Below are 46287 nucleotides of genomic sequence, written 5' to 3' on the forward strand. Positions count from 1 at the left end.
CCGGTAACCTTGACTGGATCAGCACCACTGCCTGGCTTGTGCAAAATGCTCTGTTCTCCACTTGCAATTGCTCGCTCAACACGTGCTTCCATCGAAGGTCCTGATGCCAATGCTTCCAGACAGCCGGTATTGCCGCAACTACACTGGGGTCCATGCAAATCAATGGTTGTATGTCCGATCTCTCCAGCAGTAAATGATGCTCCCTGATACAACCGTCCGTCGAGTATGATTCCTGCTCCAATCCCTGTTCCTACGTTAACGCAGACAAAGTGGCTCAAACCCTGCCCTTGACCGAACCAGCTCTCACCCAGCGCCAAGGCCCTCACGTCATTATCTACTTCTACTGGAAGAGAAAACTTCGTCTCCAACACTTCTTTTATTTTCACATTTCGCAATGGGATATTCGGAGCAAAAATCGAGATACCCTGGATCGGATCGACAAGTCCATGCATGCCTACGCCGATTCCCAAAAAGGAAGATTGCTCTGCTTTTGAATCCTGCATGACTTGCCGAATCAATTCTTTGAGCATGCGCAGATATTCGGCTTCTGTGGGTCCCTTTCCGACAAGCACTTCTTGCTCTGCCATGATACTGCCATCTACAGTCGCCGCTACAGCTCGTATCTTTTTCGCACCAGCATACACTCCTACTACATGGAATGCTTCAGCATTCAGCCGCAGCAGGATGGGCTTCCTTCCGCCAGAAGATTCGCCCCGCTCGCTTTCCAAAATCCAGTTTTCCTCCAACAGTTCATTCGCGATGTTGGTTACCGTTGGTGGGGTGAGTTCAGTCAGCTTGGCAATTTCTGCTCGTGAAATCGGTCCGTGTAGCCGTATGATATTGAGGATGATCGACTTGTTCAGCGATTTCATCCACTGAAAACTTCCCGTCTGCATTGATTTAGACATTGGTCTCTTCCTTTTTCACGTACTATGAAAACAGGGGCAAGTTCCTCCCCAACTTAGGAGAGTACCAGCACATCTGGTCGTTTATATGTTACCCCATCTCGTTCCACAAGCAAATACCCCCATTCACCTGTGTACGTAAGGAATTCATTAGCCTGCTCGCCTACCAGGATCGTATCTTCTGACTTGATTCCACGAATCGCCGGATTCCAGGCAAATGCCTGATGTAGCTGAACAACACCAGGAGACTCGGAAGTAGCAAGGAATTCACGAGAAGCGTAGCCGGTTGGCCCTCCCTGATGCAAATAGCGCCAGTCATCCGGGAACCCCATTTGTCGGTAGCTTTCAATCCCTGTGTTGAACACCTCACAGATCGCCTTGCCTGGTCTGGTTGCTGCGTTCATACTCACGTCTATCTGTGCCAGTTTTGCTTTATTTACCCGAATTTCCTCAGGGAGTGGTCCGAAGTGAACAAATCGGGTCACATTGGCGACCAACCCGAATTTCTCCCCGCAAAGAACCAGCATGGCGTATTTGTCCAGTTTCTTGGCTGTTGGAATCGGGTGGCGGTAGTTTAGAATTCTGTCATCCGTAGCAACCAACAAAACCTGCGGGTTGATTCCGTGTGCCATCACTTTGGATGCAAGCAGCGCCTGAATTTGAAATTCAGTCATACCCGGCTGGATTTCACGGCAAGTAGCTTCAATCGCTCTGGCAGACGCTTGACACAACCAGCGATATTTATTCTGCTCATCTTCATTCAGTACATAAGAGAGTTTAGCAATTTCGGTCCCTAGTACCAAAACATCCGGGAGAAAAGAAGAAGCTTGAACGGTATCTGTTCCCATTCTTTTATTCTGGCAGCGAGCAACAATCGCCGGTTCCACACTCTCATGCCACTCCGTAGTTAGCCACTCCACATCCAACCCGTTCATTTCTTCTTCCTTGATGCGGGCGGACTCCATTTGATTGGTGATGCAAATAACCCGGTCCGAAAAAATGAGGAAATCCGAAACTCCTTGCTCTGTCGTTTGAACGATATAATTGGATTGTCCGCTTGTCAACCAGGAGAAGCTTCTGCGCTTACGCAACAAAAGGCCATCGAGTTGCTTTTTGTCCATCAATTCTCGCAGCTTTCTAATCCGTTCATCAAAAACAGCTTGCTTCGTCATATTTACACCCCCGTCCGCTAGATTTGCCTAACTGTCGTACCCGTTGGGATGGGTGCGATGCCAGTCCCATGCACTCTGAATGATGGTGTTGAGATCCGATTGAGCTGGAATCCAGCCTAATTCAGCCTTTGCCTTCTCAGGGGAGGCAATCAGAACAGCCGGGTCGCCTGCGCGTCTTGTTTCCATTCGAACAGGAATCGGATGCTTAGTAATTCGTCGAACCTCTTCTATGACCTCATTCACAGAAAACCCTGTCCCGTTCCCCAAATTGTAGATCCCGCTCTCTTCTTTTTCACGCAGGCGCTTCAAGGCGAGGTAGTGGGCATTAGCCAAATCCATGACATGGACATAATCTCGAATACAAGTACCATCCTTTGTTGGATAATCATCACCAAAGACAGAAATATACTCACGTTGCCCGAGTGCGACTTGCAAAATAATCGGGATCAGGTGACTCTCGGGACGGTGATCCTCTCCGATTTGCCCATTCGGATGAGCACCTGCTGCATTAAAGTAACGAAGGGAGACAGACTTGATGCCATACGCTTGGTCGCACCAATTCAGCATGTGTTCAATTGCCAGCTTGGTTTCCCCATACGGGCTGGTCGGCTCGGTCGGGTCTGACTCTTTGATCGGAATGTGTTTCGGCTCCCCGTAAGTCGCTGCCGTTGAAGAGAAGACGATTTTTTTTACACCATAACGGTTCATTGTCTCCAGAAGGTTGATTGCTGCTCCTACATTGTTGCGATAATATTTCAATGGTTCAGTCACACTTTCACCAACGAGCGAACTTGCTGCGAAGTGAATGACTGCTTCAATGGTATGAGAAGTGAAGATCTGGTCAAGCAGTGCCGTATCGTGGATATTTCCCTGATAAAAGTGATTCCCCAATGATGCCAGCTTGTGCCCGGTTGCGAGATTGTCCAATACGATTACTTCTTCACCGTGCGAAAGAAATTCAGCAACCGTATGACTGCCAATAAACCCAGCTCCACCTGTAACTAAAATGGCCATGTTTTATCCTCCCCCACTGCAATCTCTCTTGCACCTTCCCCAAGGTTGCATACATAGAAATCGGCTGTAAAGCCAGTTTTTTGTGTGTATTGTTGTGCTACGCTGTTTCCAAATTCAGCCAATCGCTCCTTGTGCACGACGTTAACCGTACATCCACCAAATCCTGCACCTGTCATTCTGGCACCGATGCAGCCTTCCATTTGAAGCGCTTCTTCCACCAACGTATCAAGCTCAAAGCAGGAGACTTCATAAAAGTGACGTAACGAATGGTGGGATGCAACCATATACTGTCCGAATCTGATCAAATCACCTTGTTTTAGCGCCTCGGTTGATTGTTTAACCCGATCGTTTTCATAGACGACGTGCTCCAGGCGGTTGCTGATCGTTGGAATTTTAATGAGCTCACGAACCTTTTCCCATTCATCGACCGACACACTACCCAAGTCTTTCGCTTCTGCCAGCTTGCTTTGAATGATGGTAAATCCATCTTCACATTCCTGTCTTCGCTCATTGTATTTGGAATCTGCCAGTTCTCGTCGCTTGTTGCTATTGATGACAACGAGTCGATAGTCTCCGAGAGTAAGTGGCACATAGCGATACTCCAATGTATTGCAACGTAAAAACATGGCGTGATCTTGTTTCCCCATTCCTACTGCGAACTGATCCATAATACCGCAGTTGACTCCCATGTACTGATTCTCTGCTTGTTGTGTCAACTTCACCAAATCAATGATAGAAAGCTCTGCATTTGCAAGCGCACACACCCCGATTGCAGTGACCATCTCGATGGAAGCAGAGGATGAGAGACCTGCACCATTCGGAATATTGCCGTGAAAGAGGATATCAAATCCACCAAAATCTACTCCACGCTGCTTTAACAAGGACAAAACACCCTTCGGATAGTTCCCCCACCCGTCTTCTGCACGAAACTCGAGATGATTTGTATCGCAGGTAACGACGTGTGCAAATGAGGTTGAAGCCATTCGAAGACAATCGTCCTGGCGTTTGCGGATCGCCATCCATGTACCGAAATCCAATGCAGCAGGTAATACATATCCGCCGCTGTAATCGGTATGATCCCCAATCAGGTTTACTCGGCCCGGTGCAAAAAACAGTCGAATCGATTCCGATGAACCACCAAAACGTTCGAGAAATTGTTTCATCGCAGAGACCTTCCTTCTTTTTGCAAATAGCGCTGATACGCTTCACGCAGTTTCTCAGATGTTTCCTCGACCGCATGCGGGTTGCAAGCTGCCCATGCCCCCATTTCGGAGGAAGCGTAGTATTTGATTTTACTCGCTTCACGAAGAGGTGTATAAAACTCAATGTGGAAGTGATAGTAGTTATCTACATTCTCATCGTTTACGGGCCGTTGGTGGATTACCATCATATACGGGAACAGCTTGTCAAATAGACAGTCCATGGCTCCAGTCATGTCTTTGAGCATTTCCGCCAAACTGCGTCTCTCTTTTTCCGTGAAGTCGGACAACGCTGTTTTATGACTTTTACTTACGATAAACAGGCCGTACGGATAATCTGTAAAGAATGGGATGTACGCAATGAAGTCGTCGTTTTCATGAATTACTCGCTCTTGGAAAGCCTTCTCTTCCCGGTTCATGTCACAGATTAAACACGTTCCGTGCACTGCATGGTGCCTCTTGCAATTTTCCAACTCGGTTCTGATCTTCAACGGCATTTGTGAGTAGGCGTAGATTTGTCCATGTGGGTGAGGCATTGTCACACCGCATTCTTCTCCACGGTTTTCGAAAATGAGAATATATTTGTGTTTTGGTTCCTTGCTCAGCTCGACAAAACGGTCCGTCCAAAGAGCGACCAGCTTCTCAATATGCTGGGCAGGAAGCTCTGGCAGTGTGACAGTATGTTCAGGAGAATAGAGGATGACTTCGCATTTTCCATACGCTTTTTCCGTACGGTAAAGAGATGAGCCAACAGGATCTGGCTCGGGCGGAGACGGCATCAAAGCAGGAAAGTCATTGTTGTAGCAGAGAACGTCGTATTCGTCCGGCACTTTCCCTGAGCCTGGGCAAAACGGACAATAATCTTTTGGCATGGTCGGGCGATGTGCTCGATGGGAAGCAACCATCGTCCAGTCGCCAAGAAGAGGGTTATAACGCAATTCGGCCAATTGTATCTCCTCCATCTATTGTGTATAATAAAACTCGTTATCCATAACTTAATTAAATTAATTAATTAACTTCTTATTATCTTAGTATGTATGTGTTTCATTTGCAATTCTTTTATGGTTAATTTCAGTTTCATCTATATACTTTGAACTTTTGTCAGGAGGCTAAACCCATGTCAGATTACACGGTACCCTATGAACGTTGGAAAAATCATCGAGGACTCCCCTCGTACCTTGCCAACGATCTGTCATCCATTTCCAGTGAAAAGGAAATCGAGGATCGCTTTTACCGCTATCTTCAATTTGGCACAGCAGGACTACGTGGGATCATCGGTGCCGGAACGAATCGAATCAATACCTATATCATTCGTCGTGCAACACATGGATTTGCTCAATTCCTCCTGCGTCAGGGAGACTCTTCTGCACAAAAAAGTGTAGTGATTGCCTATGACTCCCGCCATTTCTCCGAAGACTTCGCCAGGGAAGCGGCAGGAAGTCTCGCCTATCATGGCATCATGGTGTATCTCTTTGAGGAACTTCGCCCTACACCTATGCTCTCTTTTGCTGTACGTCATCTTGGTGCATCTGGCGGAATCGTGATTACAGCAAGCCACAATCCTCCTGAATACAACGGATACAAGGTATATAACCCACAAGGCGGACAAATTTCGACGAAAATTGCCCAGGAAATTTCTCAGTATATCAACTCACTCGAAGACGAGCTCACCTTGCCAGCAATTACTGCTGAAGAAGCCATCCAAAAAGGATTTCTCGAAATGATTGGCACTGACATTGATGAAGCGTATCAAGCCAAGCTTCGTACGCTTTTGTCTACGAATGCTTCTGTCTTGCATGCTGCCAAGGATATAAACATTACCTTTACTCCTTTACACGGAACTGGAAACCGTCCATTAATGAACGCCCTTCAAAATGCAGGCTTTGTGCAAGCACAGCTTGTTGCAGCGCAAGCCAGTCCCGACCCGAACTTCTCTACGGTCTCTTCCCCCAATCCGGAGGAGCCTATTGCCTTTCAACTTGCTATCCATCACGCCAAAGACAATGCATCTGAACTGATTCTGGCAACGGACCCCGATGCAGACCGTCTCGGTTTGGCCGTTCGAACCATAAATGGAGAATATGGGATTATCTCCGGCAACCAGATTGGTGCTTTGTTGCTTCATTATGTTTTGGATCAAAAGAAAGCCACTGGTTCATTGCCAGGCAATGCAGTTGTAGTAAAAACCATCGTCACTTCTGAATTGGGACGCGCCATTGCCGACTCATTTGGTGTAACCATGCAGGAGACACTTACTGGATTCAAATATATTGCCGAGAAAATAGAAGACTTTCAACAAACCGGCTCTCACACATTTCTGTTTGGATACGAAGAGAGCAATGGCTATTTAATCGGTGACTTTGTCCGTGATAAAGATGCCATCCAGGCAGGACTCCTTCTCTCGGAAATGGCTGCTTTTTATAAAGAAAAGGAAAAATCTCTGCTTGATGTACTGAATGATCTGTACAAGGAACACGGATATTTCACAGATGATCTGTTGTCCTTTACATTAAAAGGACGAGAAGGCGCTGAGAAAATATCAAAAATGATGAATGCTGTCCGAACAACAACTCCTTCGCAGATTGCCGGAATTGCTGTAATAGAATCCAAAGATTATCTCCCCGGAATTGAAGGGCTCCCCTCTTCTGATGTCGTGAAATTATTGTTGGAGGATGGAAGCTGGCTTGCGTTCCGCCCTTCTGGTACGGAACCAAAAATGAAGGTGTATTTCGGAGTTGTTGATACATCCCGTGAGGCTTCTGTTCAAAAGGTGAGTAAATTGAAGGAAGCTGTATTGGAGTTGTTGGGGAATTAACAATCACCAGTCAGGCAGGACCGCATAGAAAAAGGCTGACGAGGTTTTGTTCGTCAGCCTTTTGTCGTCTCCAATCATATCATTTCATAAAAAACTAATCGACTTTTCTCATGATATAAAAGACGTACCCGTAGTGTTTTCCGTATTTTTGATACATAGTGACTTCGTATTGTTGTTCGTCCAGACTGTTCAGGACATCCGCCTGATCTCGATACGTTTCTCTCAGGTCGCTGATCCGCTGTTCAATCGGTTGATAATACCCCCACCAACCTGCTTCCTCTAGCACAAAGGAATCTACCAATTCATAACCCGCATTTTGGATTATCTCCAGATTTTCACGAATCGTTTTCATCGCAGGATAGTTCATAGACCAGAACGCCTCGATCTCTTCCGGCCTCCCAACATCATCAGTAAGCCATGTCAGTTCCGAAGCAATCAGGAACCCATTGGACTTCAAGAGAGGTCGCCACTCGATCAGTCCTTTTTCAAACCCGATAATGTAAATCGCACCTTCCGACCAGATCAAATCAAACTCATTGGCTTCGAAAGGCAGTGTGAACATTGAAGCATTCATTGGTTTAACCCGCTCTGCCACACCAGCCTCATCTGCTCTCTTGCTTACCTCGTTCAAAAATGGCTCATGCTGATCAACGGCAGTTATCGATCCTTTTGTCAAACGAGTTAGTTCAATCGTCTGCATTCCTGGGCCGCATCCTACATCGAGTATCGCAGGTTTTGCTGGCAACTGATCCTGAACTCTCTCAAATGCTTTGCGTGTTGCTTCATTCGTACCTGGACCCTCTCGTGGCAGATTGGAGTGAATTTCCCAAAATATATGTTTGCTCATTGTCGTATCCCCTTATCCCATTCATTTTCTTTGGATAGTAGGAGAACAACTTAGTTAACCTTATTGTTTTCCCCTACCCGCTTGCATGCTGAGGTGATTTGCTTCCATTCTTACCGACATCCCAACCACTCCTTTGCTAAAACAAAACTTTACAACAATGTTACTATATAGGTAAATAATTCCTTAATCAAGAACATTGTGTTACGATAACTATCATTGCCTCTATTCATTTCAGACCTGAGACCGAGAAACAACCCTTCTATAGCCAGATACACATTTTTTGGAAATCGTTTAAGCTTATAAGAAGTACAAGACGTAAAGGAGAGTCAGCATGGACAAATTGATATTCTTTTTTGAGCACTTATTTATTTTAATGGAAAAAGTTTATGTAAAAATGGAGCCGTATTGGGTAGAACTTACACTTGTATTGCTCTTTTTCATCGTCGCTTACATAACTGATCGAAATGCAGATAATAAGACTGCCTGATAAGGCAGTCTTCACTTTTTCTCTACAATTGAAACTTTCTAACCTCATCATTCAAGCCTTGTGCCATTTTACTGAGTGATTCTGCAACCCCACTAATTTCTTCCATGGAAGCAAGCTGCTCCTCTGTTGAAGCGGCAATTGACTGTGAAATCTCTGAAGCGTGTTTGGCAGTTTCTGCAACATCTTCCACAGATGCGGTAACCTCCTGAACACTTGCAGACAATTCTTCGGAGGCAGCCGAAATTTCCTGAATTTGAGATGTCACATGTTGAATGGACGACAGAATTCTGCCGAAGGACACTCCTGCATCCTCAATCAGTGAAACCCCTGTGTTCACTTCTTCTGTCCCTCTTTCCATTGATTCAATAACCTGACCTGTTCCTGTTTGAATTTGTTGAATCAGATTGGTGATTTGAATCGCTGATTCTTTGGATTGCTCCGCCAATTTCCTTACTTCATCAGCAACTACGGCAAATCCTCTTCCATGCTCGCCTGCTCTTGCCGCTTCGATAGCTGCGTTCAATGCAAGCAAATTCGTCTGTGATGTGATATCCGTTATTACTTTGGTGATATTGCCAATTTCTTCTGACTGTTTCCCCAGGTCTTTTACTAAATTGGCTGCAATTCCCACTGTTTCACTGATTTTATTCATTTGTGCAACCACACTGTGAATGGCCCGATTACCTGAATCAGCTTCTTTGGTCGTCTCAATCGCTGCTTCCGATACGGACGAGGTGGATTCAGCAATACGCTGAATTCCAAGAGCGGCTTCCTCCATGCCCCGTGAAGTATCGTTGCTTGTTTGTGCTGCTGCTGTGGAGCCGCTTGCTAATTCCTGAATATGTTGGGCTACTTCTGATGCTCCGCTAGTTACTTCTTCGGTGCTTGCCAACAATTCTTCTGACGAAGCTGCTACTTGTTCCGCTCCTTCACTTACTTGTCTGATCAGTTGGCGAAGGTTCGTTTTCATTTGATTAAAAGAAGCAGCTAACGCCCCAATCTCATCACGATTCTTTACGTGCAGATCATCCAGGGCAAGGTTGCCAGAAGATAACTGCTCCAGTGAATGCGACACTTTTTGGACAGGGAGAGAAATCATTCGTGTAATTACCACTGCCAATACAATAGATAGGATCAATGAAACTCCAAAAATAATCATAGTCACTAGCTGTCCGCTTGAATAGATTTCTTTTGATTCTTCTCCAGCTTTGACAGCACCATCATGATTCAGCTTTACAAGAAAATTAAGCGGCTGCTGCATTTTTTGAAACAGGCGCTCTGATTCTTTTAACAGAGTAGCAAGTTTTTCTGTATTTGCTCCTGCTCCTTTGATGATATCCACTTCACTTGATATATCAATGAATCCACGATTGGTTTTTTTGTATTCATTCCAATAATTCTTCAGCTCATCGAAATTTCGTCTATCTTCTTCCAAATAGATTGTTTTCTCATATTTAGCAAATTCGTTATCGATAATTTCCAGTGTTTTTTCGTTTTGTTGTTGGTAGGCTTGCAGATTGGCCTCGTTCGGATCAACGATCATCTTAACATTGGTAACCAACACATGCTCTGTTAAGTAATTGATGTTATTGATACTTTCAACCCCCGGCATCCAACTGGTTACAATTTCAGTTGTTTTCTCGTTGATTGTGCTCATTTTACTTATGCCGTTCCAACCTACGATTCCCATAAATAGCATGACAATAAAAAAACTAATTGCTAGCTTTTTTCCGATGGATAGCTTCATTTTTTTGCCCCCTCAATTGCTATGTATAATTTTTAATAAGTTTGTATGCTATTTTCTTTCCCACTATTGCATTATGATTAAACTCCCAGCCCTTACATTTTAACAATTTCTTAATATTCTTTATGAAGCAACAAAAAAACTCCTACCTTGATTTCTCAAGACAAGAGTTAATTACGATTATTGGTTGTTAAATTAGTCTAAGATTATTTTTTCGCAAGGTATTTACGGATATCGAATGCAACCGCTGCAACAATGATCAAACCTTTAATAATCAACTGCCAGTAAGGATTGACCCCGATAAACGTCAGACCGTAGTTGATAACCCCAAAGATCAGTACCCCGGCCATAACCCCAGGAACGGTGCCGATACCACCTGCTGTGGATACCCCACCTACTACGCAGGCAGCAATGGCGTCCAACTCGTACATATTTCCGTAGTTATTGGTTGCTCCGCCTGTTCTCGCTGCTTCCAGAACTCCCGCCAGGCCGTAAAGTGCGCCTGCAATCGCATAAATATACACAATGTTGCGACCGACATTAATACCAGATACCGTCGCTGCCTGGATGTTTCCACCAATGGCGTACATGTTTTTGCCGAGTGTAGTTTTGTTGAAGATGACCCAGACGAGGGCTGCTACAGCGATGGCGATGACGACGATATACGGTACCGAATAGGGACCACTCGGCCCAAAGAATCCTGTCCCCAGATGGCCGAAATCTTCACGGAGCCCACCGATTGGTTGGGATTCATTCGGCTTCATGTCAAAGTAGATCGAGTTCACACCATACACGATAACCATCGTACCTAATGTTGCAATAAAAGGAGGAACGCTCAGTTTGGCAACAATCAGACCGTTGATCAAACCGACAATGACACCTGCAAGAATCGCAAGCAAAATAGGAACGATAATTGGTAAATCAGGGAGATCCGGAAAAAATCGTCTTGGATAATCCTGCATTTGCAGCATAGATGCAGACAAAACGGCTGTGAGACCGACAACACGGCCTGTAGAAAGGTCTACACCCCCCGTAATCAGGACAAAGGCTGCGCCCAGTGCGATAATGGCACGGGTAGATGATTGAAGCAGGATGTCACGGAGCGAGGTAATCGACAGAAATGTGTTATCATACAAGGCAATCCCTGCAATCAATACGATCAGTACAATATAAATAGCATTCTGTGATACAAAATTTCCTATGCTTCTTGAGTTATTCACGTTCGAAACCTCCTTCATTACGCCAAGTACTTGGTAGCCAGGCGCATGATCTCTTCCTCTGTTGCATTTTTTCCGTCTACTTCACCTGCGAGACGGCCTTCGGACATCACCATAATTCGATCTGACATCCCCAGAAGCTCTGGCATTTCAGATGAAATCATGATGATGCTTTTCCCCTGCTTTGCGAGGTCTGCAATAATCGAGTAGATTTCATACTTGGCACCTACATCTATTCCACGAGTTGGCTCATCCAGTAGTAAAATATCCGGCTCGGTTAACAGCCATCTGGCAAGCAAAACCTTTTGCTGGTTACCACCAGAGAGATTCTTGATTGCTGTCGCTGCCGAAGGAGTTTTGACTCGTAACATTTCAATACTCTTTTCTGTCTCTTCCCGTCTTCGTTTTTCATTGAGCAGACGGATTGCATTCAAATATCGATTTTGATTAGCGATAACTGTATTCTCCAGAATCGAAAGCACGGGGAAAATACCTGTCACACGACGTTCTTCTGTCAGAAGAGCGATTTTGTGTTTCTTGGCATCAATCGGTGATTTGATTTTCACCTGCTTGCCATTGATCGAAATCGTACCTTCTTTGATCGATCTGAGACCAAACAACGCTTCGATCAGCTCTGTGCGCTGTGATCCCACCAGTCCGCCTACACCAAGGATTTCACCTTTCCGCAATTCAAAGGACACTTCCTTGAAGGAGCGATTGGGAGATGTCAGATTCTCAACCTTGAGAATGACATCACTTGGTACATTGCTTCTTTCAGGGAAACGCTGGGTCAGGTCACGTCCTACCATGCGGGAAATGATCAGGTCAGTGGTCAACTCGGATGAGCCCCAAGTCCCGATCTTCTTTCCGTCACGCATGATCGTAACATCATCAGAGATACGAAGGATTTCTTCCATCTTGTGAGATATATAAATAATGGCTACACCGCGGCTCTTCAATTCATTGATGATTGTAAACAGTTGTTCAACTTCATTGCCGGTCAAAGATGACGTCGGCTCGTCCATGACGATTACTTTGGAGTGATAGGAAACGGCTTTCGCAATTTCAATCGATTGAATTTTCGATACGGATAAACTTCCTACAATTTGTTTCGGGTGAAGATCCATGTTTAGATCCTGGAAAAGCTGTTTGGTATCGGCAAACATTTTTTTCTCGTCAACCAATTTAATAATTCCAAAATTCTTCTGGGGAAAACGACCCAGCCAAATGTTTTCCATTACATTACGGTGTGGTACGGGATGAAGCTCCTGGTGGATCATCGAGACGCCATTTGCCAGTGCGTCACTGGAATTGTTGATATCGACCTTTTTTCCGTTCAAAATAATTTCGCCAGCATCCTGTTTGTAAATTCCGAACAGGCATTTCATCAGCGTAGATTTACCTGCACCATTTTCACCCATTAGTGCATGAACCGTACCTGGGCGCACTTTCAACGTAACGTCATCCAGTGCTTTTACGCCGGGAAACTCTTTGGAGATATTGTTCATTTCAAGTAAAAAAACAGTATCTGTCATTTCAAAACGCCTCCTGCACTTCGACTCGGGCGTTAGCCTAGCCTTAAGGATCATTGAAAAAATAGAAAAGCAAGGGAGCAACGTAACAGCCAAATTGCTTGCTCCCTTGCCTTTACTTTGCTATACCAGTCTACGAAAACATTCTGTCAATGAACAAATTACTTGGCGTCAGCAATGTTGTCTTTTGTAATTTTTTTGTACGCTACCCAAACATATTTACCATCGACGATATCGAAACCAGTTGTCTCTTTGCTTGGTGCTTTACCTGCAGCGAGCGCAGCAGCGATTTCAAGCGTTGCTTTCCCTTGGTTGTTCGCATCGTTCAATACGGTTCCAAGGAGTGTGCCGTTTTCCAATTCTTTCAATGCTGGTGCTGTCGCATCTACACCGACAACAGGCATGTATTTGTTGTCTTTGAAGTATCCAGCCGCTTTCAACGCTTCGATTGCACCGAGTGCCATGTCATCGTTGTTAGCAAGAACCGCTTCAATTTTATCTCCGCCAGATGCGAGGAATGCAGCCATTTTCTCCTGGCCTTTTACGCGATCCCACATCGCTGTATCTTCAGCCACTTTTTCTACCTTGATGCCAGCATCTTCAATTGCTTTGATCGAGAACTTGGTGCGAAGCTCAGCATCCTGGTGACCTGGTTCACCTTTCAGCATGACGTATTGGAGAACACCGTCTTTGTTTTTGTCAGCTTCTGGATGTGCTTTCCAGTAGTCTACGAGCAGTTGTCCGGAGATCGTTCCGGATTCTTCAGCTTTTGCCCCTACGTAGTAGACTTTATCCCATTTCGCCATATCTTCTGGCATTGGTTCACGGTTAAAGAATACAACCGGAATGTTCGCCGCTTTTGCTTTGTCAATGATCACGCCTGCAGCCGTACGGTCAACCGGGTTGATTGCGAGAGCGCTTACTTTTTTCGTGATGAAGAGGTCAACTTTATCGTTTTGAGTTGGTTGTGCATTTTGGCTGTCAACGATGTCCACTTCTGCTTTGCCTTCAGCCGCAGCAGAGATGGCGTTACGAACACCCGTCATGAACGTGTCGTCAAATTTGTAGATGGCTACACCGATTTTTGGTGCCGCAGCAGGAGCTGGAGCAGCCGTGCCGCCGCCTTCAGCAGGTTTCGCTGGAGCAGCATTGTTGGAACAACCTACGAGAGAAGCCAACACAGCAAATGCAACAGAAGCAGTAACTAATTTTTTCACGAAATGAACCCCCCTACAGATTCTTGTTAATTTGTGAAACCTTCTATAACCAAAAGTAAGCGATTTCAAAATAAAAACAAATGCAGAATTCTATGAATTTATATAAAAATTCTCATGAAAAGCGAAAAATGTTGTCCCCTATCCCCTCTCATCGGGGGACTGAAACGCAGGTCTCCCTGACAGTTTGCAGAGTAGAATAACTGTCCGACTTTTTTCATCGTTAGGAAGTGGTCAAACACGCTGCTGCCTCTTTCGCAACGCTGGTTGCCCACTTTTTTCCCTAACGATTTCCAAAAGTCTAGGCTGCACTGTCAAAGTCGCTTTGTAGAGGACAACATTTTTCTGGTAGGCTTACGCAAATGGAAAACTTTAACCACTTTAATGCCTTAAAGTAGTTAAACTTGCCGATAAAATAAAAATACCACCGTATATAAACACGATGGCACTGACATGTTACTTCGCCAACGGGAACAATAATTGCTGGTTTTCTGGCGAGAACATATTCTCTTGTGTAATCACTTGCGTATGCGTATCGATCCGGTTAGGTACCGTTTCCCCATGCATCGCTTCTACCGCATACTTGACTCCCAAATATCCCATGTTGTAAGGGTTTTGCACGATCGTCGCCTGTACGCCGCCCTCTTGCACATGCTCCATCACTTCTGGTGTATTGTCAAAAGCCACGATCTTTACCTTGCCGTTCAAGCCCAATTCCTCAATGGTGTTGGCCACTCCATTCGAAGCCAGCCCGGTCAGAGCAAAGATTCCATCAAGCTGTTCATTGTTTGCTACAATCTTTTTGGTCAGGTCACTTGCCAGATTTTGATTGGAGAAGCAATATTCCTTGGCAACCAGGATGACGCCGGGATGTTTGGCTACTTCATCGAGAAAGCCCTTTTCTCGCTGCTCCAGGTTTCTTGCTCCGATCATCGTGCCCATCAAGGCAATTTTGCTTTGCTCCCCTGTCAATTGAATCAACTGCTGTGCAGCCTGTTTGCCTGCTTCATAATTATCCGTACCAATAAAGCTTTTCACTCCAGAAGACATGACTTCCGAGTCGATCGTAATCACAGGGATGTTCAGACTAGCCGCTTTATCTGTGATACCGGAAAGCGCTTTGTAGTCACTAGCTGACAGTACCAATGCGTCGGTTTCCTCACGCAGAGACTGGCTGACGAAGTTGATTTGGGCGAGTACGTCTTCTTCGTAGTCAGCCGCATAAAATTTCAAATTGACGTCAAATTCCTTTGCCGCTGCTTCTGCTCCCATCTTCACAGTTCTCCAGTAATCGCCGTGTTTCATTTTCACAATCAGGGCGACATTCTGTTTCTTCGTACGATCGCTGACGTCGATCTCTTCGGAACAGGAAGGCAAAAGGGTGATGCTAATGACCAACAGGAAGAGGGAGAGCAGTATCAAGGTTTTTTTACTCATCTGTTGCTTCATTCCTCTTCCTCCTTGATGAACGGCACCCATATTTTCACAGTAGTACCCACTTCCAATTGACTCTTAATATGGACACCGTATTCTTCTCCGTAGTAGAGCCTGATTCTCTCATGGACATTCTTCACGCCAACCCCGGAGCCTTTGTCGCTTTTTACCTGACCAGAAAGAATGGCAGCTATGCGATCCTGACTCATGCCCAGACCATTATCGCTCACTTGAAACAGGATTTTCCCGTCTACGACTGAGGCAGAAATCGTAATCAGCCCTTCGTCTGCCATCATCTCGATCCCGTGATAAATTGAATTCTCAACAATGGGTTGAAGAATCAGTTTGAGCGTTTTACAGGTGAGAACCTCATCGCTAGCCTCAATTTCATACTCGAACTTGTTTTTGTACCGCATTTTTTGGATGATCAGGTAGTGTCTGATGTGTTCCAGCTCTTCCTGAACAGTGATAACCGCCTTGCCCCTGCTCAAACTGATTCGGAACAGTTTGGACAGCGAAGAAATCGTCGTGATGACATCTTCATTTTTGCCTATCCCCACCATGCGGATGACGGAATTGAGCGTGTTGTAGAGAAAGTGCGGATTGATTTGTGCTTGCAACACTTCCAGTTCGCCTTTTCGCTTCGCTTCCTGCTCTCGAATAATTTGATCCATCAACTGTCTTACCTTGACAACCATCACGTTAAATCGTCTGGAAAGCTGCTCTACTTCCTGACTTCCTTTGATATCGAGGTTAATGGAGAAATCTCCTTGCTCCACACGCTCCATCGATTTTTCGAGGATTTTAATTGGTCGTGATATTTTCGCAGAAATATAAGCCAGAATGAACAAAACCACCAAAATAACGAAGATGAGCAGCCAAAAAATAAAGCGGATGATTTCTTTTTTGGTTGTGACGATCTCGTCCATGTAGGAGACACCGACAATTTTCCAGCCGATTTTTTCCACCGTTTTAATCGTGATCAGCCGTTTCTCGCCTTTGACATAATCCACATAGCTTCCATAGGCGTAGCGCCCGGTCTGCTCCAAATTTTCTTCTTTTAACCCGGCAGATAGCAGTTGCTGCTGTGGATGGTAAACGAAGTGGCCCTCCCGATCCAGAATGTACACGTAGCCCTTTTTCCCCAAGCTCACACGCTGGACCAAGTCCTCGATTGTCTTGAAATTCGCATCTACCAAAAGGACACTCGTCATTTTTTCGTTGTTGCTGCGCACCGTGATCCCTTTGCTCATTGATACAACCCACTTGTACTGCCCTTTAAACAGGTTCTGTGTGTGCGGCGAGGAGAAAAAAAGCAGATCAGGCGTAGCGAGAGCCGTTCTGAACCAGCTTTGCTCCGTCAAACGGGTATTTTTGCGCATGGTGTATTTCGGTATGCTTGTCACCAGCTCCCCATTGCCCGTAAATACGGCCATTGACACGATGTCCTGTCTCGCCTGAAAGATCGTTCCAAGCTGCTCAATGAGATTGGCATCGGTCATTTCATTGCTCTTTCTGATTTTTTCATCTACCAGATCAAAGATTTGGGTCATCCCGTTCAGGTAATAATCCAGATTGTAATTGACCTGCTCGATGATTTGCTGATTGTTCAGTGCCGCATTTTGCTCTGCCGTATCAGCAAACTTGTTGTACAAAAGGAAACTGATAAAAAACATGGCTAGTACTGTTACAAGTGCAAAAGAAACCGTAATAATAAACTGTAAGCTCTTTACACGAAACATGTCGATTAAAACGCTGCCCAGCTTCGTACAAAAATTGATCAATCGCTTTTTCACGTTTAGCCCTCTCTAGCACTGCTTCTGAATTCTTTTGGTGAAACTCCTACATGCTTGCGAAAACAAAAGCTGAAGTAATTGGCATCCGTAAATCCAACTTTTTCGGCAATTTCAAATGCTTTGAAATCGGTGGTCAAAAGGTATTCCTTTGCGGCATCCATTCGGATCTGCATCAAATAATTCACAAAGGTTGTTTTGGTCTCTTTTTTGAAAATACTGCTGAAATAGCCTGAACTGATGTGCAACAGATTACAAACTTTATTAATCGAAATATCACTTTCATGAAAATGCTGTTTGGTATAGTCGATTGCCTGGTTCACCAGCTTCTGATAGGCGTTTTGCCGACCCGCAACGATACTGTTCATAATTCTGGTGCAGATCATGACAATCCACACTTTGACTTCTGCCAAATTGTTAAATCGCTGAATCTGGTCAAACAGCATGAAATTCTTGCCAAATACCTGGTCAATATCGAGATGCAGGCTTTTGGCAGCTTTTAAAATCGTCGTCACCATCTCTAGCACGTAGATTTGATAATCCTTGATGGATACATTGGAATCGGCAAATCCCTTGAACAGATCCTCGATCAAATCATTCAGTTCGGCAATCGTGCCTACCTTGATGCATCGGATCAACGCATGCTCTTTTAGCTCGTCAAATCGAACCTTTTCACCGCATCGCTCCTCCACATCATCAATGCAAATGACTCGATTGTTTCCGAGAATCCAACGGTAATCCAGAGCCAGAATAGCATCTTCATAGGAATAGATGATATTGGTCACTTGTGTACGATGAGTCCCTACGCCGATCGTTATCGTATGTTTGAAATACTTTTCAGCAGCATGACGGATTTCTTCAAGGATCGGCAGTGTGCTGTTCATTACGGATTGGCGATCACTTGCCTCACTTACGGTTAGCAAAACGATATGGTCATTATGAATAAACGTAATGCCATGATCATGCTTTGTAAAAAACTCATCCGCGATATTTTTGACAGCAAAAAGGTCGATTTCTTTCTGATCCGGTTCATACTCCGTAAGAATCGCTTGTGAATCTCCTGAGCTCTCTTCGTCACTTTCCGAGGCTGGATAATCAATGCTGATCACGGCAACGGCATACCCTTTGCCAACAACACGAAGTCCGTAGTTTCTCGACTTCTCGATAATTTCTTCTCTTGTCAGCTTCCGGGAAATCAACGATGTGAGGAAAACCTCTCGCAACACAGGCAAACTCTTGCGGTAGTGGTCTCTCAGTAATTCGATATTTTCTTTTTCGGCAACCTCGGCGTCAATTTGTGCCTTTACTTTCATCAGCGAGTCGATTAGTTCCTGGGAAGAAAACGGTTTCAAAACATATTCGTTTATATTTAGTTTGACGGCCTTCTGCGCATATTCGAATTCGTCAAAGCCTGTGAGAATGATAATTTTGATCGTGGAAAATTGAGCGCGAATGGCCTCCGATAGCTGCAGTCCATCCATAAACGGCATTTTGATATCGGTTACGACCACATCGGGAACCAGCTTTTCGACAAGCTCCAAGGCTTCCTTGCCGTTTTCGGCTTTGCCTACAACCTCATAGCCGATCTTCTCCCAATCAATCTCCTGAATGACCCCTTCTCTCACATCTTCTTCGTCATCCACCAAAAGCAATCTGTACATGGCCTGCCCCCTGTAATCTATCTACCGGACTATTATTCTCCAAGTATACTTGATTTTTACGAGAGTTGGGATTTTAATAGCTTGCTCGTGCGCTCCATGGCGGAAGGATTGAATAATTTAATTAAGCGATTTACTGTTTAGTTAAAAAAGGAAACTCCCTTCATAGAATAGAGGGAGTTCCTTGGTTTGATTTATAGAAAATGATGTGAGGGGACTGGATATGAAACTGGATACCCAAACCAAACAAAATCTGCTCGCCTGCACCAGTTTTGGACTTAGCGCATTATTTCTCTGCCTCTGGCTTCTGCCTTGGCCAGGTTGGAAAGAATTGATTTTTGCCGCAGGGATCGGTGCCTTCCTGTCAACATCCCTGCTCTGGAAAAAAATGATCCTTCGCCACCCCAATCCATCCCCATGGCGTGGAGCTGGCGTCGGTGTGTGCATCACCCTTATCTCCTATCCTATCGCATGGTATCTGGTGCTGCTATATGCTTTCTTCACAGGAGCAACCGATTCGCTTGGGGGGCAAGCAGCAAACCCGCTGGAAAGTATTGTCGGAACGCTTATCATGTCATTTGCCAGTTTGGTTTTCTTCGGATGGCCGACATTGCTGGTAGGTGCGATCGTGGGTTGCATTGTAACAATCCACTCCCGAGCCCGTCAATGATTTGACACTTGACTTCAAGGACTTCTTCGGTCATGATTATACCCATAGGGGTATTATTCGACCCCGTTAGCTAGTCTATTACCTTGTAAGTACAGGAGGAAGTATATATGAGCAGAAAAATTCTTATTGTCGGTGGAGTGGCCGGAGGAGCAAGTGCAGCAGCTCGTCTCCGCAGGTTAAATGAACAAGACGAAATCATCATGTTTGAGCGTGGCGAATATATTTCTTTTGCTAACTGTGGACTTCCCTACTACATTGGGGAGGTCATTACGGATCGTAAAAAACTGCTGGTGCAAACCGTGGAAGGGATGTCTTCCCGCTTCCAAATGGACATCCGCAACAAAAGTGAAGTAACAAAAATCAATCGCGATTCCAAAACGGTTGAAGTAGCCGATTTGCGAACAGGACGCACCTATGAGGAATCTTATGACATTCTCATCCTGTCTCCAGGTGCGTCCCCGATCCGACCAGCCATTCCGGGTATAGAAGAAGCCAACGCTCTCTTTACCCTCCGCAACATTCCGGATACAGATGCAATCAAAGGATTTATCGATGAACAAAAACCGAATCGTGCTGTAGTTATTGGCGGAGGTTTCATCGGTGTGGAAATGGCTGAAAATCTGGTTGAGCGTGGGGTACAGGTTTCAGTTGTAGAAATGGCTAACCAAATCATGCCTCCACTTGATTACGAGATGGCAGCCATCGTTTTGGAACATATGCGCTCCAAAGGAATTGATCTGATTTTGGAAGATGGCGTGCAGTCATTCTCTGACAAGGGGACCCGTATTCAGCTAACCAGTGGGCGTGAGATTCAGACGGATATGATCATCCTCGCCATCGGTGTTCAGCCAGAAAACAAACTGGCAAAAGAAGCAGGTCTTGCGCTAGGCATTCGTGGAGCGATCAAGGTTTCCCCTACGCTGCAGACGAGTGATCCGTCGATCTACGCAGTGGGTGATGCCATTGAGGTGCATGATCTGGTAAACGGGCAACCCGCGATGGTTCCTCTTGCCTGGGGAGCCAATCGCCAAGGCAGAATCGTTGCTGATCATATCAATGGACGGGAGGTCTCCTACCAGGGGGCACTCGGAACCGCAATTGCCAAAGTGTTTGATCTGACGGCGGCCGTGACTGGAAATAATGAAAAAACCTTGAAGCGAGCAGGCATTCCTTATCAAGTTGTGCACATTCATCCCAACTCACATGCCGGATATTATCCAGGAGCAGCACTGCTTTCGATCAAGTTGATCTTTGATCCAGACACAGGAAAAATTCTTGGAGCACAGGCAGTCGGTGCAGATGGTGCTGACAAACGGATTGATGTGCTCGCAACGGCAATCAAGGGCGGTTTAACCGTATTCGATTTGCCGGATCTGGAGCTTGCTTACGCCCCACCGTATTCTTCTGCCAAAGATCCTGTCAACATGGCTGGTTATGTTGCAAGCAACTTGCTGGAAGGTCTGGTAGAAAACGTCCAATGGCATGAAATTGATGAGCTGGTTAGCCAGGGAGCTTTGTTAATCGATGTACGAGAGCCTATTGAACGTGAGATGGGCTATATCCCCGGCTCATTCAATATTTCGCTGAACGATCTCAGAAATCGATTCGATGAATTGCCGAAGGACCAAACGATCTATGTTTCCTGCCAGGTTGGATTGCGTGGTTATCTGGCAGCAAGGATTTTAATGCAAGCAGGATTCCGGGTGAAGAATCTCGATGGTGGCTACAAAACGTACTCACAAGTCTTTCGCACTCGTGAAAAAAAGTCCCAACCCCATTCTGAACCAGGAGCGGTGAACTTGAATCAATCAGACGTTGTAGCCACGTCAGAACAAGCTGCAGCATCAGACGTTCAAACAGCTCACTTGACCCTTGATACGTGCGGACTTCAGTGCCCGGGACCGATCATGCAGGTATATAAGGCGATTGGGTCGATGCAGGAAGGGCAATTGCTTGAGATTAAATCGACGGACCCCGGTTTCGCTCACGACATCGCCGCATGGTGTGACAAGACCGGAAACACATTGATTGAAAGCAAGATGGAGGGCAATGCATCTACCTCTCTCATCCGAAAAGGAACCGTTTTGCCTGTCTCCAAGCAACTGACAACCACCAAGGAACGGGCGACTCTGGTTGTATTCAGTGGCGATCTTGATAAAGCAATTGCCTCCTTCATCATCGCCTCGGGCGCAGCAGCCATGGGCAAACAAGTAACGATGTTCTTTACTTTCTGGGGACTCACCGTATTGCGAAAGCCCGATGCCCCTAAAGTTGAAAAGCAGCCTTTGGAAAGAATGCTTAGTGCCATGATGCCGAGCGGCCCGCAGCAGCTTCCTTTATCCAAGATGAACATGGGCGGATTGGGCTCCAAAATGATTCAGCATGTCATGAACGAAAAGAATGTAGACTCACTGGAAACACTGATGAAAAATGCCCTGGACGCTGGAGTAAAGCTGGTCGCTTGCACCATGAGCATGGACATTATGGGATTCAAAAAAGAAGAATTACTCGACGGAATTGATTATGCAGGCGTGGCAAGTTATTTAGGTGATGCTGAAGATTCGAACCTGAATCTGTTTATCTAAAGGCTATAGTGTACACAGCTTTTGTTTTCAAGAAGATAAATTATTATTGGTTTATTTAAACCATAGAGGATGCGATTTTCTAGGAGGACATATTGAACCTGGTGAAACTCCAGATGAGTGTTTTAAACGGGAAGTACTGAAAGAAGGTTATGTTGAAGGAGAATGTAAGTTATTAGGACACATAATCGTTGACCATAGCGAAAATCCATTATGGACAGAAAGTAGTCCATATCCTAAAATTGTTTTTCAAGTATTGCCTATCTAAAAGAGAAGAGGGTGCACCTCAAGTAGTTTTTTCTACTTTGGGTACACCCTCTTTTACAAAGATCAAACCTTATCGATTTCAATGAAAACGATTGTTTTATTTGGCTCAGGAAAAATGGTAATTTTGGACATAGAAGCAGATGGTATCTCTCGAATCAGGTTGATCATGTCGATCTCATTGCGGTAGCATAACCACCAATCCATGAACACTTCCATATAACCTCGCGAAGTGAAGTCAGGCAAGAAGTTGGCAATAATGAGTTTTCCACCTGGTTTTACCTGGTTAAACAAATTACGAGTCAACCGTTCTGCCATTCTTCCCTCCAGGTAATCATAGAGACCCGCACTGTAAATCAGATCATAGGTTGGAAGTTTACACTTCCCCTTCACTATCTCCAAGATTGACATCGGAATCGTATCAATTCCATATTTTCTATATTCACTTTCAATGACAGCTAATGATTCATGATCCTGATCAAGTGCATGGAAATGCCCTATCTTCCCGGATTGAACAGCATGAGAAATACCCGCTTCACGCAAGTGCCCACTAGCTACTGCTAGGACGGAAGGCAGGCTCTTCACGTTGGCTAGTTCATCAATTTTTCGAGCAATCACTTCTTTACGCTCACGAACCGCCTTGCTTGCATCCCATTCAACCAGCTCTTGCAGTATGGATAACCCAAGAGAAGTTTCCTCTCCAGTTACAGGTGTGGGTACCGATTGATTTCCTGAATATATGAAGTCCATCATTACTGCGTCACCAGCATAACCTCTTGGCTTATCGTATGCCCGTTTGGTAAATGGATCTTGGTAGACGAACTCAGCAATTGCCTCGGAGCGCAATTGTTTACACGTCTCTTTCCATTGATCGGGTGACATCGATTTTCGCAATTCAGATAATCCATGGTACAGCCTGTTTGAAGCATTCGTTACCGAACCATTACGATATCCCTCTATACAGCTTGCAATTACGTTTTCATCTGTTATCGTCATGTTTTTCATTGCTAAATCCCTCTCCACTTGTCCTTTAGTTTTTGATTTCTCTTTTTTTCGCACCAGATTTACCTATTTTTTTCAAGCTGATGCAATTGCCGTTAGTTGGATCTTCCAGACCTTCTCGTCTCTGGTAGTAAAATGGTACCTGACGTTATATCGCTCGAAGTACATCCAGGAAGAGCCTTGTTTAATCGGCTCACCGATTATTTCGAGAACTTCAGAAATGTGGCTTTCCAACTGATTCCCTGTAAAGGCAGTCTATTTTTGTCAGAAATGGCCCGTAAGTGTATCCATTCAACTACTCTATCTTTATTGCAGTTAATCCATCCCTTCAACAAACCTTCTTTACGGTAAAGTCTGTCAATTTCATAACGAATTTCTTCTCCCCAGTTCAATAGCCGAGTCGTGAACTAACTTAGTTAGGCCAGAAATTGTGTGGAGGCGCCAGGTGGGTTGTCAGGATTGCTGCTATAAGCCCTCCATGTAACCATTCGATTCATTTGCATCTACTCCAAGGATATGTCATGAGCAAGGAATAATCTGTAATCAGCACTACAAAATCGGTGGCACAAATGCCTAAGTCATAACGATTATAAAAACACGATAGCTTTGATGTGTTAGTGATGATTGAGGTAGTGGGAGAAGGCAGGATTGCAACAGCACCTTATCAAGCAATTATTACGCTCAGGGTTATAACGGAGGGGCAAAATCTGGAGGCAGTCCAAAAAGAAAACAACGAAAAGACAGCCAGTATTATACGATCGCTTCTGGCATTGGGTATCCCTAAAGAAAAGATCAAAACAGCCGAATACAGAATTGAGACCCAATATGATTATGTGGAGGGCAGACAAATTTTTCGTGGATACAGGGTTCAGGAATTGACACAAGGCTCAGCATGCATAAGAAAAACCACCCGATACAAGCTATCGCTGGCGGTCGACTAAACGCAACATCCGTGTTGCATCGTCGACACTCGCACATCCTGAGCTTCACCGGGCGGGGCCCCAAACTTAGGGTGTGCCTCACGTAGTTTTCCCTACATGAGATACCCCCTTATTTACTAATTCATTTGCTTCGCTTTGCATCTTTACATAGTTCTCCAGCAAGGTATCAAAGGGAACCGGCTTGCCAAACAGGTAGCCCTGAATCTGGTAACAGTCATTTTGGCGGAGAAACTCCATCTGGCTCTTCTCTTCTACTCCTTCTGCAATAACTTCAATTAGTAGATGTCGTGCCATCGAAATAATCATTGAGACAATGGCGGCATTATTTTGGTCAAAGATTACATTTCTGACGAATGACTGGTCAATCTTAAGCCGATCAATGGGCAACTGGTTGAGATAATTCAGAGATGAGTACCCTGTACCAAAGTCGTCAATGCTAATCTTCACGCCAAGTTTTTTCAGAGACGCAAGCCTCTCAAGGGCATGATTGATATTCATGGCCATACTTTCTGTTATTTCCAGCTCCAATTTGCTGGCAGAAATACCCGTTTCAGCGATAACTTCCTCTACCATCTCCACCAAATCCTGATGGTAGAACTGGCGAGTAGATAAATTCACTGCCAGGCTGATCTGTGGATTCCCTAGATCCTGCAACTGTCGTAAATGTCGGCAGGCGGTGCGCAGTACCCACTCACCTATCGGGATAATCAGTCCAGTCTCTTCGGCAATAGGTATAAATTGAGCGGGTGAAATTAACCCTCTTGTCGGATGTTTCCATCGAAGCAATGCTTCAATGGCGATAATTTCACCCGATCTCGTATCCACTTGCGGCTGATAGACCAAAAACAATTCGTTATACTCCAGTGCTTTATGCAGATCATTTTCCAGAACCAGTCTGTCCATCGATTGTTCATTCATCGAAGGATGATAGAATTGGTAGCTCTGAATCTTTTTGTGTGCTTCCATCATAGCAATGTTTGCGTGTTTTAACAGCGTTCCTTCGTCCTGTCCGTCCTGCGGATATACGGCTATCCCTATGTTTACCATTACATTAAAGGAAAGATGCTGGACGGTCATTGGCTCCTGAAATAATTTCGTAATTCGGCTGCACACCGCTTCCATTTCGCTCCCATTGTCAATAGAAGGTATAAAGACGACAAACTCATCTCCCCTTACTCTGCTTAACAGCCGTTCCGGTTGAACAATTTGTCCCAATCTTTCAGAAACGGCAATTAACAGCAAATCTCCGAAATTATGTCCCAGTGACTCATTGATCTGTTTAAATCTTTCAATATCAATTAACAGCACTGCCGCTTTTTTATTTGGTTGCTGGGAAATCACTTCTCTGATTTTTTCGTTGAGACAGCGCAAGTTTGGCAGCCCCGTCAAGTTATCATGATAGGCCAAATAGGAAATGAGCTCCTGCGCCTTTTTTTGTTGTGTGATATCTCGAAAAACTGTGATGATTCCTTTTGCTTTCCCATCTTCAATCAATGGTGTAGCTACATAAGAGACGGGCAAAAGCGTATTATCCTTGCAACAAAACTCATCGCTAGGAACCCAGATTTTCTCGTGCGTCACGCCGACATTCAGGATCGGACACTCTCCTGGTAGATAAATAGATTCCCCGGAAGGCCTTCGGTGAATGATCGTATGACATCGTTTTCCTTCCAGCTCTTTCTGCGTCCATTGCAGAAGCTTCTCCGCCTCAGGATTCATGTATATCAAACGACTGTCCGCATCCATGACGAACACGCCTTCCCCCATATTAGAGGTAATCGAGTGTAGAAATTTCTCTGTTTCTTTCTGCTTTCGGAAAGGGATTTCTACAGAAGTTTGATAGATCGCTCGCAGTAAAAAAACAAACCCGATAAGCTGGAACAAATGGCCCATAAAAATCGTAATATCATAAACGTTCTTGTAGGTAATAAACAAGATGTCTCCTATCATGAGGTAAACAGACATGATCAAGAGAGATGAGTAAAAAATAGAATGAATCTCTCGCTTTGCTCCGATATAGATGACAAACAGAAATTGCAGTGTCAGTGCAAAAAGCTGCAAACCATTTTTGAGTGCCGTTGTTCCTACACCATCAATGACCAGTTCCGGCAACAGCGAGTTTGGAGCAAAAAGGATTGCGATCCAGAGAAACGAATAACAAAGCGAAAATGCATACGCTAACCACCTGATTTGTCTCTGAATCTTCTTTTCCGCCAGCATGACGATGGCAACAATCAATGAGGCTTGTGTCAATCGTGCCGCCATGTAAAACCAGGTCGCTCGAAAGGCTGAACTTTCTTCTAGAAAAAAGGGCATGCCCTTATAAGTCACTGTATGACAAAGCTCCAGAATGCCAATGGAAAAAAACATAGCTCCCAACCACAAACGATGGCTCGACAACGTATGCGGAAAGATCATCCACGCCTGCAGAGCAATCGCAAAGGACACCGTGATAATTAAAATTTCTATTATTAAATGGACGGATATATAGTTATGCTCTTCAAAAATTCCATATAATGCATCCCGAAAGATAAAAGCACCAAGTAAAAGAATTATGGAAAACAGAATTACCAGACCATTTTGTCTCCAAAATTCCCTTTTGCTATCTCTTCTGTTTATCATGCTTTGAATCCCTTCTCGAATGTTGTATGTATGAGGACTATATAATTAGTGCACAGAGGACTTTATACCTATCTTGAATGAACAAGCTTATTTAATCAAGATCACTCGGATATAGTTCATAATCTTCTCAAAAAGTGTGGGATGACTAAAAAAAGACTTTTCCAATGCTGGTTCATCTAAAAACCAGCGATTGAAAAAGTCTTGTAGTATTGTTCATGTATTTTCCTGAGTGAAGGCAGAAACCTCATTGCGCCCTCTGGTTCACTGATCTGCTCGATGTTAAACCGGTGAATCCGCAACCATTCCAGGGCAATATCTCCCAGGTCATAATCCTCAGCCAGCCGATAGATGGCTTCCTCCAGGTTCATTCCCAGCCAACTGTACTGCCCTTCGCTATCTAGTATAGCGACGGGTGGATTGTCACGATTGCTGCTAGCCAAGTCAATAGCGAGGTATTCTTGATTGTCAGTGATCGCAAAAAAACCCAACCGTTCAAATAACTGATGGTGCGCTTTGATATTACACGCGATATCTTTTGATTCTTTCATAAATTGTTCGCCGTAATCCTCCATTAACAAATCCAGGGAGGTGATGAGTTGTCTGATTCTGCAGCAGCCAACCAAAAAATCCTGTTCATCCTCCCATACATCCCAGAGTTTCACCAAGCTCTTGGGGACTGGATTTCCATGAAAACACTTCATCATCAACTCTGTCTGATCAACTAGCCTCATTTCAGCCCTCCATGTAACAATTCTTTTCAACTGTTTTCGTCATGTTAGTAAGAAATCAGCTTCGTCTCAAAGTACATCTCGTTGGAGTCAATCTTGTAGACTTTATAGTGTCCTTCCTCCACGGTGCTCAAAAACGCTTCGAACCACATCGTGAAATTATCGGCAAATACCTTGCGAGTATCGCCATCGTGATCAAATAAAATGATCTGTCCTACCTTTCCGTTATCTGCTGGGTCTGCATCAATACAATATAAGCTGCTACCGTCACGAACCAGAAATGGCACCCAGTGTCGATTCCACATCATCGGCTTCACATGCCCTTGTGAAGTTATTTCAAATTCGACGCCCCCGATTTCAAAATCTCGCTGCAAGCTGTTCCAGTCTTCCCAGGTCTGTATGACATCTTTTATCGATAGCAGTGTCCAGCCACCCAGCAACCCTTCAACACCTGTCTCTTGATGGGACTTTTGTCCGTTATGGATACGTAAGAATTCACGATAATCTTCCGGCAATGAAAAACCCAATGTCTGCTCCAACTCTGAAATTTCTTCTGCTGTAGCACCTTTGTTCAGACAATCCTTCAAATGGGGAAAGTTTTGCTCAACCCATGTGTAGTATTTCTCCAATCGTTCTTTCATTGTTCTGCCTTCCTTCATATGATACTGTTGCTGCTTTTGCTTGTAATCCAAGGATATGTCATTTGAAAGGGGAAATCTGTAATCAGCACTACAAAATCGGTTGCACATCTGCCCATTTTCATACATCTAATAAAGTAGGCAGCGCAGTTACAAAAAACACGACAACATTGAGGTGTAAGTGATGATTGAGGTAGTGGGAGAAGGCAGGATTTCAACAGCACCTGATCAAGCAATAATTACGCTCGGGGTAATGACCGAGGGACAAAATCTGGAGGCAGTCCAAAAAGAAAACAATGAAAAAACAGCCAATATCATACGTTCTCTTATGGCAATGGGTATACCCAAAGAAGATATCAAGACATCCGAATACAGAATCGACACCATGTATGATTATGTGGAGGGGAGACAAATTTTTCGTGGATACAGGGTTACCCATCTCCTGCAAATCACGATCAATCAGGTTGGCTTGACAGGACGTGTCGTCGATACAGCCGTTTCTCAAGGAGCGAATACCATTTCCAATATCCAGTTCACGGTATCCAAACCGGATGCATTTTATAATCGAGCACTATCCCTTGCCTATAAGGACAGTTTGTCAAAAGCAACTACTCTCGCAAGCACAATGGGAGTTGTCTTATCCAAGGTTCCTGCAAGCGTCCAAGAATTGACACAAGGATCAGTTGCTCCTGTTCCCTATCAAGCAGGTATGCAAGCCAAAGCATTATCGACTCCGATCCAGCCAGGCGAAGTGGAGATCGTCGCAAGGGTATTGGTGAAATATTATTTTCAATAACAAAAGCGAAAAAAACCATCCTCTCAGAAAATCTGAAAAGGATGGTTCTATCTTCACCATCTATTGAACAAGCTCATCTACTACTTTAATTAAATTAACGATATCCGGTTTGCTAAGCTGGGCATTGGCACCGACTTGCTCTCCTTTATGACGAAGCTCATCAGAGATCAGTGATGAGAAAATGACCACTGGCATATCTCTCAGTTTCGGATGATCTTTGACTCTCTTTGTCAGGTGAAGCCCGTCCATCTGCGGCATCTCAATATCTGTGATCATCAACTGCACGAAATCTTTTATTCTGTCTTGATTCGCTTCCAATGCATCCCAGGCTTCTTTTCCATCCCGACAGAAGTACAGATTGGAGTAACCTGCCTCACTCAATGTTTCCTCCAATAATTTTCGCAGAATGGCCGAGTCCTCTGCAATCATGATTTTCTTGGTTGAGCGCTGTCTTGGACCAAGATCCTTCAACTGTCCTTTGTGAATACCAGACGCAGGGTTCATGTCTACTACAATTTTTTCAAAGTCTAGTAAAAGTACCATCTTGTCTGGGAATTTGATAACCCCTACGAGTCCACCTTTTTCTCCCTGAGCAAGGTCAGTCGGCTTCTCAATGTCAGTCCATGAGATTCGGTGAATGCGAGACACAGCATGTACGTGGAAAGCCACTTTCAACTGATTCATTTCCGTGATAATGTATCTGTCTTCAGCTTGTGGTTCTCTTGGCGGATACCCGAGAACCTTTGCCAAATTAATTACTGGCAGTATCTCCCCTCGTAAATGAATCACTCCTGAAAGGGATGGATGGCTGTTAGGGAGCTTGGTAGGAGGCATCAAGGCAATGATTTCTCTCACTTTAATCACGTTAATCCCATAGTGCTCGTTGCCAATTGTAAATTCAACAATTTCCAATTCGTTGGTGCCACTTTCCAACAAAATACCTTTTGAATCTCGTTCCATGAAAATCCACTCCCATCAGTAAGAAAAATAAATCCAATAAAATATAAATTACAAAAAACTCGTTAAGATATTACCAGTGTAAGTTTTCTACCCCTCTGGAGACAATCATAAACCATGGAGATTCCATGAAATTATAGAATACCCGCCCGACCCAACTAAAAAAACCCAGCCTCGTACGTAAGGCTGGGCTTACTTCATCTTTTACATAGTAACAGATTCATCTGAGTCGCGAAACTCTGCTTCTTTCTTCAAAATTTCTTCCATTGATACGTTGAGCGCACCCTGTGGTCCCTCAAAGTGATTTTTATAGTACCCGAAGTCCATAATCAGCAGTAAAACAAACATCCCAATCAGGGCATAGGCAGCAATTTCATTCGGCGGAATCACCATGATGATGCAGATAAATACGATCCAAATCAGGCTGAGAATATTGATGGGCTTGCTCCAGTTGCCCAGATTCCACGGCCCCAGATGCTTATCCTGGAATAACCCGTTTGCTTGAGCTCTCAGTTTGAGATAAATCGGAATGCCGTATGCCACATATAACCCGACCACACTGACTGCCGTGAGGAATGCGATGGTTGTATAGGCTGTATCAGGATTTACCGTTTTCATAATGTAGTCAAACAGCGCAAGAGCAAAAGAGAGGATAACGACAAGCCAGATCGCTTTGGCAGGTGTCCGGTATTTTCTGGAGATTTCCGCCCAGTGTCTGCTGAGTGGCATGCCGTTATCCCGTGAAAACGCATACATCATTCGAGAGAAAGAAGTAACGGAAGACAGACCGCAGAAGAACATGGCGATCGTCACCAGCCAGAGGACAGCGGAACCAAATGTGCCGCCTAGTGCTTCACTGATAACGTAAATGAAGGCGTTCGGAGCACTCGCAGCGGCTCCAGCATCTCTGATCGAGAGAGTGACAAAAGCGAGCATGATAAATCCGAATACGAACGAGAAGGCCACGGAACTGAAGATTCCCCATGGTGCACGTACCCGAGGATTGACTGTTTCCTCAATTGTATGAGCAGATGCATCATACCCCGTGAACGTCCACTGCGCCTGCAACAATCCGATCAGGAATGCGAGGGCATACGGCTTTTCAGAGAAAGTCTGCCCCACCTGAAAGAGGTATTCTACAGGCTGCAGGCTGTCTTTGCTAAAGAACGCAAGACTTGCCACCACAACGGCCACCACACCAATGTGATACCAGGCAGAGAAGTCATTTAAAATGGCAACGATCCGGATTCCGATATGATTCAAAATACCGTGTAATAAGAGCGTGATTGAAAATACAATCAGGGTCGTTGTCAAAGTAGACTCATAGCCCAAGGTGGAAGCCAGCAAAGGATCTGCAAACAAGGCGAAGGAATAGTCAATCCCCGCCACGATACCGATTTGTCCAATCAAGTTGATCCAGGCTGTATACCAGCCCCACCGTTTGCTCCCGAGAATGGCAGCCCAATGGTACAGTGCCCCTGCGGTCGGAATCGCTGACGACAACTCAGCCATCGATGCAGCAATCAGCAGAACGAACAAAGCGACAATCGTCCAGCCAAATCCCATCATGCCCGAGCCGCCGTACAACAACCCATGTCCATAAAGGGATACCGCACCCGTTAAAATGGAGATGATGGAAAAAGAGATCGCAAAGTTGGAAAATCCGCCCATATCTCGCAAAAGCTCTTGTGCATAGCCGAATTGATGAAGGTACTGCTTATCTTCTTGCAGTTGACTCTTTTTATCGATATCCTCCATACGTATTCCTCCCTTCTGCTGTTTTTAATTTTTCTTGGCTCCGATAAAGCTTTCATGTTTGTGCTCTTGAAACTCACGTACTCCCTGGTTAGCTTTGACAGCAATTCCGATGGCTACAGCAACCGTAACCAACACGAGCAGAATCCCCAGAGTCAACATGTTCATCCCCCCTTTCTTGGCTGGTTGTCCTTCGCTTACCTCAATCTCTCTAGTGCTACAGATTCAATCGGACACCACTTGCTTTTTGTTCCAGCATTTTGGTGAGCACTGTACCGATGTGTGCCCCTGCTTCTACCGGTTGAGTGCCTCCCGGGTGAATGTTGGAGATAACCGTCCGATCAGATTCAATCATTCCCTTTCTCGGTCGGAAGCACATGTATGCACTCATGGAATTTGCGGTAACCAAGCCCGGTCGCTCCCCAATCAACAGAACGAGTACTTCCGGCTCAATGATTTCTCCGATGTGATCCATGCAGGCGACCCTCCCCCCTTTGACAAAAAAGGGAGTTCCCCAGCTTAGTCCGTATGTTCGAAGAGAGTCAAGGAGTGCAGGATACACGTCTCGCAAATTTGCTTCCACTGCGTTCGCACTTAGGCCATCGGAGACGACGATTTGCACTTGTGGTCGCAGTTTGCATTTTTGTTTAAGCAGCGTTACACCATCCTCTGCAATCACTCTGCCTAAATCGGGACGCTTCAGATAGACTTCTGTATTTTGATGGGTGGTTTCTACGGTAAACATTCCAAACTCATCCAGCAATTCCGTGCTCACTTCTCCATACACAGCATCTACTGCCGCTGCGTGATCACACCGTAATTGCAGCATGGTGCGGGTTAGCGGACGAGCGCCCGTCCTCCACACCCCGATCCGGGCTGGAGTACTGTCCAGCAACTCCTGCATCCCTTCCCTCCACCGAGGCTCTGGGACATTGGACTCTCGTTTCGGTTTCGGTTCGCTGACAGGGACAGGCGGACTTTCAGGTGGACTTTCCTGTGTATGAGGATGTGTCTGTCCATCCGAACCTTGATCCATTTTTTTCTGAATTGCTGCAAGCACTTTGTCTACAAGAATTTCCAACTCCATGTTCAATCACTTCCCCCCTTCCAAGACTTCTCCCTCACTTTTTTCGTTGCCGGTACACGATTACAAAAAGATTGTGGGATCACCTGCGATCTCTGTCAGTCTGCCTTTCTCCATAATCCCCATCTTCTCCAGCCAACGTTCAAACTGGGGAGCTGGTCCTTTTCCTGTCAGCTCACGCAGAGTGGCAATATCATGAAAACTGGTTGACTGATAATTGAGCATGCAATCGTCTGCCATGGCGACGCCAATCAGGAAATTCACACCTGCCGTTGCAAGTAATGTCCCCAGGTTATCCATGTCGTTCTGATCGGCTTTCATGTGGTTCGTATAGCAAACATCCACGCCCATCGGCAACCCGTGCAACTTGCCCATGAAGTGATCTTCCAGACCCGCTCGGATGACCTGCTTGCTGTCATAGAGATACTCTGGACCGATAAATCCGACGACCGTATTGACGATAAACGGCTTGTATTTGCGGGCCAAGCCGTAGCATCGTGCTTCCAGGGTAACCTGGTCTACTCCGTGATTTGCTTCCGAGGAAAGTTCGGAACCTTGCCCTGTTTCGAAATACCAGAAATTCGGTCCCGTGGAGGTCCCTTCTTTTGAAATCAACTCATTGGCTTCATCAAGGAGCTTCACGTCGATCCCAAATGCCTGATTGCCCATCTCTGTGCCTGCCAGACTTTGAAAGATCAAATCAGCAGGTGCCCCTTGCCGGATCGCTCGCATCTGGGTAGATACATGCGCAAGCACACAATTTTGTGTCGGAATGTTCCACTTGGTGATGACTTCCCTTGTCACACTCAAAATATCTTTCACGCTGTCCACAGAATCAATGACAGGGTTGACGCCAATGACAGCATCTCCGATCCCATAACTCAGCGCTTCATAGATCGCCGCTTTTATTCCCTGCACATGATCGGCTGGGTGATTCGGTTGCGCTCGGGACGCAAGCACACCTTTTTGCCCAATCGTTGTGTTGCAGTGTGTGATATTCTCGATTTTGGCAGCTGCGGTAATCAAATCCAGATTGGACATGAGCTTGGCTGAGGCAGCGATCATTTCACTGGTTAATCCTCGACTGACCCTCATTAAATCGCTAGATTCGGTTCGGTGGCTGAGAATGTATTCACGCAACTCGGCTACGCTCCAATTGCGGATTTCACGGTAGATCGTTTCATTGACACTCTCTTCAATCACCCGTGAGACTTCGTCTTCCTCAGGAGGAATCAATGGGTGATTTCGTATATCGCCAAGAGTCAGATCTGCCAGTACATATTGAGCTGCCATTCGCTCTCGTGCATCTTCGGCTGCGATACCTGCCAGTTGATCCCCTGACCTCTCTTCATTTGCTTTGGCCATCACTTCTTTCAAATTGCGAAATGAATAGGTCTTTCCCAGTACGGTATTTTTGTACATATCCTCACACCTCAACAGGCCTCAAAAGGCAAGAGTTTTAATCACCACCGGAATGATCGAATCGGAGATCGGCTCCCCCAGATCAATATAATCACCATGCTCCACCTTAATTTGATCGATACACATGACGGCAAGACGCTGATTGCTTTGCAGTTGCAATGACTGTCCCAATGCCTTAGCGATGTCGCTCTCGCAAATCACAACAAGCAATTTGCTTGCGGGGAACCATTTTTGATAGGCGATCAGTATTTCTTGTGCCAGCCTGCGCACCTGTGTATAGGTACAATAGCCGATTCCTTGAAAAGCGAGTGCACAAGGTGGCAATGAAGTCGAATCATACAGTTTGGACGCCAAATGCAAATGTTCGTCCAGTGTCTGGCTGAGTTCTGCCATAGCGGAGGAATGCTCGGGGAGCGTTACCTTGACTACGGGAATGTTTCGCAAAGGCAGGAATTCCCGCTTCAAAAACAGTGTGGAGCCGCTGATCTCCACAGACTGCATGCCTGCTCCGATAACGGTTGCTCGCACGGTCTGCTCAGGTCGCACCACCTTAAAGGGATACTGTTTAACCTCATCTTTCAACACGTGTGCCAAGAGCGGCCCGAAGTCGCCAAAAGCAGTTACCTCGTGCATCGATGCAGGTTTTGCCCGATGCATCCATTCGCCAACCCCACCAGAAAACATAATCTCATCGAGCTTTGGGAACGACTTAGGCAACTCCCCGACCAACAGATCAGCCAATGAGTCATCTTCGTTTTGCTGTGAGAGATAAGCAAGCAAACTTTGAGCTATTCGTTTCGTTACTCGATTCAGCTTTTCCAGCGTCAGGACTTGACCCACTGCTATATCAAAGCCACTCCCGAAAAGCCAATCTTTCAGATGGGGAGACACAGCCAAAACACATCCATCCCTGTCTATTCGAAGCAGTCGCCCGCCTATGTGGAATGTGACGGTAACAATCGTTTTCCCCCGCTCGAATACGGCAATATTTGCTGTACCACCGCCAATATCGACATTGGCAATTGCCCCATGGATTTCTTGCGACCGCTTATGGGCTCCAGAACCTTTGCCCGCCAGAATGCCTTCCAGATCAGCTCCTGCTGTCGCAACCACAAATTCACCTGAATGCTCTGCAAGCCGATGAACGATCAACTCGGCATTCTGCTTTGTTGCTGTTTCACCCGTGATAATCACAGCGCCTGATTTAACTTGCGACTCTTCTATTCCGGCTGTGCGATATTGCTCTTGAATCCACCGATAAATGCGATCACTATCAATCACTTCCGGTTCAAGCAAGGGTGTGGAGAGGATGGGGCTGGTGTAAAACAATTGCCTTTCTACAATTTGAAAACGGGGCAAGGAAAATGTGCTGGACATTCGTCCTAACCGCAACCTGCTGACAATCATTTTTGTAGTACTCGTTCCCAAATCGATTCCTACACTGGTTATCCACTGATCATCCACTTGCCCTCACCTCGAATCATCGCCACTATGCATTCAGGTGTAACCCCTGGTATCAGCAACGACCTGAATGGAAAAGAAAAGCGCTCCAACGAAACGACGAGAACATCGTCGCACCCTCAAAGCGCCATTGCTTTTTTACCTATTCACTTGATTCTCCAGGGGAGAAACTGCCTGTGGATCATGAAGCAAATCTTCCGCAAATTTCACAAGTGAAACTCGCTGGTTCATGCTTTGCCGTTGCATCCATTTATAGGCCTCTTCTTCAGACAGCGTTTGTTGTGACATGATTTTGCCTTTAGCTCGCTCAATAATTTTGCGCTCTTCCAATTTTTGCTGCAACTGCTGGAGATCACGCTGGAGCGAGCTTACTTTTTCACGCTGACGAAGAGCAACTTCAACTGCCGGGATTAAATCCTCTTCTGACACCGGTTTTACCAGATAGGCTGTCACTCCGCTGTTACAGGCATCCTGCACGACCTCTTTATGGCTGTACGCAGTGAGCAGCAAGACAGAAGCATCGCTGAATTTCCGAATGATATCGGTGGCTTTGATGCCGTTCATCACTGGCATTTTGACATCCATAATGATCAGGTCAGGCTTGCATTGATAAGCCAACTCTACTGCCTCTTCTCCATTCTTGGCTTCGGCTACGACGTTGTAGCCTTCTTGCTCAAGGATTTCCCGGAGGTCCATCCGTATAATGGGCTCATCATCGACCAAGAGGATTTTGCAGCTCACACTCTTCCCCCCTTACTTCCACAGGATAGCGAATGGTCACTGCCGTTCCGTGTCCCGTATCCCGAAAATGAAGACTGCCTGACAAATCTTCAGAAACTAGTGTTTCGACGATCTTTAAACCGAGGTGTCCGTTCTGCACCTGTGCACCGTTATAGCCAATTCCCACACCGTTATCGATTACTTGAATCAGCATTTCTTGTTCGTGACGCTCGATGCGTATCGTGATCATGCCGCTTTGCCTGTCACCAAAGCCGTGAATTACGCTGTTTTGAATCAACTCCGTGACAACGAGAGCGAGTGAGGTCGCTTTTTCCGATGACAAATGAACAGAGGATTCTGCATCAATCGTAATCTGGATGCTTTGTTCAGGACGAAGCATCGAGGAGATGATGGTCTTTGCGATCTTCTCTACAATTTCCTTGAAATCAATCACATTGATTCCATCCTGCGCCAGATATTCATGGATGATCGCAATACTGTTGATGCGGTTGATGCTCTCTCGATAGACCTTCTCTAGTTCTGAAGACGCTGATCGTCTCATTTGCAGACGAAGCAAGCTTGAAATGGTTTGCAGGTTATTTTTTACTCGGTGATGAATTTCTTTGATCACCGCAGATTTAATCATCAACTGCTTTTCTTTTTCTTTAATTTCAGTGATATCCCGAATCAGGATAACCCCGCCTACCGCATTTTGCTCACGATAGATTGAAACCGCTTTCACTAATAGTGATTTTTTACCGAATTGAAGCTCTTCGAAGATCATACCGCCGTTGGCCTGAAAATTCTCCTTGGAGAACATCCCCTCAAAAAACCGCTCGATTCGCTGCCCTTTGATCGGAATCTCAAATCCGATCTCTTTCATCAACTCATAAGACCGTGCATTGGCGTATGTAACGATTTGCCTGTAATCAAACAGGATGATCCCTTCATGCATGAGCGAAAGCACCTGACTTTCGGACATGGCAATTTGAAGCAGGGTCTCGCTGAGATGTTCTGTGGTTTCGATCAACATTTCCACGTTTTTTTCCTGTTCAATCTTTTCCGATATATCCTGCTCCATGATGAGTGTACCGATTGTCTTTCCCTCCGGATTTTTAATCGGGACTACACTTTGCTGCATCACCGTCTGTTCCTGTGAAACACCTCGTGAGCCAATGACTGATTTTCCAGAAGTCAGACTGAACAATACGGCTGGTTCATTCTGGCCTAATGCCAGTTGACCAACGACTGAACTTTTATAAAGCGACTTTGCCGTGCTGGGCGATGCCTGCGCAACAACAAGTGCTGTCTTTTTCTCTTCAACAGGGCAGTCGATAAACACATCCGCCTGGGTAATATCAGCAAACACCTGGATATACTTTGCTAATTCCTGAATGATTCTGGCATCATCCTGCGACAAGGTAGATCTTGCTAAATACACGTCCAGCGTAGATGGCATGCGACTCCCTTCTTTCGTCTGAAAATTACGTCTATTATAACTACTATTATTCTGTCACTTCTTTTTCCAGACGTGCAAGTTATTTTTCTAGACAAAGTGTACAGGAAATCCGACAATTCCTCTCTGACTATTGATCAGTTCGTCAGTTTTTCCAGAAGGTGAGCACGCAATGTGGCAATCCCTTTGCCCGTTGCCGATGACGTCAAGTAGATTTCTCCATGTGGCAATGCTTCTCGTAGGAGAGCCTCTGCACGATTGGGATCAGCATCTGGATGATCCAGTTTGGTCAGTACGCCAATCGCAGGGATCGGAAAACCGGAAGCAAAACCCGGTGGGAAATAATTCCGTTCTCTCGTTGCATCCTGCACGAGAATAAGCAGCCCTGCTTCCAGTGATGTCGCCATCAGTGTGCGATAAAAAAGCGGATTTTCACTGTATTCACCCGGGGAGTCGATCATCCAGTCGTGAAACTCCAGTGTCTGCGTCTTCCTGGCTGGTTCCTGACTGTCTGAGAGTGCATGAACCAACGACGACTTGCCAGCGCCAACTGCTCCAATGATCAATACTCGCTTCATGCCTATGACCTCGTCAAAAGTGCTGGTGAAAATTTTAACCTTGTACTTAGAAATTCATTGACTGCCTCAATCGCCATTTCGACAGCAGCGACTTCACCGACAATCAGCAATGAACCCGTAAACCGATCCAGAAATCCCAGCTCCACACTGGCTGCCTTAGTCGCAATATCGGCGGCTATAATGGACGTTTCAGTAGGGGTTAAGGTCATGATTCCGATTGCCCCCAGTTGTTTGATGCCGAGCTTGGCGTAAAGTACCTCGTCAGGATTGGCAATGACATGGGCAAGCGTCACCTGTTTGCCCGGGACGTACTCTTGAATTACTCGCTGTCTCTCCTGTTCCATCGTCTCCCCCCTTACTCCGTCACCTCATGCGAATCGACAATCCCTACGATCACTGCATCAATGGGAGCATTTTGATTGTGGAACAGGATGCGTGCCGGAGTCCCTCGTGATACAATGACTTGCTCGCCGACTCCTGCCCCGATTCGATCGGCTGCAATCACGATTGATCCCGCCTCATTGCCTTTGGGATCAATGGGCTGAACGATCAAAAGCTTTAGATTGTCCATTCCTGCTTCTTTTTGCGTCGCCCAGACACTGCCAATCACCTTGCCCAAAAGCATGCTAGTCACCTGCCCCAGCCATTTTTACTTTTATCCCTTTTTCTCGCAGCCAGTCTTGTGCAAGAGGTGTAATGATCGTCTGTGGAGAGAGAATCAGTCGATTGTTCAAAAAAGTCCGCTTCGTCTGCCCCCACTTCTGCAGCCATTCAACCGATAACAGTTTGCCATCAAATTGGGTTGCCTGTTGTGGAAACGTACCTTTGTCAGGGGATTCACTTGCAGTTTCGGGTACATGTTCTCTTACCTTTTCAATCACGTGCAATGCGAGATATTTTTGCTCGGTCAATCCAACGCCAAGATCTTCCAGTTGTTTTTGGTACCTGACAAACAAGTTGCGGTATGACGCAGGCAGATCGAGTGTCTTTAAGGTTCTGCGGTCTGACCGTTTGATCCCCGGTACATCACTGCCCACCAATACAAATTTGTTTAAAACCAGTGCAGCAAAAACGATTTCTGCCTTAATGGTGCCTTTCATACCCGAAACAATCCGTGCTGCGTTATCCAGATCAATCTCAGGTATCACAATGCCTGCATACTCCTTTGGCAGTTCAATCGGAGCAGGTGCATATTCATCGACTGTAATCAGTTTACCGGCGCCACCGCATTCAAGCTTGTGCATGCCCAACCAGGAAGATGTCTCACCATCCAAAAATAAAATGTCATGATCGATTCCGGCGTTTTGCAACTGGATGAACTGCTCAATAAATGCTTCATGTGCCGTGCTGTCACAAAAGATGTACAGGACCTTGGGTTTCTGTGGCTTGCAGATTTGCATCGTATGCAAGATTTCTCTGGTGATACTCTCTACCATTTGTTTGATATCCATTTTCTCACCTCACCTGCAGCTAAACAGTTGCCCGTTCTTCCCAATAACTTTTACCTGATCGCCTTGCTTGAGACTGGCTGCATTTGCTTCATCTAAATCAATGTGAAAATCTAGTACATATTTGAGCCCGACCCGAACCGTCACGTCTTCAAAAGTGATAGCACGCTCACCTGTTGTCTGCAAAATGAGAGAATCCCCCTGTGTCACTCCTAACTGTTGTGCATCCTGTGGAGGCATATGGACATGACGTTTGGCAAGGATTAGCCCCTTCTCAAGCGTAACGACTCCCTTGGTGCCGATCAGGGTGATACCTGGTGTGCCATCGAGATTACCCGATTGCCTGACAGGTGGATGAATTCCCAGTGTGAAGCCGTCAGCCCGAGAGATTTCTACCTGACTCGCACCGCGAGTTGGGCCAAGAACCCTGACATCCTCAATCATTCCAGTCGGTCCAACCAGTGTCACCTGCTCTTTGGCAGCGAACGTTCCGGTTTGTGACAGCTCCTTTTGAATGGTGAGTGAATAGCTCTTGCCAAATAATTGCTCAATATGATCAGCAGTTAGATGCACATGTCGATTCGATACGCCAACCGGAATCAGATGCCCCTGTTGGAATGCAACAGATGCGTTTTTCTCCCCTCCACTGGCAGGCTCATCTTCCCCTGCTTGAGAGGGCTTATTTCCGGAAGGTATTATCAGTTCCGTTCGAATCCCTCTTCCTTTTAAAAAATCAATCGCAGCCGGGGTCAGCCTATCACCTGTCTGGATGGGAAAAGGGTTGGGAATCCCTTTCCTGAGCATAGCCCGAAGCATCGTTTCCGTAATGACTGCCATGGCACTCTATCCTTCCAATTTGGGCAGGATGTGTTCAATATCGGAGTGCGGGCGTGGAATGACATGAACAGATAGCAGTTCCCCGACCTTTTCGGCTGCTGCCGCTCCTGCATCTGTTGACGCCTTGACCGCACCAACATCCCCCCGAACCATGACAGTCACCAATCCGCCACCCACGTGAACCTTGCCTATCAATTTCACATTTGCTGCCTTTACCATTGCATCAGCGGCTTCAATTGCCCCAATCAACCCTTTAGTTTCTACCATTCCTAATGCTGCCATTTCTCCTGCCATGCCAATGACCTCCTTATAAGTAACCTTACTTATTCACCACTTAATTTTTTCGTTGATTTGCTTTTTCAATTTTGCTAGTTTTTCATTTCAGCAAGAACGTTTTGGATAATGGACATGATCTCTTCTCGGGTAATGTTCATACCTGATACTTGATCTGCAACTTTGGAAGCGACCTGTATTTCACCAGCACTCTCAACTACATTGACGGATTGTTTCTCATTTGATTGCTCCACCACATTCGCTGATTGTTTTTCTCTCGATTGCTCTCCCTGGTTCGCTCTTGCCATCTCCTTGATGCCGAAAGCCACCCGTTTCACATTTAGCAAATGCATAGGGCCGATATTGTCAGAGGTGATATTGTTGCCAAAAGAACCACAGCCAAGTGTCATGGATGGCTGGATTCCGGTCGTTGCCCCAATTGCTCCAAAAGTAGTTCCTGCGTTCACGATAATCCGGGATGCTGGCTTTTCAACAGCAAACGCTTCGATTATCTTCATGTCTTCACAATGGATGCCAAGTGAATGTCCCAACCCGCCAAGCTCAAGAAGCGCAATAGAAAGCTTGCACGCCTCCTGCCAATCAGACACGGTATAAAAGGCCAGGATGGGAGACAGCTTCTCCACCGATAACGGTGCATGCTTGCCTACTTCTGTCTCATGTGCGATAAGAACTTTGGCACTCGTAGGAACCTTGATACCAGCTATGTTTGCAATTTTTTGAGGTGATTGACCGACAATGGCAGGATTGAGTGAACCGTTTGAGAGAATGACTGCTTCAACCTTTTCTTTCTGCTCGTCATTGAGCCAGAAAGCACCTTGCTGCACGAGTGCGGCGATGACCTTTTGCTGAATCGCCTCATCTACAATAATGGCCTGCTCGGAGGCGCAGATCGTCCCGTGATCAAATGTCTTGCTCCCAATGATCTCTTGAACAGCCCTGTTGATGTTGGCACTTGAATGGATATAAACTGGCACATTTCCCGGACCAACTCCGTATGCTGGTTTGCCTGAACTGTATGCTGCCTTGACCATGCCGATTCCACCAGTAGCCAAAATCACATTGGTCATTTTGTGTGTCATCAGCTCCTGTGTTGCTGCCAGGGTAGGCTGTGTAATGCAAGCTAGCAGTCCAGCCGGTGCACCTGCACTATCTGCTGCAAGTTGCAAAATTCTGGTTGCTTCCACAGAGCAGCGAGTGGCCTGTGGATGTGGACTAAAGACAATCGCATTTCTTGCCTTGACGGCAATCAGCGACTTGAAAATAACGGTAGAAGTCGGATTCGTAGAGGGAATGATCCCTGCAACAACACCTACTGGCTGTGCTACATCCCATACCTTGCGCCGTTCATCTCGAGCGATAATTCCTACCGTTTTGAGGTCCTTTATCGAGTGATATACCTCTGTTGCCGCAAACATGTTTTTGACTAGCTTGTCAGCAGCAATCCCGTACCCAGTCTCTTCATGAGCCATATCAGCGAGCTTCCTTGCTTCCTGCCTGGTTGCTTCCGCCATCTCTTTTACGATCCGATCAATTTGTTCCTGTGTCATCCGCTCAATCTCTGCCTGAGCGGTTTTTGCCTGCTGGAGCAAATGGCGAACTTCTTGTATGGACAACAAATCCTTATCGACAATCATGCGGTGCCATCACCCCGCCTCGCTTTCCAATCTTGCAGGCATCGAATCAAATCTTCTTTTCGGGAAGAACTGATTTCCTGTCCGGAAAGCGGAAAATCAGCCAGTTCACGTGCAAGCTTGCGCAATTCTGCCACGGTCATTTGCTCCCATCTTTCCGAAGTGCCCCCTGCTTCGCTTGCATCCGTTTCTGGATCGGCCTTATCTGCAGCCTCTTTCAATTGTGACCAAAGCATCTGCGAAATGCTCTGATCCGGTCTGGGAATCACATGAGAGGACAATAACGTGCCGACCCGATTCGCTTCACTCGCACCAATTTCAACCGCTGCCTTCACCGAAGCCACATCTCCGACTATGTAGATGGTAACGATCCCGGCATCCGCCCCCTGATAGGTAACTACCTTGACATCTGCTGCCTTGGCCGCCGCATCTGCCGCAGCGATTAGTGCCGGATACCCCCACGTCTCAATCATTCCTAGTGACAGTTGTCTTCCGCTCAACTACTCCTTCCTCCTTTCTTTGCCCGACCACTCTTCACCCCAACCGGATAGGTGATTGAGCAACACTTCTTACTGCCTCTGCAAAAGCATGTGCTGCTGCCTGGCATGCTGACTGACTTCCCGTTAATAATCCTCCACCGAAATTGGTTTCTGTTGGCGGACCGTAGAACTGCTGTATGGTTACGTCTGCCGCTTTCAAAGCAGCATCCAATCCGTACATCGCTTCCAATGGAGGGGCGATCAAATAGGCCAGTGGAGAGCCTTCCTTGATGCCAGCGACGTGAGACAGATACGATCCGGTTCTCGAAATGACGTGCGCATAATAGGCATGTGTCGCTTCAGCGTTCAAGGCGTAAAAGCATGCCCCGTTCTCCATCATGGAAATCGCCGCATCCAGCCCGCTGCTTACTTCCGATGGTGTCGCCCCTCCCAGAATCCCGATAAACTCTCCTGAGAGCGGACCAGATGCATGGGCAGAACCCGCATAAAAAGATTTGGCATAGACGACTTCCACTGCTGCCTTTTTCGTTGCCTCATCCAGAGCCGTGTAGCCCACATCGTCAATGCTTGAAGTGAGCATGCCCAGACTTCGAATCGAAGGTGGAAGTTGCAATTTTTCTGCCAGCCCTGCATCGACATTGGGAATAATCCTAACTGCCAGTGGCACGGCCCGTATTGGCTGCCCGTTCACTCTCATCCCCCCCTTTCCTTTTTCTCCAACGTTCACAAAACAAAAAGACGCCAGCATCGAAGAAATCTCTTCGAGCATGGCGCCGTTGCCTGTTTATTCACTTGTAAAAACTAATAACTTAAATTTTCAGATAATTACTGTTAGTTACACTTTACACCGGAACCGACGAATGTGCAAGCGCTTTCTTTTTAATATGTTAAGGAAATTTATACCAACAATCATCTCTTTGATATTAAGATAAATCTATGTAGTCTAGCAAAGGAGCTGAAACAATGAAAGAACAGATCCTATCACTTTTCCGTGAAGCAGGTTTAGCCAAATACGCAGAAGATTTTTCCCCGTTGATTCGCCCGTCCATTCGACTTTTTACCCATCCTGCCAACGAGGATGATCTCCCTCTGGGCTCGTCAAAAATAGGTGGCACCCCGGACCTGCCACCTCATTTTGAATGGCCCCGCTGGAAAGTTTATACGATGTCTTTCCTTGGACAGATTAATCTGGCCGAGCTGCCAAATGCTCCGGGTACGACACTTCCTAAGAAAGGCATTCTCTATTTTTTCTATGCCGTGTCTGCGATGTATGATGATGACGATTTTTATGACAGCACAGATACTGCTCGTGTCCTTTATTTTGAGGGAGATGTATCTGAATTAAAGCGACACCCCTATCCGCCTGATTTTGACGATTATATCGTAGATGATCAGGAGACACGTTTTGCCCTCTGTTCCTTAACGTTTTCGGTTGAGTGGACCGTCCCCCCTTCCGAGTCTGCGAATATGGCGGGTCTGGGTATGAGTTGGAGCCAAAATCGCGAAGATTACGATACCTATTGGGATGTTTTTCTGCCGAAACACTGGGAAGCTTGCATTGCTAACGGTGGGAATCCACCCATCAATCGATTGTTAGGAAACCCTGAGCAGATCCAAGGAGATATGCAATGTGATTGCGTAAGGTATCTGCGAGATGATTGCAGCGACAAGGCAGATCTGCTTTCCGAAGCAAAAAAATGGCATCTGCTGCTGCAGCTTGATTCTGAAGAGGAAAAAACCAAGATGATGTGGGGAGATGTCGGCTGCGTCTATTTTTGGATCCATGAGGATGATCTTGCCCGAGGAAATTTTGACAATGTGATTTGTATTATGCAATGTTCGTAGGGGCTTACAATAGAGGTATTTACTGCCCGCTTGGACAAGGAAGGAAACAAGGGAACAAACTTCTTGCACCCTCCACGTTACTATCAAAAGGGAATAACTTTAATTAATCTTTAAACGGTAATCTGTAAATAGATACTACTCAATCTAACTCTATTTAACAAACAATTAAAATGAATTGCTATCCTCTCCATTCCCTGTTATTCTAATAAAGAATTATTTTTGTTCGGAGTAAAGGATAACAGAGGTATCAATTTTCGTCTTGACAATCCTAAGAGCAAGGATAGTAATACATGTGTGGTTATCACACTAGGAGGCAACAACAATGGAACAAGGTACAGTAAAATGGTTTAACGCAGAAAAAGGTTTTGGATTTATCGAACGTGAAGGCGCAGAAGACGTATTTGTTCATTTCTCAGCTATCCAAGGAGAAGGTTTTAAATCTCTTGACGAAGGTCAAAAGGTTACTTTTGAAGTGGAAAAAGGCCAACGTGGACCACAAGCTACTAACGTTAAAAAAGCTTAATATTGTCAACAAATATAGACAGACTCTTTTTTAAGAGTCTGTTTTTTATTGCCTAAAAAAACAATTAAAAACCCTACTCAAGGAGAAAATGAGTAGGGAAATTGAACAAGTACAGCAAATGGTAGACTGAGTATAACATAGTACACTTGAAATCCCTAATTAATTTTGCAAATTCGCAAACAAAGAATAGTTCGATGTCATTTATGGGGGAACATCAGCAGTAAGAAAATTTTTGTACGTTTATGCTAAAATCCTTGATTTACAAGTAATGTACCGAAAATGGTAATAGCTGTCCATAAAGTTATATAGATAATACCAGTAAAAAAAGCTCATAAACCTATCTGTTTAGATAGACTCATGAGCTTTTTTGCTCCCTGAAAACTGGATACGCAATGTAAATTTGGCTAAGGAAAATACGTGGATAAGTCCTCGACCGATTAGTATTCGTCAGCTCCATGCGTTACCGCACTTCCACACCGAACCTATCAACCTTATCGTCTAT

The 46287-nt window shown here is 45.5% G+C and carries 43 protein-coding genes and 1 rRNA gene (1 of these 44 running past the window's edge); 9 read left to right on the forward strand and 35 right to left on the reverse strand.

Annotated features, from left to right (window positions below):
- The 5 genes in view from ACPW7N_RS02610 to galT are tightly spaced (at most 53 nt apart) and all read right to left on the reverse strand, a layout consistent with a single transcriptional unit that may run on beyond the window.
- A protein-coding gene (locus ACPW7N_RS02610; RefSeq protein ID WP_425649443.1) for an ROK family transcriptional regulator crosses the window boundary here: on the reverse strand, positions 1–908 show its 5' portion. It extends 322 nt beyond the left edge of the window; 908 of the gene's 1230 nt are visible here — the first part of the coding sequence; it begins with the start codon at positions 906–908; its stop codon lies off the left edge, out of view.
- 53 nt (positions 909–961) lie between these two features.
- Positions 962–2077: a M24 family metallopeptidase gene (locus tag ACPW7N_RS02615; RefSeq protein WP_425649444.1), complete on the reverse strand. Its 1116-nt coding sequence runs from the start codon at positions 2075–2077 to the stop codon at positions 962–964.
- Between the two features lie 27 nt (positions 2078–2104).
- Entirely contained in the window at positions 2105–3091 is a 987-nt protein-coding gene (gene galE, locus ACPW7N_RS02620; RefSeq protein WP_425649445.1) for a UDP-glucose 4-epimerase GalE, read from the reverse strand.
- Positions 3079–4254, reverse strand: a complete 1176-nt coding sequence (locus ACPW7N_RS02625; protein WP_425649446.1) for a galactokinase — start codon at positions 4252–4254, stop codon at positions 3079–3081. Before ACPW7N_RS02625 ends, galE begins: the two co-directional genes overlap by 13 nt.
- Positions 4251–5237 (reverse strand): galactose-1-phosphate uridylyltransferase, encoded by a 987-nt coding sequence (gene galT, locus ACPW7N_RS02630; protein ID WP_425649447.1) that lies wholly within the window; start codon positions 5235–5237, stop codon positions 4251–4253. Before galT ends, ACPW7N_RS02625 begins: the two co-directional genes overlap by 4 nt.
- Before the next feature lie 170 nt (positions 5238–5407).
- Here galT and ACPW7N_RS02635 point away from each other — a divergent pair, with 170 nt between their 5' ends.
- Positions 5408–7105, forward strand: a complete 1698-nt coding sequence (locus ACPW7N_RS02635) for a phospho-sugar mutase (protein ID WP_425649448.1) — start codon at positions 5408–5410, stop codon at positions 7103–7105.
- Between the two features lie 94 nt (positions 7106–7199).
- Here ACPW7N_RS02635 and ACPW7N_RS02640 read toward each other — a convergent pair whose 3' ends face one another.
- Positions 7200–7952 (reverse strand): class I SAM-dependent methyltransferase, encoded by a 753-nt coding sequence (locus ACPW7N_RS02640; RefSeq protein ID WP_425649449.1) that lies wholly within the window; start codon positions 7950–7952, stop codon positions 7200–7202.
- Positions 7953–8283: 331 nt separating this feature from the next.
- On the opposite strand from ACPW7N_RS02640, the gene ACPW7N_RS02645 reads away from it, so the two are divergent.
- A complete protein-coding gene (locus ACPW7N_RS02645; protein WP_425649450.1) occupies positions 8284–8439 on the forward strand; it encodes a hypothetical protein in 156 nt (51 codons plus the stop codon).
- A gap of 22 nt (positions 8440–8461) precedes the next feature.
- Here ACPW7N_RS02645 and ACPW7N_RS02650 read toward each other — a convergent pair whose 3' ends face one another.
- From ACPW7N_RS02650 to ACPW7N_RS02680, 7 genes are all read right to left on the reverse strand, one after another.
- Positions 8462–10186 carry a methyl-accepting chemotaxis protein gene (locus ACPW7N_RS02650; RefSeq protein WP_425649451.1) on the reverse strand — a complete coding sequence of 575 codons (1725 nt, stop codon included), beginning with the start codon at positions 10184–10186 and terminating at the stop codon, positions 8462–8464.
- 203 nt (positions 10187–10389) lie between these two features.
- Positions 10390–11403 carry a galactose/methyl galactoside ABC transporter permease MglC gene (gene mglC, locus ACPW7N_RS02655; protein ID WP_425649452.1) on the reverse strand — a complete coding sequence of 338 codons (1014 nt, stop codon included), beginning with the start codon at positions 11401–11403 and terminating at the stop codon, positions 10390–10392.
- Between the two features lie 17 nt (positions 11404–11420).
- Positions 11421–12935 carry a sugar ABC transporter ATP-binding protein gene (locus ACPW7N_RS02660; protein ID WP_425649453.1) on the reverse strand — a complete coding sequence of 505 codons (1515 nt, stop codon included), beginning with the start codon at positions 12933–12935 and terminating at the stop codon, positions 11421–11423.
- A 158-nt stretch (positions 12936–13093) separates the two neighbouring features.
- Positions 13094–14149, reverse strand: a complete 1056-nt coding sequence (locus ACPW7N_RS02665) for a galactose ABC transporter substrate-binding protein (protein WP_425649454.1) — start codon at positions 14147–14149, stop codon at positions 13094–13096.
- A gap of 453 nt (positions 14150–14602) precedes the next feature.
- The gene (locus ACPW7N_RS02670; protein ID WP_425649455.1) at positions 14603–15595 is read right to left on the reverse strand and encodes a substrate-binding domain-containing protein; all 993 of its coding nucleotides are present in this window, start codon (positions 15593–15595) and stop codon (positions 14603–14605) included.
- Complete coding sequence (locus ACPW7N_RS02675) at positions 15592–17322, reverse strand: histidine kinase (protein WP_425649490.1); 1731 nt, start codon at positions 17320–17322, stop codon at positions 15592–15594. Before ACPW7N_RS02675 ends, ACPW7N_RS02670 begins: the two co-directional genes overlap by 4 nt.
- 56 nt (positions 17323–17378) lie before the next feature.
- Positions 17379–19034: a response regulator transcription factor gene (locus ACPW7N_RS02680; RefSeq protein ID WP_425649456.1), complete on the reverse strand. Its 1656-nt coding sequence runs from the start codon at positions 19032–19034 to the stop codon at positions 17379–17381.
- Positions 19035–19254: 220 nt separating this feature from the next.
- Here ACPW7N_RS02680 and ACPW7N_RS02685 point away from each other — a divergent pair, with 220 nt between their 5' ends.
- From ACPW7N_RS02685 to ACPW7N_RS02695, 3 genes are all read left to right on the forward strand, one after another.
- Positions 19255–19701 (forward strand): hypothetical protein, encoded by a 447-nt coding sequence (locus ACPW7N_RS02685; protein WP_425649457.1) that lies wholly within the window; start codon positions 19255–19257, stop codon positions 19699–19701.
- A 107-nt stretch (positions 19702–19808) separates the two neighbouring features.
- Positions 19809–22286, forward strand: coding sequence for a CoA-disulfide reductase (gene cdr, locus ACPW7N_RS02690; protein ID WP_425649458.1), 2478 nt, complete (start codon positions 19809–19811; stop codon positions 22284–22286).
- Entirely contained in the window at positions 22273–22551 is a 279-nt protein-coding gene (locus ACPW7N_RS02695) for an NUDIX hydrolase (protein ID WP_425649491.1), read from the forward strand. The genes cdr and ACPW7N_RS02695 overlap by 14 nt, the downstream gene beginning before the upstream one ends.
- Before the next feature lie 62 nt (positions 22552–22613).
- On the opposite strand, the gene ACPW7N_RS02700 is transcribed toward ACPW7N_RS02695, so the two are convergent.
- Entirely contained in the window at positions 22614–23552 is a 939-nt protein-coding gene (locus ACPW7N_RS02700; RefSeq protein ID WP_425649459.1) for a hypothetical protein, read from the reverse strand.
- A 617-nt stretch (positions 23553–24169) separates the two neighbouring features.
- Between ACPW7N_RS02700 and ACPW7N_RS02705 the strand changes: the two genes are divergently transcribed.
- Complete coding sequence (locus ACPW7N_RS02705) at positions 24170–24490, forward strand: SIMPL domain-containing protein (RefSeq protein ID WP_425649460.1); 321 nt, start codon at positions 24170–24172, stop codon at positions 24488–24490.
- 78 nt (positions 24491–24568) lie between these two features.
- On the opposite strand, the gene ACPW7N_RS02710 is transcribed toward ACPW7N_RS02705, so the two are convergent.
- The 3 genes from ACPW7N_RS02710 to ACPW7N_RS02720 form a co-directional block, all read right to left on the reverse strand.
- Positions 24569–27112 carry a bifunctional diguanylate cyclase/phosphodiesterase gene (locus ACPW7N_RS02710; RefSeq protein ID WP_425649461.1) on the reverse strand — a complete coding sequence of 848 codons (2544 nt, stop codon included), beginning with the start codon at positions 27110–27112 and terminating at the stop codon, positions 24569–24571.
- A gap of 176 nt (positions 27113–27288) precedes the next feature.
- Positions 27289–27843 carry a hypothetical protein gene (locus tag ACPW7N_RS02715; protein WP_425649462.1) on the reverse strand — a complete coding sequence of 185 codons (555 nt, stop codon included), beginning with the start codon at positions 27841–27843 and terminating at the stop codon, positions 27289–27291.
- Between the two features lie 44 nt (positions 27844–27887).
- A complete protein-coding gene (locus ACPW7N_RS02720) occupies positions 27888–28481 on the reverse strand; it encodes an SMI1/KNR4 family protein (RefSeq protein WP_425649463.1) in 594 nt (197 codons plus the stop codon).
- A 181-nt stretch (positions 28482–28662) separates the two neighbouring features.
- On the opposite strand from ACPW7N_RS02720, the gene ACPW7N_RS02725 reads away from it, so the two are divergent.
- Positions 28663–29274, forward strand: coding sequence for an SIMPL domain-containing protein (locus tag ACPW7N_RS02725; protein WP_425649464.1), 612 nt, complete (start codon positions 28663–28665; stop codon positions 29272–29274).
- Positions 29275–29334: 60 nt separating this feature from the next.
- Here ACPW7N_RS02725 and ACPW7N_RS02730 read toward each other — a convergent pair whose 3' ends face one another.
- The 17 genes from ACPW7N_RS02730 to eutL all read right to left on the reverse strand — a co-directional run bounded on the left by ACPW7N_RS02730 (position 29335) and on the right by eutL (position 44114).
- Positions 29335–30234, reverse strand: a complete 900-nt coding sequence (locus ACPW7N_RS02730) for a chemotaxis protein (protein WP_425649465.1) — start codon at positions 30232–30234, stop codon at positions 29335–29337.
- Positions 30235–30435: 201 nt separating this feature from the next.
- Positions 30436–31989 carry an amino acid permease gene (locus tag ACPW7N_RS02735; protein ID WP_425649466.1) on the reverse strand — a complete coding sequence of 518 codons (1554 nt, stop codon included), beginning with the start codon at positions 31987–31989 and terminating at the stop codon, positions 30436–30438.
- A gap of 24 nt (positions 31990–32013) precedes the next feature.
- Positions 32014–32148, reverse strand: a complete 135-nt coding sequence (locus ACPW7N_RS02740) for a hypothetical protein (protein WP_425649467.1) — start codon at positions 32146–32148, stop codon at positions 32014–32016.
- Positions 32149–32203: 55 nt separating this feature from the next.
- Positions 32204–33073 carry an ethanolamine ammonia-lyase subunit EutC gene (gene eutC, locus ACPW7N_RS02745; protein WP_425649492.1) on the reverse strand — a complete coding sequence of 290 codons (870 nt, stop codon included), beginning with the start codon at positions 33071–33073 and terminating at the stop codon, positions 32204–32206.
- 60 nt (positions 33074–33133) lie between these two features.
- Complete coding sequence (locus ACPW7N_RS02750) at positions 33134–34492, reverse strand: ethanolamine ammonia-lyase subunit EutB (RefSeq protein WP_425649468.1); 1359 nt, start codon at positions 34490–34492, stop codon at positions 33134–33136.
- Positions 34493–34513: 21 nt separating this feature from the next.
- Positions 34514–35956 carry an ethanolamine ammonia-lyase reactivating factor EutA gene (locus ACPW7N_RS02755; protein WP_425649469.1) on the reverse strand — a complete coding sequence of 481 codons (1443 nt, stop codon included), beginning with the start codon at positions 35954–35956 and terminating at the stop codon, positions 34514–34516.
- Positions 35957–36091: 135 nt separating this feature from the next.
- On the reverse strand, positions 36092–36649 hold the full coding sequence (locus ACPW7N_RS02760) for an ANTAR domain-containing response regulator (protein WP_425649493.1): 558 nt from the start codon (positions 36647–36649) through the stop codon (positions 36092–36094).
- A 16-nt stretch (positions 36650–36665) separates the two neighbouring features.
- Positions 36666–38132, reverse strand: coding sequence for a sensor histidine kinase (locus tag ACPW7N_RS02765; protein WP_425649470.1), 1467 nt, complete (start codon positions 38130–38132; stop codon positions 36666–36668).
- Positions 38133–38266: 134 nt separating this feature from the next.
- Entirely contained in the window at positions 38267–38707 is a 441-nt protein-coding gene (locus ACPW7N_RS02770) for a EutP/PduV family microcompartment system protein (RefSeq protein WP_425649471.1), read from the reverse strand.
- 2 nt (positions 38708–38709) lie between these two features.
- Entirely contained in the window at positions 38710–39051 is a 342-nt protein-coding gene (gene eutS / locus ACPW7N_RS02775; RefSeq protein WP_425649472.1) for an ethanolamine utilization microcompartment protein EutS, read from the reverse strand.
- A gap of 11 nt (positions 39052–39062) precedes the next feature.
- Complete coding sequence (locus tag ACPW7N_RS02780) at positions 39063–39332, reverse strand: EutN/CcmL family microcompartment protein (protein ID WP_425649473.1); 270 nt, start codon at positions 39330–39332, stop codon at positions 39063–39065.
- Between the two features lies 1 nt (position 39333).
- A complete protein-coding gene (locus tag ACPW7N_RS02785) occupies positions 39334–40158 on the reverse strand; it encodes a hypothetical protein (RefSeq protein WP_425649474.1) in 825 nt (274 codons plus the stop codon).
- A 9-nt stretch (positions 40159–40167) separates the two neighbouring features.
- A complete protein-coding gene (pduL, locus tag ACPW7N_RS02790) occupies positions 40168–40992 on the reverse strand; it encodes a phosphate propanoyltransferase (RefSeq protein ID WP_425649475.1) in 825 nt (274 codons plus the stop codon).
- 6 nt (positions 40993–40998) lie between these two features.
- Entirely contained in the window at positions 40999–41286 is a 288-nt protein-coding gene (locus ACPW7N_RS02795; RefSeq protein ID WP_425649476.1) for a BMC domain-containing protein, read from the reverse strand.
- A 74-nt stretch (positions 41287–41360) separates the two neighbouring features.
- The gene (locus ACPW7N_RS02800; RefSeq protein ID WP_425649477.1) at positions 41361–42920 is read right to left on the reverse strand and encodes an acetaldehyde dehydrogenase (acetylating); all 1560 of its coding nucleotides are present in this window, start codon (positions 42918–42920) and stop codon (positions 41361–41363) included.
- The gene (locus ACPW7N_RS02805; RefSeq protein ID WP_425649478.1) at positions 42917–43417 is read right to left on the reverse strand and encodes a BMC domain-containing protein; all 501 of its coding nucleotides are present in this window, start codon (positions 43415–43417) and stop codon (positions 42917–42919) included. The genes ACPW7N_RS02800 and ACPW7N_RS02805 overlap by 4 nt, the downstream gene beginning before the upstream one ends.
- 34 nt (positions 43418–43451) lie before the next feature.
- On the reverse strand, positions 43452–44114 hold the full coding sequence (eutL, locus tag ACPW7N_RS02810; RefSeq protein ID WP_425649479.1) for an ethanolamine utilization microcompartment protein EutL: 663 nt from the start codon (positions 44112–44114) through the stop codon (positions 43452–43454).
- Positions 44115–44380: 266 nt separating this feature from the next.
- Here eutL and ACPW7N_RS02815 point away from each other — a divergent pair, with 266 nt between their 5' ends.
- Positions 44381–45262: a YwqG family protein gene (locus tag ACPW7N_RS02815; RefSeq protein WP_425649480.1), complete on the forward strand. Its 882-nt coding sequence runs from the start codon at positions 44381–44383 to the stop codon at positions 45260–45262.
- 322 nt (positions 45263–45584) lie between these two features.
- Positions 45585–45785 (forward strand): cold-shock protein, encoded by a 201-nt coding sequence (locus ACPW7N_RS02820; protein ID WP_425649481.1) that lies wholly within the window; start codon positions 45585–45587, stop codon positions 45783–45785.
- Positions 45786–46202: 417 nt separating this feature from the next.
- Here the strand turns inward: ACPW7N_RS02820 and ACPW7N_RS02825 are convergent.
- Positions 46203–46287: ribosomal RNA gene (locus ACPW7N_RS02825) — 23S ribosomal RNA — on the reverse strand; the annotation flags it as partial.

The organism is Brevibacillus nigriterrae, assembly GCF_049846925.1.
Taxonomy (GTDB): domain Bacteria; phylum Bacillota; class Bacilli; order Brevibacillales; family Brevibacillaceae; genus Brevibacillus_H.

Coding starts and splice junctions, on each gene's coding strand:
- ACPW7N_RS02615 (WP_425649444.1), bottom strand. CDS start 2,077: ATGACGAAGCAAGCTGTTTTTGATGAACGGATTAGAAAGCTGCGAGAA.
- galE (WP_425649445.1), bottom strand. CDS start 3,091: ATGGCCATTTTAGTTACAGGTGGAGCTGGGTTTATTGGCAGTCATACG.
- ACPW7N_RS02625 (WP_425649446.1), bottom strand. CDS start 4,254: ATGAAACAATTTCTCGAACGTTTTGGTGGTTCATCGGAATCGATTCGA.
- ACPW7N_RS02635 (WP_425649448.1), top strand. CDS start 5,408: ATGTCAGATTACACGGTACCCTATGAACGTTGGAAAAATCATCGAGGA.
- ACPW7N_RS02640 (WP_425649449.1), bottom strand. CDS start 7,952: ATGAGCAAACATATATTTTGGGAAATTCACTCCAATCTGCCACGAGAG.
- ACPW7N_RS02645 (WP_425649450.1), top strand. CDS start 8,284: ATGGACAAATTGATATTCTTTTTTGAGCACTTATTTATTTTAATGGAA.
- ACPW7N_RS02650 (WP_425649451.1), bottom strand. CDS start 10,186: ATGAAGCTATCCATCGGAAAAAAGCTAGCAATTAGTTTTTTTATTGTC.
- ACPW7N_RS02660 (WP_425649453.1), bottom strand. CDS start 12,935: ATGACAGATACTGTTTTTTTACTTGAAATGAACAATATCTCCAAAGAG.
- ACPW7N_RS02670 (WP_425649455.1), bottom strand. CDS start 15,595: ATGAAGCAACAGATGAGTAAAAAAACCTTGATACTGCTCTCCCTCTTC.
- ACPW7N_RS02675 (WP_425649490.1), bottom strand. CDS start 17,322: ATGTTTCGTGTAAAGAGCTTACAGTTTATTATTACGGTTTCTTTTGCA.
- ACPW7N_RS02680 (WP_425649456.1), bottom strand. CDS start 19,034: ATGTACAGATTGCTTTTGGTGGATGACGAAGAAGATGTGAGAGAAGGG.
- ACPW7N_RS02685 (WP_425649457.1), top strand. CDS start 19,255: ATGAAACTGGATACCCAAACCAAACAAAATCTGCTCGCCTGCACCAGT.
- cdr (WP_425649458.1), top strand. CDS start 19,809: ATGAGCAGAAAAATTCTTATTGTCGGTGGAGTGGCCGGAGGAGCAAGT.
- ACPW7N_RS02700 (WP_425649459.1), bottom strand. CDS start 23,552: ATGAAAAACATGACGATAACAGATGAAAACGTAATTGCAAGCTGTATA.
- ACPW7N_RS02705 (WP_425649460.1), top strand. CDS start 24,170: ATGATTGAGGTAGTGGGAGAAGGCAGGATTGCAACAGCACCTTATCAA.
- ACPW7N_RS02710 (WP_425649461.1), bottom strand. CDS start 27,112: ATGATAAACAGAAGAGATAGCAAAAGGGAATTTTGGAGACAAAATGGT.
- ACPW7N_RS02715 (WP_425649462.1), bottom strand. CDS start 27,843: ATGAGGCTAGTTGATCAGACAGAGTTGATGATGAAGTGTTTTCATGGA.
- ACPW7N_RS02720 (WP_425649463.1), bottom strand. CDS start 28,481: ATGAAAGAACGATTGGAGAAATACTACACATGGGTTGAGCAAAACTTT.
- ACPW7N_RS02725 (WP_425649464.1), top strand. CDS start 28,663: ATGATTGAGGTAGTGGGAGAAGGCAGGATTTCAACAGCACCTGATCAA.
- ACPW7N_RS02730 (WP_425649465.1), bottom strand. CDS start 30,234: ATGGAACGAGATTCAAAAGGTATTTTGTTGGAAAGTGGCACCAACGAA.
- ACPW7N_RS02735 (WP_425649466.1), bottom strand. CDS start 31,989: ATGGAGGATATCGATAAAAAGAGTCAACTGCAAGAAGATAAGCAGTAC.
- ACPW7N_RS02740 (WP_425649467.1), bottom strand. CDS start 32,148: ATGTTGACTCTGGGGATTCTGCTCGTGTTGGTTACGGTTGCTGTAGCC.
- eutC (WP_425649492.1), bottom strand. CDS start 33,073: ATGGAGTTGGAAATTCTTGTAGACAAAGTGCTTGCAGCAATTCAGAAA.
- ACPW7N_RS02750 (WP_425649468.1), bottom strand. CDS start 34,492: ATGTACAAAAATACCGTACTGGGAAAGACCTATTCATTTCGCAATTTG.
- ACPW7N_RS02760 (WP_425649493.1), bottom strand. CDS start 36,649: ATGGACCTCCGGGAAATCCTTGAGCAAGAAGGCTACAACGTCGTAGCC.
- ACPW7N_RS02765 (WP_425649470.1), bottom strand. CDS start 38,132: ATGCCATCTACGCTGGACGTGTATTTAGCAAGATCTACCTTGTCGCAG.
- ACPW7N_RS02770 (WP_425649471.1), bottom strand. CDS start 38,707: ATGAAGCGAGTATTGATCATTGGAGCAGTTGGCGCTGGCAAGTCGTCG.
- eutS (WP_425649472.1), bottom strand. CDS start 39,051: ATGGAACAGGAGAGACAGCGAGTAATTCAAGAGTACGTCCCGGGCAAA.
- ACPW7N_RS02780 (WP_425649473.1), bottom strand. CDS start 39,332: ATGCTTTTGGGCAAGGTGATTGGCAGTGTCTGGGCGACGCAAAAAGAA.
- ACPW7N_RS02785 (WP_425649474.1), bottom strand. CDS start 40,158: ATGGATATCAAACAAATGGTAGAGAGTATCACCAGAGAAATCTTGCAT.
- pduL (WP_425649475.1), bottom strand. CDS start 40,992: ATGGCAGTCATTACGGAAACGATGCTTCGGGCTATGCTCAGGAAAGGG.
- ACPW7N_RS02795 (WP_425649476.1), bottom strand. CDS start 41,286: ATGGCAGGAGAAATGGCAGCATTAGGAATGGTAGAAACTAAAGGGTTG.
- ACPW7N_RS02800 (WP_425649477.1), bottom strand. CDS start 42,920: ATGATTGTCGATAAGGATTTGTTGTCCATACAAGAAGTTCGCCATTTG.
- eutL (WP_425649479.1), bottom strand. CDS start 44,114: ATGAGAGTGAACGGGCAGCCAATACGGGCCGTGCCACTGGCAGTTAGG.
- ACPW7N_RS02815 (WP_425649480.1), top strand. CDS start 44,381: ATGAAAGAACAGATCCTATCACTTTTCCGTGAAGCAGGTTTAGCCAAA.
- ACPW7N_RS02820 (WP_425649481.1), top strand. CDS start 45,585: ATGGAACAAGGTACAGTAAAATGGTTTAACGCAGAAAAAGGTTTTGGA.